This window comes from Streptomyces cucumeris (assembly GCF_024295805.1).
GTDB lineage: Bacteria > Actinomycetota > Actinomycetes > Streptomycetales > Streptomycetaceae > Streptomyces > Streptomyces cucumeris.
In genome coordinates this window covers 348,852-399,395 of sequence record NZ_JANCLX010000006.1, presented here as the reverse complement: position 1 = coordinate 399,395, position 50,544 = coordinate 348,852, and the positions used below count along the sequence as shown (strand labels likewise).

At 73.4% G+C, this 50,544-nt stretch carries 42 protein-coding genes (1 of these 42 cut by a window edge); 22 read left to right on the top strand and 20 right to left on the bottom strand.

Features of this window, described 5'->3' with window-relative positions; genetic code table 11:
- Positions 1-184 precede the first annotated feature (184 nt).
- On the top strand, positions 185-871 hold the full coding sequence (gene ung / locus NMK44_RS12465) for a uracil-DNA glycosylase (protein ID WP_254741725.1): 687 nt from the start codon (positions 185-187) through the stop codon (positions 869-871).
- A gap of 16 nt (positions 872-887) precedes the next feature.
- Here ung and NMK44_RS12460 read toward each other — a convergent pair whose 3' ends face one another.
- Complete coding sequence (locus NMK44_RS12460; protein ID WP_254741723.1) at positions 888-1,298, bottom strand: DUF3224 domain-containing protein; 411 nt, start codon at positions 1,296-1,298, stop codon at positions 888-890.
- 104 nt (positions 1,299-1,402) lie between these two features.
- Between NMK44_RS12460 and NMK44_RS12455 the strand changes: the two genes are divergently transcribed.
- Together NMK44_RS12455 and NMK44_RS12450 are read left to right on the top strand one after the other, a co-directional pair.
- Positions 1,403-2,374 (top strand): helix-turn-helix transcriptional regulator, encoded by a 972-nt coding sequence (locus tag NMK44_RS12455; protein ID WP_489660291.1) that lies wholly within the window; start codon positions 1,403-1,405, stop codon positions 2,372-2,374.
- A 154-nt stretch (positions 2,375-2,528) separates the two neighbouring features.
- On the top strand, positions 2,529-3,029 hold the full coding sequence (locus NMK44_RS12450) for a hypothetical protein (RefSeq protein ID WP_254741719.1): 501 nt from the start codon (positions 2,529-2,531) through the stop codon (positions 3,027-3,029).
- A gap of 58 nt (positions 3,030-3,087) precedes the next feature.
- On the opposite strand, the gene NMK44_RS12445 is transcribed toward NMK44_RS12450, so the two are convergent.
- Together NMK44_RS12445 and NMK44_RS12440 are read right to left on the bottom strand one after the other, a co-directional pair.
- Positions 3,088-3,594: a DinB family protein gene (locus NMK44_RS12445; RefSeq protein WP_254741717.1), complete on the bottom strand. Its 507-nt coding sequence runs from the start codon at positions 3,592-3,594 to the stop codon at positions 3,088-3,090.
- An 8-nt stretch (positions 3,595-3,602) separates the two neighbouring features.
- Positions 3,603-4,304 carry a TetR/AcrR family transcriptional regulator gene (locus tag NMK44_RS12440; protein WP_254741714.1) on the bottom strand — a complete coding sequence of 234 codons (702 nt, stop codon included), beginning with the start codon at positions 4,302-4,304 and terminating at the stop codon, positions 3,603-3,605.
- Between the two features lie 78 nt (positions 4,305-4,382).
- Between NMK44_RS12440 and NMK44_RS12435 the strand changes: the two genes are divergently transcribed.
- Both NMK44_RS12435 and NMK44_RS12430 read left to right on the top strand, forming a co-directional pair.
- Positions 4,383-5,645 carry an FAD-dependent monooxygenase gene (locus NMK44_RS12435; RefSeq protein ID WP_254741711.1) on the top strand — a complete coding sequence of 421 codons (1,263 nt, stop codon included), beginning with the start codon at positions 4,383-4,385 and terminating at the stop codon, positions 5,643-5,645.
- A complete protein-coding gene (locus NMK44_RS12430) occupies positions 5,642-6,556 on the top strand; it encodes a Gfo/Idh/MocA family protein (RefSeq protein WP_254741708.1) in 915 nt (304 codons plus the stop codon). The genes NMK44_RS12435 and NMK44_RS12430 overlap by 4 nt, the downstream gene beginning before the upstream one ends.
- Here NMK44_RS12430 and lnt read toward each other — a convergent pair.
- Both lnt and NMK44_RS12420 read right to left on the bottom strand, forming a co-directional pair.
- Positions 6,519-8,060 carry an apolipoprotein N-acyltransferase gene (gene lnt / locus NMK44_RS12425; protein WP_374215261.1) on the bottom strand — a complete coding sequence of 514 codons (1,542 nt, stop codon included), beginning with the start codon at positions 8,058-8,060 and terminating at the stop codon, positions 6,519-6,521. The genes NMK44_RS12430 and lnt overlap by 38 nt on opposite strands.
- A 116-nt stretch (positions 8,061-8,176) precedes the next feature.
- On the bottom strand, positions 8,177-10,639 hold the full coding sequence (locus NMK44_RS12420) for a SpoIIE family protein phosphatase (RefSeq protein ID WP_254741702.1): 2,463 nt from the start codon (positions 10,637-10,639) through the stop codon (positions 8,177-8,179).
- Between the two features lie 204 nt (positions 10,640-10,843).
- Between NMK44_RS12420 and NMK44_RS12415 the strand changes: the two genes are divergently transcribed.
- The 4 genes from NMK44_RS12415 to aspA all read left to right on the top strand — a co-directional run bounded on the left by NMK44_RS12415 (position 10,844) and on the right by aspA (position 15,711).
- A complete protein-coding gene (locus NMK44_RS12415) occupies positions 10,844-11,578 on the top strand; it encodes a FadR/GntR family transcriptional regulator (protein WP_254741699.1) in 735 nt (244 codons plus the stop codon).
- A 118-nt stretch (positions 11,579-11,696) separates the two neighbouring features.
- Positions 11,697-13,136 carry an amino acid permease gene (locus NMK44_RS12410; RefSeq protein WP_254741696.1) on the top strand — a complete coding sequence of 480 codons (1,440 nt, stop codon included), beginning with the start codon at positions 11,697-11,699 and terminating at the stop codon, positions 13,134-13,136.
- 92 nt (positions 13,137-13,228) lie between these two features.
- Positions 13,229-14,263 (top strand): asparaginase, encoded by a 1,035-nt coding sequence (locus NMK44_RS12405; protein ID WP_254741694.1) that lies wholly within the window; start codon positions 13,229-13,231, stop codon positions 14,261-14,263.
- A 44-nt stretch (positions 14,264-14,307) separates the two neighbouring features.
- Entirely contained in the window at positions 14,308-15,711 is a 1,404-nt protein-coding gene (gene aspA, locus NMK44_RS12400; RefSeq protein ID WP_254741692.1) for an aspartate ammonia-lyase, read from the top strand.
- A 19-nt stretch (positions 15,712-15,730) separates the two neighbouring features.
- On the opposite strand, the gene NMK44_RS12395 is transcribed toward aspA, so the two are convergent.
- Positions 15,731-17,035 (bottom strand): GAF domain-containing protein, encoded by a 1,305-nt coding sequence (locus NMK44_RS12395; RefSeq protein WP_254741690.1) that lies wholly within the window; start codon positions 17,033-17,035, stop codon positions 15,731-15,733.
- A 418-nt stretch (positions 17,036-17,453) separates the two neighbouring features.
- On the opposite strand from NMK44_RS12395, the gene NMK44_RS12390 reads away from it, so the two are divergent.
- Genes NMK44_RS12390 through NMK44_RS12365 form a run of 6 tightly spaced genes read left to right on the top strand, consistent with a single transcriptional unit; the run spans position 17,454 to position 27,653 of the window.
- Positions 17,454-18,401: a trypsin-like peptidase domain-containing protein gene (locus NMK44_RS12390; RefSeq protein WP_254741687.1), complete on the top strand. Its 948-nt coding sequence runs from the start codon at positions 17,454-17,456 to the stop codon at positions 18,399-18,401.
- An 11-nt stretch (positions 18,402-18,412) separates the two neighbouring features.
- Positions 18,413-20,089 (top strand): VMAP-C domain-containing protein, encoded by a 1,677-nt coding sequence (locus NMK44_RS12385; protein ID WP_254741685.1) that lies wholly within the window; start codon positions 18,413-18,415, stop codon positions 20,087-20,089.
- On the top strand, positions 20,086-21,261 hold the full coding sequence (locus tag NMK44_RS12380) for an AAA family ATPase (RefSeq protein WP_254741682.1): 1,176 nt from the start codon (positions 20,086-20,088) through the stop codon (positions 21,259-21,261). The genes NMK44_RS12385 and NMK44_RS12380 overlap by 4 nt, the downstream gene beginning before the upstream one ends.
- On the top strand, positions 21,258-26,408 hold the full coding sequence (locus NMK44_RS12375; protein ID WP_254741760.1) for an ATP-binding protein: 5,151 nt from the start codon (positions 21,258-21,260) through the stop codon (positions 26,406-26,408). The genes NMK44_RS12380 and NMK44_RS12375 overlap by 4 nt, the downstream gene beginning before the upstream one ends.
- A complete protein-coding gene (locus tag NMK44_RS12370) occupies positions 26,405-26,635 on the top strand; it encodes a hypothetical protein (RefSeq protein WP_254741679.1) in 231 nt (76 codons plus the stop codon). Before NMK44_RS12375 ends, NMK44_RS12370 begins: the two co-directional genes overlap by 4 nt.
- A gap of 49 nt (positions 26,636-26,684) precedes the next feature.
- Positions 26,685-27,653, top strand: a complete 969-nt coding sequence (locus tag NMK44_RS12365; protein ID WP_254741676.1) for a hypothetical protein — start codon at positions 26,685-26,687, stop codon at positions 27,651-27,653.
- Between the two features lie 18 nt (positions 27,654-27,671).
- Here NMK44_RS12365 and NMK44_RS12360 read toward each other — a convergent pair whose 3' ends face one another.
- The 3 genes from NMK44_RS12360 to NMK44_RS12350 form a co-directional block, all read right to left on the bottom strand.
- On the bottom strand, positions 27,672-28,250 hold the full coding sequence (locus NMK44_RS12360; RefSeq protein WP_254741673.1) for a hypothetical protein: 579 nt from the start codon (positions 28,248-28,250) through the stop codon (positions 27,672-27,674).
- An 83-nt stretch (positions 28,251-28,333) separates the two neighbouring features.
- The gene (locus NMK44_RS12355) at positions 28,334-28,891 is read right to left on the bottom strand and encodes a hypothetical protein (RefSeq protein ID WP_254741670.1); all 558 of its coding nucleotides are present in this window, start codon (positions 28,889-28,891) and stop codon (positions 28,334-28,336) included.
- An 81-nt stretch (positions 28,892-28,972) separates the two neighbouring features.
- On the bottom strand, positions 28,973-30,184 hold the full coding sequence (locus NMK44_RS12350) for an ANTAR domain-containing protein (RefSeq protein ID WP_254741667.1): 1,212 nt from the start codon (positions 30,182-30,184) through the stop codon (positions 28,973-28,975).
- Between the two features lie 294 nt (positions 30,185-30,478).
- Here NMK44_RS12350 and NMK44_RS12345 point away from each other — a divergent pair, with 294 nt between their 5' ends.
- Positions 30,479-31,426: a GlxA family transcriptional regulator gene (locus tag NMK44_RS12345; protein ID WP_254741664.1), complete on the top strand. Its 948-nt coding sequence runs from the start codon at positions 30,479-30,481 to the stop codon at positions 31,424-31,426.
- Between the two features lie 100 nt (positions 31,427-31,526).
- Positions 31,527-32,159, top strand: coding sequence for a DJ-1/PfpI family protein (locus NMK44_RS12340; RefSeq protein WP_254741661.1), 633 nt, complete (start codon positions 31,527-31,529; stop codon positions 32,157-32,159).
- 62 nt (positions 32,160-32,221) lie between these two features.
- On the opposite strand, the gene NMK44_RS12335 is transcribed toward NMK44_RS12340, so the two are convergent.
- From NMK44_RS12335 to NMK44_RS12320, 4 genes are all read right to left on the bottom strand, one after another.
- A complete protein-coding gene (locus NMK44_RS12335) occupies positions 32,222-33,718 on the bottom strand; it encodes an aldehyde dehydrogenase family protein (RefSeq protein ID WP_254741658.1) in 1,497 nt (498 codons plus the stop codon).
- A gap of 114 nt (positions 33,719-33,832) precedes the next feature.
- Positions 33,833-34,366, bottom strand: coding sequence for a hypothetical protein (locus NMK44_RS12330; RefSeq protein WP_254741655.1), 534 nt, complete (start codon positions 34,364-34,366; stop codon positions 33,833-33,835).
- Between the two features lie 15 nt (positions 34,367-34,381).
- Positions 34,382-36,304, bottom strand: a complete 1,923-nt coding sequence (locus tag NMK44_RS12325; protein ID WP_254741652.1) for a primary-amine oxidase — start codon at positions 36,302-36,304, stop codon at positions 34,382-34,384.
- Positions 36,301-37,734, bottom strand: coding sequence for an APC family permease (locus NMK44_RS12320; RefSeq protein WP_254741649.1), 1,434 nt, complete (start codon positions 37,732-37,734; stop codon positions 36,301-36,303). The genes NMK44_RS12325 and NMK44_RS12320 overlap by 4 nt, the downstream gene beginning before the upstream one ends.
- 364 nt (positions 37,735-38,098) lie before the next feature.
- Between NMK44_RS12320 and NMK44_RS12315 the strand changes: the two genes are divergently transcribed.
- Positions 38,099-39,616: an APC family permease gene (locus NMK44_RS12315; protein ID WP_254741646.1), complete on the top strand. Its 1,518-nt coding sequence runs from the start codon at positions 38,099-38,101 to the stop codon at positions 39,614-39,616.
- Entirely contained in the window at positions 39,613-40,386 is a 774-nt protein-coding gene (locus NMK44_RS12310) for an IclR family transcriptional regulator (protein WP_254741643.1), read from the top strand. The genes NMK44_RS12315 and NMK44_RS12310 overlap by 4 nt, the downstream gene beginning before the upstream one ends.
- Before the next feature lie 31 nt (positions 40,387-40,417).
- Here NMK44_RS12310 and NMK44_RS12305 read toward each other — a convergent pair whose 3' ends face one another.
- Positions 40,418-41,278, bottom strand: coding sequence for a LuxR C-terminal-related transcriptional regulator (locus NMK44_RS12305; protein WP_254741640.1), 861 nt, complete (start codon positions 41,276-41,278; stop codon positions 40,418-40,420).
- Positions 41,279-41,544: 266 nt separating this feature from the next.
- Here NMK44_RS12305 and NMK44_RS12300 point away from each other — a divergent pair, with 266 nt between their 5' ends.
- Complete coding sequence (locus tag NMK44_RS12300; protein ID WP_254741637.1) at positions 41,545-42,681, top strand: DNA alkylation repair protein; 1,137 nt, start codon at positions 41,545-41,547, stop codon at positions 42,679-42,681.
- Between the two features lie 67 nt (positions 42,682-42,748).
- Here the strand turns inward: NMK44_RS12300 and NMK44_RS12295 are convergent, their stop codons facing one another.
- The 3 genes from NMK44_RS12295 to NMK44_RS12285 form a co-directional block, all read right to left on the bottom strand.
- The gene (locus tag NMK44_RS12295) at positions 42,749-44,071 is read right to left on the bottom strand and encodes an MFS transporter (RefSeq protein ID WP_254741634.1); all 1,323 of its coding nucleotides are present in this window, start codon (positions 44,069-44,071) and stop codon (positions 42,749-42,751) included.
- Between the two features lie 3 nt (positions 44,072-44,074).
- Positions 44,075-45,442 (bottom strand): NAD(P)/FAD-dependent oxidoreductase, encoded by a 1,368-nt coding sequence (locus tag NMK44_RS12290; protein WP_254741631.1) that lies wholly within the window; start codon positions 45,440-45,442, stop codon positions 44,075-44,077.
- 82 nt (positions 45,443-45,524) lie between these two features.
- Positions 45,525-46,112, bottom strand: a complete 588-nt coding sequence (locus tag NMK44_RS12285) for a helix-turn-helix domain-containing protein (protein WP_254741628.1) — start codon at positions 46,110-46,112, stop codon at positions 45,525-45,527.
- 136 nt (positions 46,113-46,248) lie between these two features.
- Between NMK44_RS12285 and NMK44_RS12280 the strand changes: the two genes are divergently transcribed.
- A complete protein-coding gene (locus tag NMK44_RS12280) occupies positions 46,249-47,757 on the top strand; it encodes a cryptochrome/photolyase family protein (protein ID WP_254741625.1) in 1,509 nt (502 codons plus the stop codon).
- Positions 47,758-47,834: 77 nt separating this feature from the next.
- Positions 47,835-48,476: an SRPBCC domain-containing protein gene (locus tag NMK44_RS12275; RefSeq protein WP_254741622.1), complete on the top strand. Its 642-nt coding sequence runs from the start codon at positions 47,835-47,837 to the stop codon at positions 48,474-48,476.
- Between the two features lie 89 nt (positions 48,477-48,565).
- Here the strand turns inward: NMK44_RS12275 and NMK44_RS12270 are convergent, their stop codons facing one another.
- The 3 genes from NMK44_RS12270 to NMK44_RS12260 all read right to left on the bottom strand — a co-directional run.
- Entirely contained in the window at positions 48,566-48,769 is a 204-nt protein-coding gene (locus NMK44_RS12270; protein WP_254741619.1) for an MbtH family protein, read from the bottom strand.
- Positions 48,770-48,846: 77 nt separating this feature from the next.
- Positions 48,847-50,124 carry an MFS transporter gene (locus tag NMK44_RS12265; protein WP_254741616.1) on the bottom strand — a complete coding sequence of 426 codons (1,278 nt, stop codon included), beginning with the start codon at positions 50,122-50,124 and terminating at the stop codon, positions 48,847-48,849.
- Positions 50,125-50,141: 17 nt separating this feature from the next.
- Positions 50,142-50,544 carry the 3' portion of a non-ribosomal peptide synthase/polyketide synthase gene (locus NMK44_RS12260; protein WP_254741613.1) on the bottom strand. Its footprint extends 19,574 nt past the window's final position, so the window shows 403 of its 19,977 coding nt (coding positions 19,575-19,977); its start codon lies beyond the right edge, outside the window; its stop codon occupies positions 50,142-50,144.

Sequence of the window (50,544 nt, the reverse complement as noted above, 5' to 3'; positions counted from 1 at the left end):
CAACGTTGAGAAGTCGCCTGCAAGCAGACGCTTCGGTCAGTGATCCAGCCGTGCCGGAAGAACCGGACCCGACGCACCCTACGCAGCCCCCGAAGATCCCGGAGAGCCATCTCCAAAGCTAAATGTCAGTGCCCACCGGTAGGTTCTGTGCTCATAGACGGAACACCGACCGGAGGTTGTTGACGTGCCCTACGAGCTGCCCGAGTCCTGGCGCGGCGTCCTCGGCGAGGAGCTGGAGAAGCCCTACTTCAAGGAGCTCACCGAGTTCGTCGAGGAGGAGCGGGCCAGGGGCCCGGTCTACCCGCCGCGCGAGGAGGTCTTCGCCGCGCTGGAGGCCACCCCGTACGACCAGGTGAAGGTGCTGGTCCTCGGGCAGGACCCGTACCACGGCGAGGGCCAGGGGCACGGTCTGTGCTTCTCCGTGCGGCCCGGGGTGAAGACCCCGCCGTCGCTGCGGAACATCTACAAGGAGATGAAGGAGGAGCTGGGCCACCCGGTCCCGGACAACGGCTATCTGATGCCGTGGGCCCAGCAGGGCGTGCTGCTGCTCAACGCGGTGCTGACGGTCCGCGCCGGTGAGGCCAACTCCCACAAGAGCAAGGGCTGGGAGAAGTTCACGGACGCGGTGATCCGCGCGGTCGCCTCCCGTCCCGACCCGGCCGTCTTCGTGCTCTGGGGCAACTACGCCCAGAAGAAGCTGCCGTTGATCGACGAGGAGCGCCATGTGGTGGTGAAGGGGGCGCACCCCTCCCCGCTGTCGGCGAAGAAGTTCTTCGGCTCGCGCCCCTTCACCCAGATCGACGAGGCCGTGAAGGCCCAGGGCCACACCCCGATCGACTGGCGGATCCCGGACCTGGCCGCCCAGGGCTGACCGGGTCGGTACCGGGTCAGTCCGCCAGCTCGTAGTCGAAGGCGTACGGGACCTCCTGGACGCCGTGCGGCGCGGTGAAGGAGCCCCGGCCGGTGAGCGAGACCAGCTCACCGCTGCCGGAGCCCGGCACCACCTCGAACGAGCAGTGCACGGTGCCATCCTCACCGAAGGTGCCGTGCTGTGCCAGGACGAAGCCGCCCCGGCGGCCGTCGAGCTCGCCGTCGACCAGTTCATGGCCGGTGAAGGAGCCGGTCTTCTCGGTGGTGTAGACGATCGAGTACTGGCACACGGTGTCCGGTGCGGTGAGGGCGCCCGCATAGCCGTTGGTGACCTGGGCGCGGGCGATCCGCGCACCGTCCACGGCCTGCCCGGCCTCGGTCTCCTGCCAGTCCGCGAAGGTGAAGTGGCCGGTGGCGTGCGTGGTCATGGCGGGTCCTTTCGGCGGGGCCTCGCCCCGCGGGCGGGCTGTGCCGACCACGATCTCCGCCGTACCTGACATCTTCTGTCAGGTACGGCGGCACAATGGGAGCCGTGCGCGCCGACCGTCTGCTCTCGCTGCTCCTGCTGCTCCAGCACCGGGGCCGGATGACCGCGCCGGAGATCGCCGCCGAGCTGGAGGTGTCGGTCCGCACCGTCTACCGCGATGTGGAGGCGCTGGGCGCCAGCGGCGTGCCCGTCTACGCCGACCGCGGTCCGGCCGGGGGCTACCGGCTGCTCGACGGCTACCGCACCCGGCTCACCGGGCTCACCGGCGACGAGGCCGATTCGCTCTTCCTGGCCGGGATGCCGGGCCAGGCCGCCGAACTGGGGCTGGGCGCCGACCTCGCCACCGCCCAGCTCAAACTGCGCGCCGCGCTCCCGGCCGGGCTCGAGGAGCGGTCCCGCCGCATCCAGGAGCGGTTCCACCTGGACGCCCCCGGCTGGTTCCGGGACGCCGAACCGGTGCCCCACCTCGCCGCGGCCGCCGAGGCCGTGTGGGAGCGGCGGGTGCTGCGGGTGCACTACCGCCGCTGGCGCGGCGAGGTGCGGCGCGATCTGCACGGTCTGGGCCTCGTCCTCAAGGGCGGTATCTGGTACCTGGTGGCGCGCGCGGAGGACCGTGTGCGCAGCTACCGGGTCGCGCGCATCCTCGACGCCGAGCTGCTGGCGGAATACTTCGAGCGCCCGGCCGGATTCGACCTCGCGGCCCACTGGCAGGAGGTGTCCCGGCGGCTGGAGACCTCCCGCTTCCAGGGCGAGGCCGAACTGCTGCTGACCGAGCGCGGACGGAAACTGCTGCCGATGCAGTTCGGCACGGCCGGCGCGGTGGCGGCGGCCGGGGCGGGGCCGCCGGACGCGGACGGGCGGGCGCGGGTGACGCTGCCGGTGGAGTCGCTGCCGGTGGCCGTCCACGATGTGCTGCGGCTGGGCACCGAGGCCGAGGTGCTGGGGCCGCCGGAGCTGCGGGAGGCGGTGGCCGACGCCGTCGGCGAACTGGCCCGCCGCTATCGGACACCGGACTGAGTCCCGCGCCACCCGTCCCGTCCGGTCGGCGCGCCGGGCCACCACCCGGCCGGACCGCGACACGCCGGACGCCCCCGCGCGGGCGGTTAGCGTCGCGCTGGAGCACCGAGCACCGGCGCGGGTGAGAACCCCGGCGAACGAGCGGGAGGCCGCCATGGCGGAGACGCAGCGTACGGCGCCGGAGGGCGACGCCGTACTGACCCGGATCGGGCAGGCGGTGATGCTCCACCGGGGAGGTGACCGGGAGGAGGCACGCAACCGGCTGGCCCTGCTGTGGCGGGAGCTCGGCCGTGACGGCGCGCCCTTCCACCGCTGTGCCCTCGCCCACTACATGGCCGACACCCAGGACGACCCCGACGACGAGCTGATCTGGGACCTGCTGGCGCTCGGCGCCGCCGACGGGCTGACCGGCGGCCGGGGCGCGGACACCGGGGCGGGGGAGCGGCGGCCCGGAGCGGACGAGGTGCGCGCCCTCTACCCCTCGCTCCACCTCAACCTCGCGGTCGACTACGTGAAGCTGGGCCGGGAGGACGCGGCACGCGGTCAGCTTGCCCTGGCGCGCGCCAGCGCGGGCGCGCTCGGCGAGGATCCGCACGGTGACGGCGTACGGGCCGCGATCGCCCGGCTCGGTCTCCGGCTGGAGGGCGCGGCCTGAGCGGCCGCCGCCCCCGGTCGTCACGGACCGGACCCGATGGGATCCGCCGCAACCGTGGCTAGTCGCCGGTCGCGCCGTCGATCCGCTCGCGTACGAGGTCGGCGTGGCCGTTGTGGCGGGCGTACTCCTCGATCATGTGGACATAGATCCAGCGCAGGTTGTAGTCGTGACCGCCCGGACCGGGTACGACATCCTCCAGCGAACGCCCCTCGGCCGCCGTACGGGCCTTGGCGATCTCCTCCCGCCAGATGGCGAAACACTCCTCCGTGGTGTTCCCGTCGGCGAAGTGGAACTCACCTTCGGGATCCTCCCGGCTGTACCAGATCGGTTCGGCCTTCTCACCCTCCAGCACCCGCCGGAACCAGTTGCGTTCCACCTCGGCCATATGTCTGACCAGTCCGAGCAGGGTCAGTTCGGACGGTGGCGCGGACGCCTCGCGCAGGGCCTTGTCGTCGAGCCCCTCACATTTGAGGGCGAGGGTCGCGCGGTGGAAATCCAGCCAGGTCTCGAGCATGGTGCGCTCATCGGCGACACGGGGCGGTGCGGAACGTTCGGCAGAAGTCATGGCGAGCATCATGACCGGGTGTGCTCCGTGCCGCCACGTGATTTCGGCACCATGCCGCGCAGCAACTCCTCGGCCCCGGTCCGCAGTTCCGCGCGGCCGGGCGGATCGGCGTGGTCCACCCCCGCCGCGCAGCCGAACATCAGCCCCTCGCACCAGGCGGTCAGCGAACGGCCGTGGCGGCGGGGTTCGGTGGAGCCCGCCGCCGCCACCATCCCCTCCAGTAGCTGCCGGAAGCCGCGGCCCGCGGTGTCGTAGTACTCCCGCAGCTCGGGCCGCCGGGTGGCCTCGAGCGCCAGCTCGTAGCGGGCCACCAGCAGATCGCGCTGCTGGGTCAGCGAGCGGTGCAGGGCGAGGGAGAGGGCGTCGGCCAGGGCGGCGAGCGGGTCCGCCGCCGTGTCGTGCGCCCATTCCGGGCCGCCGGAGAGCGGGGGCATCTCCTCGGGGGCCAGGAGCCGTCCCTCCCGCTCGGCGAGCCGCCGTACCGCCGCTTTCAGCAGTGCGGCGCGGGTGCGGGCGTGGTTGGAGGTCGAGCCCTGCGGCAGTCCGGCCGCCTCGTCCACCGCGCGGTGCGTCAGCCCCCGCATCCCGCGCTCGGCCAGCAGCGCGAGGGCGGTGTCGGCGATCAGTTCGGCGCGGGATCCCGGCCGGGGCGGCCCGGACCGGGCCCCGGTGCGGGATCCGGCGGTCTCGGCGGGTCGATCAGCGGTCATGCCCCCCAATCTATCGCGCGAACTACAGGTGTAGTACCTTGGGCGTCACTACACCCGTAGTGCCCTGGAGGAACCACCATGCACCACTCCCGTGCCGTCGTGATCGGCGCCGGAATCGGCGGCCTCACCGCCGCCGCGGCCCTGCGCCGCCGCGGCTGGTCCGTCACCGTCCTGGAGCGCGCGACCACCCTGGAACCGGTCGGCGCCGGAATCGGACTCGCTCCCAACGCGCTGCGCGCCCTGGAGACGATCGGCCTCGGCGACGACGTCCGCGCGCTCGCCGCCTGGCAGGGGGACGGCGGACTGCGCACCCCCTCGGGCCGCTGGCTCTCCCGGACCGACAGCACCGTGATGACCGAGCGGTTCGGCGGACCGATGGTCCTCCTGCACCGCGCCACCCTCGTCGAGCTGCTGGTCTCGCGGATGCCCGAGGGCTGTGTGCGCACCGGCACCCCGGCCCAGCTCGCCGACCCCGGCACCGACGGCCGGCCCGCCCTGGTCAGCACCGACGGCGACGTGCTGGAGGCCGAGCTCGTCATCGCGGCCGACGGGGTCCACTCGGACGTCCGGCGCACCCTCTTCCCCCGCCACCCCGGGCCCGAGTACACCGGACTCACCGCGTGGCGCATGGTCATACCCCCGCCCGAGACCCCCTTCGCCCCCCATGAGACCTGGGGCCGAGGACGGCTGTGGGGCACCCAGCCGATGAAGGACGGCCGGATCTACGCCTACGGCTCGGCCGTCGCCCCGCCCGGCGGCCGGGCGCCGGACGATGAACGGGCCGAGCTGCTCCGGCTGTTCGGCGACTGGCACCAGCCGGTCCCCGGGATCCTGGCGGCCGTCGCCCCGCGCGACATCCTGCGGCATGACATCTGGCATATGACCCGGCCGCTGCCCGCCTATCACCGCGGCCGGGTGGCCCTGCTCGGGGACGCCGCCCACCCGATGGCCCCCACCATGGGGCAGGGCGGCAACCAGGCCATCGAGGACGGTGTCGTCCTCGCCCACCACCTGGGGGACCCGAGCGCGGACCTCTCCTCCGGTCTGGCCGCCTACACCGCCGACCGGCTGCCCCGCACCATGGACGTGGTGCGCCGCTCCGACCGCGCCGCGCGCATGATCACCCTGACCGGCGCCGTCTCCGTGGCCCTGCGCAACACCGCCATCACCACCGTCGGCAGGCTGCGGCCAAACCTGGTGCTGCGCACCTTCGACGGCATCGCCGACTGGCGGCCGCCGGGCGCCGCGTATCCTTCGGGGTCAGGCGCGGGGGCGCGGACGGGGGAACCCGGCGCCCAGGGCGCGCGCACGGACGGCGGGACGGACCGGGAGGCACCGTGAGAGTCGGCTGCATCGGCCTCGGAGACATCGCGCAGAAGGCGTATCTGCCGGTGCTGATGGCCCGGCCCGGCCTCGAACCGCATCTGTACACCCGTACCGCCGCCACCCTGGAGCGGGTCGGCGCCACCCACCGGGTGCCCGACGCCCAGCGCCACACCGAGCTGGACTCGCTCCTCGCGGCCGGCCTCGACGCGGCGTTCGTCCACGCCCCCACCGCGGTCCACGCCGACCTGGTGACCCGGCTCATCGAGGCCGGGGTCCCCACCTACGTCGACAAACCGCTCGCCTACCACCTGGCCGAGAGCGAGCGGCTGGTGCGGCTCGCCGAGGAGCGTCGGGTGAGCCTGATGGTCGGCTTCAACCGGCGCTACGCGCCCGGCTACACCCAGTGCCTGGACCATCCGCGCGATCTGATCCTGATGCAGAAGAACCGGGTGGGGCTGGCCGAGGACCCCCGCACCCTCGTCCTGGACGACTTCATCCACGTCGTGGACACCCTGCGCTTCCTGGCGCCCGGAGAGGCCGACCACATCGACGTCCGCGCCCGGATCCGGGACGGGCTGATGCACCACGTGGTGCTCCAGCTCTCCGGGGACGGCTTCACCGCGCTCGGGGTGATGAACCGGATGAGCGGTTCCACCGAGGAGCTGCTGGAGGTCTCCGGCCAGGACACCAAGCGCCAGGTGGTCAACCTCGCCGAGGTCGTCGACCACAAGGGCCAGCCGAGCGTGCGCCGCCGCGGCGACTGGGTGCCGGTCGCCCGTCAGCGCGGTCTCGAGCAGATCACCGACACCTTCCTGGACGCCGTGCGCGCCGGGGTGCTGCTCACCGCCGAGGACGCCCTGCGCACCCATGAGCTGTGCGAACGGGTCATCAGGGACGCGACGGAGGGCGCCGCGGCGTCCTCCTGAGCGCGCGCAGCCCCTCGTACCCGGCGTAGCCGAGCAGCGCGGCCATCGCCCCGTACACGATCCACGGGCCGGTGCGGACGTACGGGCTGGTGCCCTGCCCCAGTGGCACCGTGTACACGGTGGCCGCGCTCGCGTCGGTGCCCATCCGGGGGCCGACCGATTCTCCGCGCGGTCCGTGGACCGCGCTCACCCCGGTCAGTGTGGCGTGCACCATCGGCCGCCAGGTCTCCGCGGCCCGCAGCGCGGCCAGCGAGGCGTGCTGTTCGGGCGCCCAGCTCTGCTGGAACGTCGACGTGGCCGACTGCACCACCAGCACCTGCGCACCGTCCCGCACCAGGGAGCGGCTCATATCGGGGAACGCGGACTCGAAGCAGACCAGCGGTCCGATCCGCAGGCCGTCCGGCAGCCGCATCACCACCTGCTCGGTGCCGCGCCTGCGGTCCTCGCCCGCGGCCTTGCCCACCGAGGTGGCCCAGCCCAGCAGCGGCCGGGCCGGAATGTACTCGCCGAACGGCACCAGCCGCATCTTGTCGTAGCGCTGACCGGTGGGGCCGTCGGGGCCGATCAGCACCGAACTCTTGTAGATACCCGGCTGATCGCTGCGCCGCGCGTCCACGTTCACCAGCAGATCGGCGCCCACCGCGCGGGAGAGCGCGGCCAGTTCGCGAGCCAGGCCGGGCCGCTCGTCCAGGTCGTGACCGACGCTGCTCTCCCCCCACACCACGAGGTCCGGATCGCGTCCGGCGAGCTGCCGGGTCAGCTCCGCGCTGCGCTCGAAACGCGGCTGCGGGCCGTGGATCACCCCCGGCTGCACCACCGCGATCCGCGCCGTACCCGACTCCCCTGCCACCGGGGCCCAGGCCCACACGGCGCCCACCGCGGCCCCGCACGCGGTGATCCCGGCCACGGCCACCGCGCGTGCCCGGGGCACCGCGATCAGCACCGCCAGGCCCACGTTCACCAGCACCAGCAGATAGCCGACCAGCCAGACCCCGCCCACCGAGGCCATCCGCAGCGCGGCCGGGACCTGCCACTGACTCGCGCCGAACAGACCCCATGGACCGCCCAGGTACTCCCAGGACCGTACGAGCTCGACCATCAGCCACGCCGACGGCACCAGCACCAGCGCCGCCGCGGCCCGGCCGGGCCCCGGCCGCCCGTGCAGCAGCCGGTGCGTCAGCCAGCCCCAGGGCGCCCACAACAGCCCCAGCAGCGCGGCCAGCACCACGATGAACACATGCAGACTCGGCATCAGCCAGTGGTGCGCCGCGAGCAGGAAACCCGTACCGCCCAGCCAGCCGTCCACCATCGCCCGGCGGCCGCCCGGCGCCGAGCGGACCAGCAGCAGCCACGGCACCAGCGCGGCGTACGCCAGCCACCACAGCGAGGGCGCGGGGAACGCGAGCGCGGGCAGCGCGCCCGCCGCCAGGGCCATCCCGCCGCGCCACCACCGGGAGGCGAGCCGATGCCTCCACCGGTCCCCGCCGCCGACCGACCACCGCACCCCGGGCGCCCCCCTCCTCCTGGACTTCCTGGCCGATGACCAGGCCGGTGACCAGTGTGCGACAGGAAGCGGATCATCGATAGGGCACGGCAGCGCCCGCGTGGATCTGCTGCTCCTCATACCGCTTCCGGGAGGTCTTGTTCGGCCCAGATCAGCTTGCCGCCCTCGGTGTAGCGGGTGCCCCAGCGGCGGGTCAGCTGCGCGACCAGGAACAGCCCGCGGCCGCCCTCGTCGGTGGTACGGGCGTGGCGCAGCCGCGGTGAGGTGTTGCTGGTGTCGGACACCTCGCAGATCAGCATGTCGTGCTGGATCATCCGCAGCCGGATGGGGCCGGTGCCGTGCCGGATGGCATTGGTGACCAGTTCGCTGACGATCAGCTCGGTGGTGGGCACCAGCGCGTCCAGCCGCCATTCGGCGAGCTGGCGCACCGCCAGGGAACGGGCGTTGGCGACCACGGCCGGGTCCGAGGGCAGGTCCCAGGAGACGACATGGCCCGGCCCCAGCGCGCGGGTGCGGGCGAGCAGCAGCGCCACGTCATCGCACTGCCGCCCGGTCATGAGGGTGTCCACCACCGTGGAGCACAGCTCCTCCAGCGGCAGACCGGGCTGGCCCAGGGTGTTCCTCAGCCGTCCGAGCCCGACGTCGATGTCCTGGTCACAGGTCTCGATCAGCCCGTCGGTGTACAGCGCGATGAGGCTGCCCGCGGGCAGTTCCAGCTCCGCGGACTCGAACGGCAGCGAACCCAGCCCCAGCGGGGGACCGGCAGGCAGCGGCGGGAAGGACACCTCGCCGTCGGGGTCCACCACCGCGGGGGTGGGATGGCCCGCGCGGGCCATCGTGCAGCGTCCGGTGACCGGGTCGTAGACCGCGTACAGACAGGTGGCGCCCAGCACCGCGGCGGCGATGCCCTCCTGCCCGGTGTCACCGGCCTGTTCCGCCTCCTCGTCGGTGAGCCGGATGACCAGGTCGTCCAGATGGGCCAGCAACTCCTCGGGGGGCAGGTCCATATCGGCGAGGGTGTGCACGGCGGTGCGCAGCCTCCCCATCGTGGCCGCCGCGTTGATGCCGTGCCCCACCACGTCCCCGACCACCAGCGCCACCCGCGCCCCGGACAGCGGGATCACATCGAACCAGTCGCCGCCGACCCCGTCGCGCGCGTCCGTCGGCAGATAGCGCGAGGCCACCTCAAGGGCCCGGCCGCCGCTCAGCGCATGCGGCAGCAGACTGCGCTGGAGCGCCAGCGCGGCGGTGTGCTCCCGGGTGTACCGCCGGGCGTTGTCCACGCACAGCGCCGCCCGTGCCACCAGCTCCTCGGCGAGCAGCAGATCGTCCTCCTCGAACGGCACCGGATGCCGGGAGCGGATGAACGAGGCCACACCCAGCACGGTGCCGCGCGCGCCGATCGGCGCCACCATCAGCGAACGCATCCCGAACTCGCGGACCTTCGCGGTCCGTGCCGGATCGTCCCCGCTCCACGCCCCGATGGACGCGTCCATCGCCGGGTCCAGCAGGGCCTCCCCGGAGAAGAAGCAGCAGGCGAACGGGGACGCGGGGGAGATGGCCACGGCGTCCCCGGGCTCCGCGATGGACTCCGGGCAGCCCTCGCGGATGGAGCTCTGTCCGGCACGGCGGAAGGCGGGGAGGGTGTCCCCGGGCTCGGGCCGCGGCTCCTCACCGCGCAGCACCGAGTCCAGCAGATCGACGGTGACGAAGTCGGCGAGCGAGGGCACCGCGAACTCGGCCAGCTCCTGGGCGGTGCCCATCACGTCCAGCGTGCTGCCGATCCGGGCGCTGGCCTCGTTGAGCAGGGCCAGCCGCTCGCGCGCCCGCCAGCGGTCGGTGACGTCCATGCCCATGTAGCAGACGCCCACCACATTGCCGTCGGCGCCGTCGAGGCGGAAGAAGGAGGTGGAGTAGGCGTGCTCGCGGTGCGGTTCGGCCAGGGTCCAGCCCCGGTACTCGAAGTCGATCACCGGTTCCCCGGTGGTGAGCACCTGGCGCATCTGATCCTCGAGCGCCTCGGTGTCCAGACCGGGGAGCATGCTGTTGGCGATCCGGCGGCCCAGCCGCTCGGCGCGCGGCACCCCGCCGTAGCGCTCCAGGGTGTCGTTCATCCACACGTACCGCAGATCCGGGCTCAGCACCGCCATGCCGATCGGGGCACGGGTGAGGAAAGCGGTGAGCAGTGAACCGCTCACCGCCCAGGCCGGGATCTTCCCCATGTCGATCGCGGAGACCAGCCAGCACCGTCCGCCGTCCGGCCCCTGCATCGAGCAGACCCGCAGTCCCACGTCGATCCGGCGGCCGTCCCGGTGGCGGATCTCCTCCATACCGCCCCAGCTACCCCCGGTCACGCACCGCTCCGCGATGACCAGGGCCTTCGCGGTGTCCTCCGGTGTCGCCAGCAGTGTGGTGGCCGGCCGTCCCATCACCTCGGCCGGTGGATAGCCGACCAGCTCCTCCGCCGCGGCGGTCCAGCCGATGACGGCCCCCGTCGCGTCGATCAGCGCCGTCGCCGCATCCGCCAGGTCGAAGGGGACATGCGTCTCGGTCGGCGCGATTCCCTCGGGGATGGCCATCGCACCCGTCCCATCTGCGGATACATTTCCCTTAATACTATGACTTCCGCCCCTTCTGGTCCCGCTGCCCGCCCTCCGCGTCGCGCCCTGGAAGGGCGTGGTGGCAGGCAGTGAACGTCAGGTAAGGCTCGCCTGAGTCGCTCCCGGAATCTCATGCTCCGGAATCTCTTGACAACGCTCAGGTGTGCGATTGAGGATCTGCGCGTGAACTTGTCAGACAGCCAGACAGGTGAGGGCGGCTCGCTCCGTCGCGTCAGCGCGATGGAAGCGGTGCTCAGCCATCTCCGGGATGCGATCGAGCGCGGCGACTACGCGGTGGGGGACAAACTCCCCTCCGAGGCGGAGCTGTGCCGGCGCCTGGAGGTCAGCCGTCCGGTGCTCCGCGAGGCCCTGCGGGCCCTGCAGACCATGGGGCTGACCGCCTCCCGCACCGGCAAGGGCACCTTCGTCATCTCCAGCGGCCCGGTGGAGGACCCCACCTTTGGTGACTATGCCGCCAGTGACCTGATGGAGGTACGGCGCCATATCGAGATCCCGGTGGCCGGATACGCGGCACTGCGCCGTTCCCCCGAGGACCTCGACCATCTGGCCCACCTGATGGAGCGGATGGAGCGGGAGACCGACACCACCGCCTGGGTGGCCATGGACACCCTCTTCCACCTCGCCGTGGCCCAGGCGGCCCGCAACCCGGTCTTCCGCAGGGTCATCGAGGAGATCCGCGACGCCCTGGCCCGCCAGTCGGCGTTCCTGAACGAACTCGGCGGCCGCCGCGAACAGTCGAACCGGGAGCACCGGGCGATCGTCGAGGCGCTCGCCGACGGATCCGAACAGGACGCCGTCGAGGCCATGACCCACCATCTGGAACGGGTGGAGACCACCCTGACCTCGATCGTCCGGCCCCCCGCGGCGGACGGCCCCCCGGCCCCCGGCGCCCCGTAGGCCGCCGGACCCCTTGTCTCCCGCAAGCCCCGAGCCGACGGCTCCCGACCCCCCACGCACAAAAACGCAGCCCAGTACCGAACGCACCAAGCGCACGAACGGAAGGCGGACAGCAGGCGTGAGCGAGCAGTCCCTCCGGCAGGAAGAACGCCACCAACCCCCCACCGAGCCGCCCCAGCACGTGGACGCGGGCGACGCCGGGTACAGCAAGTCCCTCAAGGCCCGGCACGTCAACATGATCGCCATCGGCGGAGCCATCGGCACCGGGCTCTTCCTCGGCGCGGGCGGACGGCTCAAGGACGCCGGACCCTCCCTCGCCGTGGCCTACGCGGTCTGCGGCATCTTCGCCTTCCTGGTGGTGCGGGCCCTGGGCGAGCTGGTGCTGCACCGGCCGTCCTCCGGCGCCTTCGTCTCCTACGCCCGGGAGTTCCTCGGCGAGAAGGGCGCCTTCGTCGCCGGGTGGATGTACTTCCTCAACTGGGCCACCACCGGGATCGCCGACATCACGGCCGTGGCCACCTACACCCACTACTGGGGGATGTTCACCGACATACCCCAGTGGGTGATCGCCCTCATCGCGCTCGCCGTGGTGCTCTCGGTCAACCTGATCTCCGTGAAGATCTTCGGTGAGCTGGAGTTCTGGTTCGCCATCATCAAGGTCGGCGCCCTCGTCGTCTTCATGGCGATCGGCATCTTCCTGCTGGTCACCCAGGAGAAGGTGGCCGGGAACACCCCCGGTCCCAGCCTGATCACCGACCACGGCGGGGTGTTCCCGCACGGTGCGCTCCCGATGCTGCTGGTCATCCAGGGCGTGGTCTTCGCCTACGCCTCCGTCGAACTCGTGGGCGTCGCCGCGGGCGAGACCGAGAACCCCGAGAAGATCCTGCCCAAGGCGATCAACTCCATCATGTGGCGGGTCGCCGTGTTCTATGTCGGCTCCGTGGTGCTGCTCTCCCTGCTGATGCCGTCCGGCTCCTACTCCGGCGACGAGAGTCCGTTCGTCACCGTGCTGTCCAAGCTGGGCGTCCCGGCGGCGGGCGGAGTGATGAACCTGGTGGTGCTCACGGCCGCCATGTCCAGTCTCAACTCCGGTCTCTACTCGACCGGGCGGATCCTGCGCTCGATGGCGATGTCCGGTTCCGCGCCCAAGTTCACCGGCGCGATGAGCCGCACCCAGGTCCCCTACGGCGGCATCCTGCTCACCTCCTTCTTCTGTGTGCTCGGCGTCGGCCTCAACTACGTGGTGCCCAGCGACGCGTTCGAGATCGTGCTCAACTTCGCCGCGCTCGGCATCCTCGCCACCTGGGGCATGATCATGCTCTGCCATCTGCTCTTCTGGCGCCGCACCCAGACGGGTCAGCTCTCCCGGCCCGGCTACCGGCTGCCCGGCTCCCCGTACACCGAGATCGTCACCCTGGGCTTCCTCGCCTCCGTCCTGGTCCTGATGTGGGCGGACGGCGGGCCCAGCCGGATCACCGTGATGGCGCTCCCGGCGATCGTCGTGGCCCTGGTCATCGGCTGGTTCGCGGCACGCCGCCGGATGAACGCCCCCCGGTGACCCCACCCCGCAGGCACGGAGGGCCGCCCGGCCGGGACCACCCGGCCGGGCAGCCCTCCGCCACCCATCCCTCCGACCACGAGAGCACCGTGATGACGACCCCCCTCGGGCTGCCGGCCGACACCGCCCGCCACGTCCCCGCCGAGCCCCCCGCCGTCCGTGAGCCCCGCCACGTCCCGCTGGCGCACCTCGTCCGCGGCGGGATCGTCGAGGGAGTGCACCACGGTTCGGCGGTGGTCCTGGGACCCGGTGGCCACACCGTCTTCGCGACCGGTGACACCGAGGTGGCGTTCTACCCGCGGTCCGCACTCAAGCCGGTCCAGGCCGTCGCGCTGGTCCGCGCCGGACTGCCGCTGGAGGGCGCCGAGCTCGCGCTCACCGCCGCCAGCCACTCCGGCGACGAGCGTCATCAGAGTGTCGCCCGGCGGATCCTGGAGCAGGCCGGACTGACCGGGGACGCGCTGCGCAACGTCCCCGACCTGCCCTACGGCGCGGCCGAACGCGAGGCGTGGCTGCGGGCCGGACACGGACCCACCCGACTGGCCCAGAACTGCTCCGGCAAGCACGCGGCGATGCTGCTGACCGCCCGGCTCAACGACTGGCCGCTTGCGGACTACCTCGACCCGGCCCACCCCCTCCAGCAGTTGATCGCCGACACCGTGGAGGACCTGACCGGCCAGCGGGTCGCCGGGGTCACGGTCGACGGCTGCGGGGCACCGCTGTTCTCCGTCTCCCTCCACGGCCTCGCACGGGCCGCCGCGCGGATCGCCACCGCCGCCCCGGACACCCCCGAGGGCCGGGTCGCGGCCGCCCTGCGCGCCCACCCCGAGATGCTGTCCGGCACCGGACGCGATGTGGCCCGGCTGATGACCGCGGTACCCGGACTGATCGCCAAGGACGGCTTCGAAGGCGTCCAGCTCGCCGCGCTGCCCGACGGCCACGCGGTCGCGGTGAAGATCTCCGACGGCGCGGACCGGGCCCGGATGCCGGTCACCGCCGCGCTGCTCGCCCGCTGCGGGGTGGACCCCGAGGTCCTCACCGGGTTCGCCACCGCACCGGTGATCGGCGGCGGTGCCACCGTCGGCCGGCTGCGCGCCGTCGACGCCCTCACCCCGCCCGCCGTCTGATCCGCCCCACCGCCCCACCGCCACACGAGGAAGCACCGACCGCCATGACCTCCACCGCCGGCCACCGCCGCGAACACGACCTGCTCGGCGACCGCGAGGTCCCCGCCGACGCCTACTGGGGCATCCACACCCTGCGCGCCTCGGAGAACTTCCCCGTCACCGGCACCCCGATCGCCACCTATCCGCACCTCATCAATGCCCTGGCCGCCGTCAAGGAGGCGGCGGCCCGCGCCAACGAGGACCTCGGACTGCTCACCCCGGCCAAGGCCGACGCCATCGCCGCCGCGTGCGAGGAGATACGCGGCGGGCGGCTGCACGACCAGTTCACCGTCGATGTGATCCAGGGCGGCGCCGGGACCTCGACCAACATGAACGCCAACGAGGTGATCGCCAACCGGGCGCTGGAGATCCTCGGCCACGCCAAGGGCGACTACGGCCACCTCCACCCCAATGAGGACGTCAACCTCAGCCAGTCCACCAACGACGTCTACCCGACCGCCGTCAAGGTCGCCACCATCATCGCGGTGCATGAACTCCACACCGCCATGGAGACATTGCGCGCGACGTTCGCCGCCAAGGCCGAGGAGTTCCGGGACATCCTCAAGATGGGGCGCACCCAGTTGCAGGACGCGGTGCCCATGACCCTCGGCCAGGAGTTCTCCGCCTACGCGGTGATGCTGGAGGAGGACCAGAGCCGGCTGCTGGAGGCCGCCGGTCTGGTGCACGAGATCAACCTCGGCGCCACCGCCATCGGCACCGGCCTCAACGCCCCCGCGGGCTACGCCGAAGCCGCCCGCGGCCACCTCGAGAGCATCACCGGCCTGCCGGTGGTCACCGCCGCCAACCTGGTCGAGGCCACCCAGGACTGCGGTGCCTTCGTCCAGCTCTCCGGGGTCCTCAAGCGCATCGCCGTCAAGCTCTCCAAGAGCTGCAACGACCTGCGGCTGCTCTCCTCCGGACCGCGCGCCGGACTGGGCGAGATCAACCTCCCGCCGATGCAGGCCGGTTCCAGCATCATGCCGGGCAAGGTCAACCCGGTCATCCCCGAGGTCGTCAACCAGGTCGCCTTCGAGGTGATCGGCAACGACGTGGCCATCACCATGGCCGCCGAGGCCGGACAGCTCCAGCTCAACGCCTTCGAGCCGATCATCCTGCACTCCCTCTCGGAGAGCATCACCCATCTCCGCGCGGCCTGTCTGGTCCTCGCCGAGCGCTGTGTCGCGGGCATCACCGCCAACACCGAGCAGCTGCGCGCCACCGTAGAGAACTCCATCGGACTGGTCACCGCGCTCAACCCGCACATCGGCTACCGCGCGGCCACCAGCATCGCCAAGGAGGCCCTGGCCACCGGCCGCGGTGTCGCCGAACTCGTCCTGGAGAAGGGGCTGCTGCCGCCGGACCGGCTGGCCGCCGTGCTGCGCCCGGAGGAGATCGCCGGACAGCGCTGAGCCGCCCGGCGGTCCGGTGTCACCCCTGGCCGTCCCGCAGCCGGACCACCGCCGGGGCCACGCTGAGCGGCAGCAGGTCCCGCGGCCGGTCCGGCCGGGTCACCTCCAGCCGGATCCCGTCGGCGATGCGGTACGGGCGGTGCGCCAGCACCGCCCCCAGCCGGCCCCGCAGCCGGGACATCGCGGCCCGTACGGTCACCGTGCGCGTCGGATCGCCGAACAGGTCCTCGGCGAGCTGCGCCGCGGTACGCCCCCCGGGGTGGGCGGCCAGCACCAGCAGCACCTCGGCGTGGCGGGCGCTGAGCTGATGGGTCCAGGTGCCCGCGGGGCCGGAGAACGTCAGTGACCAGTGGTGCGGATGGCGGACGTCGAGCACCAGCCGGCCGGCGGCGGCCGGGACGCCGTCCGCGCCGTACTCGCCCTCCAGGACCCGCAGCAGATGCCCGCCCGGGAGGGGTTCGACCACACAGCTTCCCAGCGCGGGCAGCCACACCGGTCCGTCGGCCGCCGCCTTCGGCAGCAGCAGCCGCCGGTCCCGGGGGTTCACCCCGGTGACCCCGACGACCCAGCCGTGCGGATCGACCGCGACCGCCTTGCCCCGGATCCGGGCGAGCACCGGCGCGGCGACCGCGCGCAGCCGGTCCAGCTCCCGGCTGTGGGCCAGCCGCAGTTCGCCCTCGGCCCACCGGGCGGTCGCGGTGACCAGGGAGAGCACGGTCGGATGCGCGGTGGGGGCCGGGCCGCTGATGTCGATGACGCCCAGCAGCCGTCCGTCCCGGGGGTCGCGCAGCGGCGCGGCGGCACAGCTCCAGGTGTGGAAGGCGCGGACGAAGTGCTCCGCGGAGTGCACCCGGACCGGGGCGCGGACGGCGAGCGCGGTGCCGATCCCGGTCGTCCCGGTGACCTCCTCGGCCCACTGCGAACCCTCGACCAGCGCGATGCCGTCGGCGTGGCGGCGGATGCCACGGTGGCCGTCGATCCACAGGACCCGGCCCTCCCCATCGGCGATGATCATGAGATGACCGGCCGCCTCCGCCGCCTCCAGCAGTCCGCTGTGCAGGGTGGGCAGCACATCGGCCAGCCGGGTCTGCTGCCGCCGCCGCTCCAGTTCGTCCAGGCTCAGCGCGCGCGGGGTGCCCCCGCGGTCCGGGTCGAGCCCCAGCCGCAGCATCCGGTCCCAGGACTGGCCGATCACCGGGCGTGCGGGCAGTGGCAGTTGACCGCGGCTCAGCGCGGTGTCACGCATGACCGCCATCAGGCGCGCCGATTCGGCCGGACTCAGCGCGGCCAGGGGATCGGCATGGCGCGGGTGCTGGATTCGCATGGGGTGCGGCCTTTCGTTACACCGCGGCCCGCCACGGCGGCGGGCGGCGTGTCCGCCTGGCGCCGGGTGCCATGGTGCAGCCTCAAGTCCGTGCTGAACAGGGCTTCGTTCTCCCCGTGATTGTAAGGTGGCCGCCGCCGCGGGAGGCACATCGCGCCACGCGGATCCGGCCCCGCCACGGAACCCCGGTGGCCGGGAACGCCCCGCGGAGCCGCCCAGGATCGTCCGGACGGGTGACCGGCCCGGCGCACGGGAGCGATCCGGGAACCTCCCGCGGGCACGCGCCGTTCAGGGGGGTGCGGACCGGCGCCGATCCCGTCATGGGGACAGATGGCAACCATGGGGTGACGCGTCGTAAGCTGTCGTCATCGGCGGCCGGCGGGAGGTCATGGTGTCGCACGGGGGGCCTGTCCGGGCCATGCTCACCGCCCTGCTGGCGAAGCTCTATCCGGAGGCGCGGTCGATACGGCGGGTGCTGGACGCCTCCGACATCCCGGCCGGAATGGTGGACTTCGGCGGCTCCGCGCTCGATGTGTGGCATGCGGTGCTGCGCGAGGCGGACAACCGGGGCCGGCTGGAGGGGCTGCTGACCGTCGCCGTCAGCGAGTACCCGGGGAACGCCGAGCTGCGGACGGCGCTGGCCGCGGAGTTCGACCGGTCCGCCGTACCCGCTCCGGCGGTCCCCGGCGTCCGGCTCAGCGCCACCGGCGCCGAGAAGCTGATGGGCAGTCAGAGCACCCTGCTGCCGCTGTCCTTCCTGGAGCACGGGGTGCGGGCGGCCCGCTCCGTCGGGCTGCTGCGCGGGCCGACCGAAGCCCTGGGCACCGGATTCCTCGTCGCCGGGGACCTCGTCGTCACCAACCACCATGTCCTGCCGGACGCGGAGACGGCCGCCACCGCCCGGATCGTCCTCGGCTACCAGGAGCGGACGGACGGTGAGATCGACGGCGGCCGGAGCTTCGCCCTCGACCCCGCCCTCGGCTTCGCCGTCTCCGAGGAGCACGATCTGGCCGTGGTGCGCTCCCGCGACCCGCTGAACGCCGAGTGGGGTGCGCTGGAGCTCGCCCCCGCCGGAGCCGTGACCCCGCGCCGCCTCAACATCGTCCAGCATCCCGCGGGCGGCACCAAGAAGGTCGCGCTCTACCACAACGTGGTCAGCCACAGCGACGAGGACCGGCTGCTGTACTTCACCGACACCCTGCCCGGCTCCTCCGGCTCCCCGGCCTTCGACGACCAGTGGCGGGTCGCCGCCGTCCACCGCGCGGGCGGCACCCTGCCCTCCGCGGACGGCAGCGGACACGTGTACAGCAACGAGGGCACACCGGTGCGCCGCCTGGCCGAGCTGCTCGCCACCCTCACCTCCTGAGGCACCGCCCCGTGGCCACCCCGAGCGAACTCGTCTCCGCGCGCCTGCCCGGCCTCGCGGCCGAACAGGCGCGCAGTCTGTGGTGCGGCCGTTTCGTCGCGGTGCTGGACCAGCGCCTCAGCCCCGCCCAGGCCCGGGTCCTGCTGGAACAGGCCGGATTCGCCGTGGCGTGGCCCGCCGAGGGCCCCGGACCGCTGAAGGCGGCGCTGGACGGTGTGCTGCGGCCCCATGTGCACAACCCCGACGCCCTGCGGCGGCTGTTCACCGCGCTGGAGGAGGAGTACGGGCAGCAGCGGTGGATCGCCGAGCAGTGGCAGAGCTACCAGGCGATCCAGAACGAGCGCTGGGACGTCCCCCCGGCCATCGACCCCGGGCTCCTCGGCCCGGCGGAACGCGCCGACCTGGACGCGCTGCTGGCCGACCCCGGATGTCCCGCCGAGCCGGCCGAGCTGTGCGAGACGCTGTGGGCCGCGGCCTCCTCCCTGGGGCTCCCGGCGGCCCGGGACGGACTGCTGACCGCGGAGCGGGCGGGGACGGTGACCGCGCTGGTCGAGGAGCTCGACGCGCGCAACAGCCCCGCCGGACGGGTCCCCCCGCTGCTCGTCTTCCTCGAACACCTCGCCGCCCGCGCGGATGACGCCGCCCGCGGCGACCTGCGACGCTGGATCGACACGGTGGCCCTCGCCCGCGCCGACCGGGTGCCCGCGGAGCGGCTGGCCGAGGAGCGCGCCGCGGCGGACGCGGCGGCCTCGGTGCCCGACATCTGCCACACCTCCGTGACCAGTTGTCTGGTCCGGGTCGAGGGAGCCGCGCCGGGCGCCGACCGGTACCGGCTCGCGGCCTGGCTCTACCGCCGGGGCCGCTGCCTCGGCGTCAAGGTCCAGGACGACACCCTGTACACCGCGGCCGAGATCGCGGGCCGTGCCGAGGCGCTGATCGCCCGGCTCCAGCCGTACGTCCAGCATCTCGACCCCGAGGAGCTGACCTTCGAGTTCCTGCTGCCGTGGGAGGCGCTCGGGTGGCCGGTGGACGAGTGGAACCTGCGCGGCGGGGGACGGCTGGCCGCGGACCGCCCCATCGGCCGGTGCGGCCGGGTGGTCGTCCGCTCGCTGGACCGGCTGCGCGACGGCTGGTCGACCTCCCAGTGGGTGGCGCGCTGGGAGCCGCTGGACGGACCGCCGGCCGCCGATGGACCGCCGCCGCGCGCCTGTTGGCTGGACGGCGACGGCACCCCGGCGGACGAGGCCGGGGACCGGTCCGGGGAGGACCCGCCGCCACTGGTGGCGGACGGGGCGGCGCCGCACGTGCTGGCGGCCGAGGTCGCCTCCCGCAAGGACATCAGCTGTCTGATCCTGACCTACCCCTATCCGCATCTGACCACCGCGGTACCGGACGCCCTGCTCTCCGCCATCCAGGAGGGCGTACCGGCCGCCGTCTGGTGGCGCGGCCACCGGGACGGTGGGGTACCGCCCGGCCGTGCCCGGCGGGTGGCCGCCCTGGCCGAGGCGGGTGCGGGGCTGTCCGGACTGCCCGCCACGGTGCTGACGCTGCGCCAGGAAGCGGCCCGGTGCGCCGACGGGGCCCATGACGGGTCGGGTATCGCGGTGTTGTGGGACAACCCGGGCTGGCACCCCGAACGGCTCAGAAGACTCGGCGGCCCCAGGGCCCACAGAGGAGGCAACGGATGATCCCCGAAGACCAGCAGCCGCCCGCCGGAGCGCCCGGGACGGGGGCCGTGGTGCCGGGGGCGCGTGCCGGGGCGGACCAGGCGTCCGTGCCCCCGAGTTGGTGGATCTACCACGGCGACGGCGCCCGCCGCACCGCCTGGACCCTCCCCGACGCCCCGCCCTGGCGGCGCTTCGACGGCAGACGACCGGTTCCCTGCGAAGCGTCGGCCGAGGCGGACGGCGCGGCAGGTGCGGACGGGACGGAGGAGTCGGACGAGACCGTCCCGGGCGGGGAGGACATCTGCACCCGGCACGGGGACGAGGGGCCCGCCCGGACCGATGTCGTCACCACCTACCGCGCGGAGCGCGAAGAGGCCCGCATGGTCAACGCCGCGCTCCGGCTGCGCCGTCCGCTCCTGGTCACCGGCAAACCCGGCACCGGGAAGTCCAGCCTGGCCCGGGGTATCGCCCATGAATTGGACCTCGGCCGGGTGCTGCGCTGGTCGGTCACCAGCCGTACGACGCTCGCCGACGGGCTCTACGCCTACGACGCCATCGGCCGCCTCCAGGACGAGCGGCGCACCCAGGACCCCGCCACCGGCGCCGCCGAACACCCCGGCGGTATCGGCAAGTACGTGCGCCTCGGTCCGCTCGGCACTGCCCTGCTGCCCTCCGACCGCCCCCGGGTGCTGCTCATCGACGAGCTCGACAAGGGCGATGTCGATCTGCCCAACGACCTGCTCTCGGTGCTGGAGGAGGGCGAGTTCACCATCCCCGAACTCCAGCGGTACCCCGCGTGCGACGTCTGGGTGATGACCGACGACGGGCGGCGGGAGCCGGTCCGGCACGGGAGGGTGCGCTGTGCGGAGTTCCCCGTCGTGGTGCTCACCAGCAACGGCGAGCGCGAGTTCCCGCCCGCGTTCGTGCGCCGCTGCGTCCGGCTCGACATCCGCCCCCCGTCCCGGAAGAAGCTGGAGCGCATCGTCGAGGCCCACCTCGGCCCGGAGGTGCTGCGGGCCTCGGCGTCCCGGCTGGAGCGGTTCGCACGCGACCTGGAGGAGGGCCGCAAGCTGCTGGCCACCGACCAGTTGCTCAACACCCTCCAGATGGAGAGCACGACCGAGCACACCGACGACCCCGAGTGGCCCGACGTCCTGCGCGAACTCCTCCGCCCGCTGAACGACACGGCATGAGTGACCTCACCCATCTGCTCGCCCTGGCCCGGGAGCTGAGCGGCGACGAGGAGCTCACCGCCCGCGAGCTGGCCGAACTGCTCTGGCTCGCGGAGGAGGTCCGGGGCGCCGGACCGGCGGCGGCGGAACCGGCGCAGCCGCCGCCCGGTGAACTCCCCGTACCGCCGCCGGTGCCAGCCGCCCCGCCGCCGGTGGCGGAGGAGCCCTCCGAGGAGCCCGCGGACGACAGCGCACCGCAGACGCGGCCCGCCGAGCCGCTCCGGGTGCCCGCCGCTCCGCTGCACAGCCCCGCCACCCCCGGGGCCACAGGCGGCGGCGGGACCGGAGACGGCGCCCGGGCCACGCCCCTGCCGGTGCGGGCGCCCTCCGCCCTGCCGCACCGGCTGGAGCTGGCCCGCGCCCTGCGCCCGCTCAAACGGCGGGTGCGCGCCCCCGGCCGCCGGGTGCTCGACGAGCCGCTGACCGCCGACCGCTCCGCCCGTGCCCGCCGTCCGCTCCCGGCACTGCGCCATGCCTCCGAGCGCTGGCTGGAACTGGCCCTGGTCGTGGACGAGAGCGTGTCCATGTCCGTGTGGCGGCGCACGGTGGACGACTTCCGCGCGCTCGTCGAAGGACACGGGGCCTTCCGGGACGTACGGATCTGGCGCTTCGACGCCGACGACCCCGAACTCGTCCTGCGCTACGGCCCCGGCGGTGGCGACGGGCGCGGTGCCCCGGCCGCCGAGGGACGCAATCCGGCCGAGCTCCACGACCCCGCGGGCCGCCGTCTGATCCTCGTGGTCACCGATGGCCTCGGCGAACTGTGGGGCACCCCGGCCATGACCCGGACCTTACGGCAGTGGGCGCGCCGCGCCTCCCTGGCCGTGGTCCAGGTACTTCCCCCCGATCTGTGGCACCGCACCTGGCTGCCCCCGGTGCGTGCCGCGCTGCGCGCCACCGGCCCGGCCCGGCTGACCGTCCGTCCCATGGGCCCCGGCGGCACCGTCGCCGCGGGGGGCGGCTGTCCCTCACCGGACCTGGTGCCGCTGGTGACCCTGGACCCGGAGTGGCTGCGCCCCTGGGCCCAGGCGGTGTCCGGCAGCCGCACCACCTGGCACCCCGGCGCGGCGGTGGACCTCGCGACGGCCCCCGCGCACGGTGAGCCCGACCCCGTGACCGCCCCGGTGCCGGACCACGGGACACCGGCCGCCGCCCTGGTGGAGGACTTCCGCACCTGGGCGACGCCCGCCGCGGTGGAGCTGGCGTTCCTGCTCTCCGCGGCGCCCCTCACCCTGCCGCTGATGCGCTGGCTCCAGCAGGCCCTGCTGCCGGACAGCGGCCCGGCGCAGCTCGCGGAGGTGTTCCTCTCCGGGCTGCTGGTGCGCGGCACCGAGCGCCACCGGGGCGAGGACCCCGACCGGGTGGTGTACGACTTCCGCGACGGCGTCCGGGACGAACTGGCCTCCGGGCTCACCCGCACCCGCGCCTACGAGGTGCTCACCACACTGATCGCGGCCCCCGAGGCGCTGGCCGAACCCTTCGGCGGCTCCCTGGACTTCCGGGTGCTGGCCGCCGACCCCGGCGGTTCGCTCGGACTGGCCGACGGCCGGGCGTTCGCCAGTGTGGCCGCCTCGGTGCTCGGTGGGCTCGGCGGTGCACTCACCGCCTACGCCCGGCGGATCGACTCCGCGCTGCGGGACGGCGGCACGGCCGGGGAGACCGGGCCCGACGAGGACGGTGTGCGCGGCCGGATCCGGGTGGCCGCCGCCCAGATGGCCGGCAGGGACGTGGTGGTCACCTCCGCCGACGGTGAGCTGTGGGTCTGGGACCTCACCACCGGCCGGGGCCGACTGGCTGTCCACGGCGGGGAGACGGCGGTCACCGCCGTGGTGTGCGCCACCACGGCGTCGGGCCGGGCGACGGCGGTGGCGCTGTACGCGGACGGGGCCGTGGTGGCCGTCGACCTCACCACCGCGCGGTTGCGGGAGTCGTGGCGGCGGGCGGCGGGTGCCCGGCCGGGGGCGCTGGCCTGCGGTGACGTCGCCGGTCAGCGGATCGTGGCGGTGGCCGGGCCCGACGGGGTCGAGCTGTACGACCTGGAGAGCGGGGTGCCGTTCCTGCCCACGGTGCCCGTCGCGGAGGACGTCTCGGCACTGGCGGTGCTCACGGCCGGCGGCCGTTCCCATCTGTTCACCGGGGACACCGAGGGCGTGGTGCGCGACCGGATCCTGGAACCGGGCGGTATGGGACCGGCTCCGGCGGCGAGCGGACCCGTCGGGCGGCGCTGGTTCCTCAGCTTCGCCGACGGAACCCGGGAGGACCCGGCCACCGCGTCCGGATGCCGCCGACTCGCCCTGGCCTTCAGTGAGTTCGGCTGCATCAGCCGTGTCACCACGGACGCGCCCGAGGGGGAGTACGGGCGGGTGATCGACGAGGTCACCTCGGGCCTCGCCGAAGCGGACACTCTGATCGTCCACATCGCGGGCCACGGGACCACGGGCGCCGACGCGCCGCTCGCCACCCGGCACCAGGACCCGGGCGGCGGCCGTCGGGTGCTGATCGTGGACGCCTGCCAGGGGACCGCGGTGGACGGGTTCGCCGCCCTTGGCTTCGACACCCTCGTCGGCCCCGCTCCGGGGATCCGCCCCGGGAGGCTCACCGACGCGTTCGCCGACGCCCTGGAACGGCTGGCGGACCGTGGCCGGAGAGAGCCGGCCTCCGAGCCGTACATCTCACTGGACGAGGTGATCGGCCTCATCGACCTGCTGACCGACGAGCCCACCGTCGCGCGGCCGCTGCTGCGTCCGCGGTTCACCGATGGTGTGCACACCGGGTTCCTGCCCAACCCCGGCTATGAGGCGTCACCGGAGCGGAGCGCGGCGGAGCGCACCCTGTGGAGATATCCGCGGGACGCGCCGACCTTCCGGACCCTGACCCGCTGGGTCGACGGCCCCGCCACCTTTCCGCGGCTCGCCCTGGTGCTCGGCCCCGAGGCCAGCGGTAAGACCACCCTGCTGGCCACGCTCATGCAGTGGGTACGGGAGGAATCCGGCCGCCCGGCGGCCTTCATGGTGTCGGCGGTCGGCGCCCACAGCACCGCCCTGATCCATCTGCTGGCCGCGCGGCTCGGCGCCACGGACGAGGGACCGCGCGGTGTGGACGACGTGGTGGCGCGGCTCCACCGCCGCGGGGACCAGCCGCTCATCGTGGTCGACGCCCTGGACGAGACACCGTATGCCCGGGCCATCGTGCGCGAGGTGCTGCTGCCCCTGCTCGACGCCGGGGTGTGCCGGGTGCTCGTCGGCTGCCGCGCGGGGCGGCACACCAGGGAGCTGACCGCGGACGACCGGCCCGCACTCACCGTCCGGCTCACCGCCACGCGCGACATGCGGCGGCGCGCGGTGCGCAATGTGTGCGAGGAGATGCTCGGTTCGGCGCCCTTCTACCGCCGCCTGGACGACGCCCCCGTGCGCCGGGCGTTCAGCGACGCGGTCGCCGAGACGCTCGTCGAGCGGGCCGCCCCCACGGAACAGATCGTCACGGCACGCGCCTTCGCCGGGTTCATCGCCTCCAGGGGCGAACCGCTGGAGGGTATCGGCGAGGCCGAACGGGTCGGCTCCGGAGTGCCGACGGCCCTGAACGACGTGGTGGAACTGCTGCTCGCCGACGCCCGAAACCCCTGGACCCGGCCCGCGCTGAAGATCCTCGCGGACACCAGGGGCGGGGGACTGGCGGACACCGACATCCAGCGCCGGTGCGGAACGTCCGGGGGCGCGCCGCCCTCCCTCTACGAGGTGCGGGAGGCGCTGGTGCCGGTCCGGGGGCTGGTCACCACCACCGTGGACGCCCACGGGATCACCCGCTACCGCGTGGTCAGCCTGGCCGTCGCGAACCATGTGCGCAGCGCGCGTACCGCCGATCCCGACCCGGCCCGCGCTCCGTTCCCGGCGCGCCCCTGGTCCGCGCCGTCCACGGTGTTCCACCAGCCGGGCGGTCCGCTCACCATGGCGGTCGAGACCCGGCCGCCCGGGCCCGCCCTGGTGTTCACCGGTCCGCGCCCCCCTACGCTGTCCTGCTACTTTCCCGAGGAGGAGGACCGGCTGCGCCAGGTGCACTTCGGCCACCCGCGCGATGAACTCCTTCCTCACCTGGGCCTTGTGGCGTGGGCCGGGGGCCGGGCCGCGGTGCTGGGGTCCCGGTCCGCGCTGACCCTCTGCCCGCTGGATGCCCCGGGCGCCGTCGAGGACCTCGCCCCCGAAGGGCTCGGCCCCGTCGAGGCGTTCACCGCCATGACCGGCGCCGACGGACGGCCCGCGGCCGTCACCGTGGACGGCGAGGGGATTCCACGGGCCTGGCACCTCGACCGCGGCACCCCCCTGGGGCGGCCCTGCGCCCCCGTGCCCCGGGTGCTGTTCCTCCACCCGTCCGAACTGGACCCGTGGACCGCCGGACTGGGCCCCCATCTGCTGAAGACCGGTCTTCCCCTCTCCGCGGACGGCGTGGATCTGCGCACGCTGCCCTACCGGTCCGTGCTGCGACCGGATCCGGATGAACCGGACGGCGTCGACCTGGACGCCGTGGCCGCGGCGCAGCAACTGCTGCCGGAAGCGAACACCCGGAGCAGGTTCTCCCTCCGGGGCCTGATGGACTCCCTCAGCCGGCGGTTCGGTGGGATCCCGGACTGGCTGCCCGTCGTCACCCGGGAGTTCATCACCTACCTGTCCGACGACACCCGCCGGGAGGCGGCACGGCACACCGTCGCGGAAGCGGTCGCCGCCCAGCGGCCGCGGGTGCTGGTCGCGCACGGCATGGGTTCCGTCATCGCCTACGAGGCGCTGTGGGAGCGGCCCGAGCTGTCCGTCGAACTCCTGCTGACGATGGGGACGCCGATGGGCCTGGACGCCATCTTCCCCCGGCTCGAACCCGCGCCCGTGGACGGCCGGGGAAAGCGGCCGCCGGGGGTGCGGAGCTGGGTGAACCTCGACGGCCGGCTGGATCCGCTGTCCTTCGGCCCGCTGCCCGAGAAGTTCGAGGGCATCGCACGGAACATCACCTGCGAGGGGACCGGAAATCCCCTGGGGGGCGGCCGCAGGACCTATCTGAACGACCCGGCCCTGGCCGAGCTCCTCGCCCCCTATCTCATGCCCGCCACCGGGAGGACACCATGACGGATGAACAGCGGACCCCCGACGACTTCGACGACCTGCCCCTCGAACATGTCACGGGTGTCGGCGACCCGTTGCTGCCGCTGCCCGGACGCTCCACCGAGTACGAGATCTATCTCTTCCGGTGCGGGGTGTGCGGGGAGGAGAACAGGATGATGTTCATGGACGCCGGGGAGTCGCCCCGGTGCGCCAGGGACCCGGGGCACGGGGAGACCACATGGGTGCGATGAGCCGGACGGCACGCGGTGCGGTACGGGGGCGCCGGTGAAGCTCGACAGCGTGGCGAAGCCCCTGTCGCCCGCGCTCTCCGGCCGTTTCTTCCTCGTCTCGACCCTCCCCACCGCCGCGGGCACCGTGTTCGTCCTGGTGCTGGTGTGGGCGGGCGCCCCCGATCCGGTGCGGTTCGAGCGGGCCTGGCGGACGGCGGCCGGGCTGAAGGCGGGCGAGCTGCTGCTGCTCGTGCTGGGGGTGACCCTCGTCGGCGTCATCACCATGCCGCTGCAACTCTCCCTGGTGCGCTGGCTGGAAGGGTACTGGCCGCGCTGGCTCGCCTGGCCCGCCGCCTGGTGCACGGCGCTGCAGCGGCGGCGCCGTGGTCCGCTCGGCTGGCCGCACGGCAACGCGGTGCCGACCGCCGCCCTCGTACAGCGCGAGGGCGAGCGCGGCGCCTGGCAGCGCAGCCGCTTCCCGGTGGAGGACCATCTGTTGCGTCCCACCGGGCTCGGCAACGCGCTCACGGCGGCCGAGCGCCGCGCCGGACGGCTCTACGGCCTGGACGCGGTGGTGGTGTGGACCCGGCTGGAGCCGGTGCTGAGCGACCGGATGCGCGCCGCGGTGGCCGAGGGTCGTGACGCGCTGGACGCGGCGGCCCGGTTCTGTGTCACCGCGGCCGCCGTCGTTCCCCTCGCGGTGGCGCTGCTGTGGCGGTCGCACGGGTGGCTGCTGCTGGCACTGGCCCCGGCCGTCATCTGCTGGGCCGCCTACGCGGCCGCGGTGCACGCGGCGGTGGCGTACGGCGAGGTGCTGGCGGTCGCCTTCGATCTGCACCGCTTCGATCTGCTGACGGCGCTCCACCTGCCGCTGCCGGACGACCGCGCGGCTGAACGCGTGGCCAACGCCGAGCTCAGCAGGTTGTGGCGGCAGGGCGCGGGAAGCCCGGTCGCGATGCGCTACGACCACCCTCCGCGGCTCGCCGAACCGGCCCCGCAGCCCGTGGTGCCGCCCCCCGCTTCCGGGTCCGGACCCTGAACCCTCCTGCGGCCGGGCTCAGTTGAGGAGCGCGGCGAGCGCGGCGGCGCCGCCGAGGACCGCCACGAAGGACACCACCACGGCACCGATACCCCTGCCGAGCACGGTGCGCACCGCCCTGAGCGGGCGCCCCTCCACGGCACGGCGCCGGGCCAGCCGGGCCAGCAGTGTGCCGGGGACGACCAGCGCCGCGATCAGCCCCCACCACACCAGATAGACCTCCGGCGCCGCCACCGCCCCGGCGGGCAGCGCCGCCAGTCCGGTCAGCGCCACGGGACCGGCGGACACGGCGGCCCCCAGCAGCGGTGGCCACCACCACGCGTCCTCCCGGCTCATCCGCGCGCCCACCCGCCGCGCACACCACAGCGAGGGCAGGACGAGCGCCACGGTGAGGGCCAGCGCGAGCAGGAAGGCGCACGGCACGAAGAGCGGCAGTACGAAGAGGGCGAGGGCGGGACTGTCGGCCTCGGGAGCGGGATGGGTCATGCCCCACAGCCACAGGAGTTCGGCCAGGAACGCCATACCGACGACCAGGCCCGTCGTGGCCACCGCGATCACCGACCGCCGTGTGGCACCGTCACTCTTCACCTCGGTCACCCCCGTCACCCCCGCCTTCGGCATCCTGCCACGGCCGCCGAGCGGGTCCGCGCACGGGCCGGATTCCGAGAGCGGGAGGGGGATCAGGCGGACGCCGCCTCGGGGTGGGGCGCCGGGGCATCGCCGTGGGAGACCAGCGCCGAGACGGCGCGGGCGTGCAGGGAGTCCAGGACGGCCAGTTGGCCTCCCGCCGCGTCCAGCAGTTCCGCGAGACGGCCGGTCTCCAGACGGGAGTCGTGCACGGCCGCCGCGAGCAGGGTGCGCCACAGCAGCGCCTTGCCCTCCACCCCCAGCCGCATCGCCTCCAGTTCCAGCACGGTGTTCAGCCCGGAGCGGCGGCGGGTGCGGCCCCGGGGCCGCAGCCGGGTGAGCCGCTCACCCGCCCACGCCCCGTAGACCTTGTAGCGGCGGGTCGGTACGTCGAGCGCGGCCATGCACCACAGCAGGGCCTTGCGGTCACGCGCGACCTCCGCCCGGAGCCGGGTCAGCTCACCGCTGTACGCCGAGTGCCGGTGGTCACGGACCAGCCGGCGGGCGAGCCCGACCCCGGCCGTGGCACCGGCCAGATGGTCATTGAGGTAGATCTGGAGCATCCGCGGCGCGGAGGCGCTGCCGGAGCGGGCGAGGGCCGGTACCGCCATGATCGTCCTCCTGAACGCCGGGGCCCCGAGGGACCCGTTCACGCCAGGGGTACCCGGCCGGGCCGCCCGTCAAGGCCGTCCTCACCCGTGCGGGGGGCCGGAGGCGGCGGACGGCGTACCGCGGTCGCGACGGGCCCGCTGGTGCAGGTGTTCGAGGGCGTCACGCAGGACCGTCTGCTCGTGCCACTCCAGCCAGGCGCCCCCCTGCGCGGCGAGCTGGGCGAGGATCCGCTCCTCACCCGCCGCGAGGCTCCGGCCGGTCTCCGTCACATGCAGGGAGAACACCCCGACGACCTGGCCCGAACCGCCGGTCATCGGGAAGCTGTGCACGGTGCGCGAGCCCGTGGCGAGGACGATGTCCCGGGCCTCGGCGGAGAACACCCGGTCGGTGGCGATGTCCGACACCACGGGACGGGCCCGCTCGGCCGCCAGGGCGCAGGGTGTCTCCCCCTCGCCGACCACCGCGAAGTAGTCGATGAACTCCTGGTCGAAGCCGTGGTGCTGTTCCATCCGCAGCCGCCGTGCCGGGTCGACGAGTTGGAGGTCCCCCATGCCCGAACCCACCGTCTCCAGCGCCTGGTGCAGGACCCGTTTCACCACCGCGCCGCGGTTGGCGCCCGCGTTGTCCATCTCCGGCAGCAGCGGCAGCGGGGGAGCCGGGCGGCGCACCCGGCCCGGGAACCACCACGCGCTGCCGGGTGCCGGGCGCGGTACGGCCACGAGCGCCGCCGCCAGGGTGCGCAGCTTCACGTTGTGCGCCTGTGAGCTCTCCTTCAGAAGGGTGAACGCCGTCTCGGGGCCGGCCAGCCGGTAGCGCTCCAGCAGGATGCCCTGCGCCTGGGCGATCAGCGGATGCGAGCGGAGCTTCCCGCGCAGATCCGCGGTCTCGCGGCGGAGCCGCTCCAGTTCGGTCTCCCGGGCCGCGGCCGCCGCCCGCTCCGTCCCCGGGGCCGTACCGCTCCCGGGGGCGGCAGCGGCCCGCTGAGCCTCCGTCACGGTGGGGAACAGCCCCACCCCGGTGCCGACCAGCGTCAGCCGCAGCAGCCGTGCGACGGCCTCGGGAGCGGCCGCCAGGTACAGCGTGCCGCCCAGCGTCCGTAACGAGCGCACGCAGTCCAGCAGTCCGCGCATACCGTCCGCCGTGACCGTACGCACCCGGGACAGGTCCACGACGACCGCCCCGGTCCGCCCCTCCAGTGCGGCCCGCAGGATCGCGGCGAACAGCGGATGGTCCGGCCGGTCCACGGCGCCGTCCGGGCGCACCGGTCTCTCGGGATCACGTTTCCGGTCCATCTCCGCCTCAACTCCCCTGGGGTTTCTCAAGGGGACGCCGCCCCGGGATTCGCCCTACCTTGGTCGGGCCGGACGGCGGCAGTCAACGGGGGCCCCGGGCGTCCGGACGCCGGGTGGACGCGGACCCGGAGCGCGTTCCCCTTCTGGTGGAGCGGGTGTGCGGAAGGGGCGCGCGGCCGCCGTCCGCGCTCCGTTGTGGCGATGATCATGAGACGCCGGGCACCGACGGGCATGGCAGAAAAGGTGGGAAGTCCGTCATTGCTGCCACCGTTCCCAGCGGCCAGCATGGAACCCATGGAACGGTGCACCGTGCTCATCGTGCTCTTCGACGGCGTCCAGAGCCTGGATTTCACCGGCCCGCTGGAGGTCTTCACGGGCGCGGCCTCGGCGGTCCCCGGCGCGTACGACATCAGGACCGGCAGCCTCGACGGCTCACCGGTGCGCACCTCCAGTGGGCTGACGGTCGTGCCGGACCTCGCGCTGCGCGGCGCCACCGCCCCGCACACCCTGATCGTCCCGGGCGGTGAGGGCACCCGGGCGATGGATCCCGGCGTTGTCGAGTGGCTGCGTGAGACCGCCCCGGCGGCACTCCGTCTGGTGTCGGTGTGCACCGGCGCCTATGCGCTGGCCGCGGCCGGACTGCTGGACGGACGCCGGGTGACGACCCATTGGGCGCTGTGCGAGGGGCTGGCGGAGCGGTTCCCGGCCGTGGAGGTGGACCCCGATCCCATCTTCATCCGCGACGGGACGGTGTCCACCTCCGCCGGGGTCACCAGCGGTATCGACCTCGCGCTCGCCCTCGTGGAGGAGGACCTCGGCCGCGAGGTGGCCCTCACCATCGCCCGCTATCTGGTGGTCTTCCTCCGCCGCCCCGGCAGTCAGCGGCAGTTCAGCGTCCAGCTCGCGGCGCAGAGCGCCCAGCGCCGTCCGCTGCGCGACATCCAGCAGTACATCGCCGAACACCCGGGTGCGGATCTGTCCGTCACCGCGCTGGCCGAGCGGGCGAACCTGTCGCCCCGCCACTTCGCCCGCGCCTTCCGGGACGAGATCGGCACCTCGCCCGGCCGCTATGTGGACCAGACGCGGCTGGAAGCGGCGCGGCGGCTGCTGGAGGACACCGACGACGGGATCGAGGAGGTGTCCCGCGCCTGCGGCTACGGCACACCCGAGGCCATGCGCCGTGCCTTCGTCCGTGACCTGGGCGCGGCCCCCGCCGAGTACCGGCGCCGTTTCCACCCCTGAGGAGGCGTTTCCCGGGCGTCCCGCGCCCCGCGACGCGCTCCCCGCCATCCCGCCCGGCGGTCCACCGCCAGGCGTCATCACACCGACCGAGAGGCATCTCGTGCAGATCGCGATCCTGCTCTACGAACACTTCACCGCGCTCGACGCCATCGGCCCGTACGACACGCTCGCCTCACTGCCCGGCACCGAGACGGTGTTCGTGGCCGAGCGCCGGGGCCCGGTGGGCAATGACAGCGGCGGCCTCCAGCTCGTGGCCGGGGCCACCCTGGAGGAGGTGACACGGCCCGACGTCGTCCTCGTGCCCGGCGGCCCGTTCCCGGGCGAGCAGCAGAAGAACCCCGCGGTGCTCGAATGGCTGCGGGCCGTGGACGCCACCACGACCTGGACGACCTCGGTGTGCACCGGATCGCTGATCCTCGGCTCGGCCGGGCTGCTCACCGGCCGCCGCGCCACCACCCACTGGACCGTCATGGACGGGCTCGCGGAGCTGGGGGCGGAAGCCGTGGACGAACGCTATGTGTTCGACGGCAAGTACGTCACCGCGGCGGGGGTCTCGGCCGGGATCGACATGGCCCTGGCCCTGGCCGGGCGGCTCGCCGGGGACACTGCCGCCCAGACCGTCCAGCTCATGCTCCAGTACGACCCGCAGCCGCCGTACGACAGCGGTTCACCGGACAAGGCCCCGGCGGAACTGACCGCCCGGATGCGCCGGGAGTTCGCCGGGCTGGGCTGACCTCCGGACCGGGGACGGCGGGTGCCGGGGGACCCGCCGTCCCCAGGGGGACGACCCCGCCGTCAGAGCTGTACGTTGACCGCCTTGACCTGGGTGTAGAGGTCGATCGCGCCCTCGCCGAGCTCCCGGCCCCAGCCGGACTGCTTGTAGCCGCCGAAGGGCATCGCGGTGTCGAAGGCGTTGTAGGTGTTGACCCAGACCGTCCCGGCCTTGAGCTGCCGGGCGACCCGGTGGGCCCGTGAGAGGTCACGGGTCCACACCCCGGCCGCGAGACCGAAGTCGGTGTCATTGGCCTGTGCCGCCACGCCCTCCGCGGCGCTGAAGGGCTGGGCGACCACCACCGGTCCGAAGATCTCCTCGCGCACCACGCTCGCCTCGGGCCGTACGTCCACCAGGACGGTCGGCTGGACGTAGAAGCCGGTGTCGCCGTGGCGGCCACCGCCGGTCAGCGCGCGGGCGCCGTCGGCCAGCCCCTGCCGCAGATAGCCGGTGACCCGGTCCAGCTGTTCCTGGTCGATCAGCGGGCCGACCTGGGTGTCCGGATCCAGGCCCGGACCGAGCACCGCCTGTCCGGCGAAGTCCGCGACGGCCTGGGTGAACTCCTCGAAGATGGTGTCCTCCACGAAGAGCCGGGTGCCCGCCACACAGCACTGCCCGTGGTTGAACAGCCAGGCGTTGGCCGACCCGGGCACCGCCGCGTCCAGATCCGCGTCGGCGAAGACGATGTTGGGGCTCTTGCCACCGAGTTCCAGGGAGACCTTCTTGAGGTTGCCCCGCGCCGCGTCCACGATCTTCTTGCCGACCTCGGTGGAACCGGTGAAGGCCACCTTGTCCACCCCGTCGTGGGCGGCGAGGGCGGCACCCGCCTCGCCGTATCCGGTGAGGATGTTGAACACGCCCGGCGGCAGGCCGATTTCCTGGATGACCTCACCGAGCAGCAGGGCGGTCAGCGGGGTCTGCTCGGCGGGCTTGAGGATGACGGTGTTGCCGGTGGCCAGGGCCGGGGCCACCTTGAACGCGGCCATCAGCAGCGGGAAGTTCCACGGGATGATCTGCCCGCACACCCCCACCGGCTCGCGGAGCGTGTAGGCGTGCCACTGCGCGTCCGGCACCCAGGGCACCGAGACGGGGATCGTCCTGCCCTCCACCTTGGTGGCCCAGCCCGCGTAGTAGTGGAAGATGTCCGCCGCCCAGGTGACGTCCACCGCCTGGGCGACCCCCGCCGACTTGCCGTTGTCGAGCGACTCGAGCTGGGCGAACTCCGCGGCGCGCTTCAGCAGCCGGTCACCGATCCGCCAGACGAGGCGCTGACGCTCGGACGGGGTGATCCGGCTCCAGGGGCCCTCGAAGGCGCGGCGGGCGGCGGCAACGGCCCGGTCGACGTCCTCGGCGGTGGCGAGGGCCACCTCGGTGAGCTTCCGTCCGGTGGCCGGGTCGTGGGTGGCGAAGGTGGCGCCGGCCGCGGCGTCCACCCACTCCCCGTCGATCAGCAGTTTCCGGTCGCCCGCGAGGAAGTCGCGCACGGCGGGGGAGACGACACTGTCCAGTGTGGTGGTCATGGTTCGTCCTTCTCTCGGAGGGTGAGGAGCTGTCGGAGGGTGGGGAGGTGCCGGAGGGGTGGGATTCGGAGGGTGGGATACGGAGGGGTGTTGCCGGGGCACGGTCCGCACGGCTCACGGGAGCATCAGGCCGAGGGCGCCCGCGGTGGCGAGAGCGCCGAGCCCGGCCCGTCCCCGCCGGATCCGGACGCGGCGCAGCAGGGCCATGCGGGCCGCGGCCCACAGCGCGATCAGTACGAGGGCGGTCAGGGTGAGGCCAGGGCCTCCGCCGTACCGGGACACGGCGGTGACGCCCCGGCCGGCCCCGGCGCCGGAGTGGGCATGTGCCACCGCGGCGGTGGTGCCACCGCCGGCCGCACCGCGCCAGTGCAGGAAGGACAGCGCCGCCATGGCGAGCAGATCGAGTGCCACCGGCAGCCGGACCCGCGGTGGTTCGGCCTCCGTCAGCGCGGTCCAGCCGGTGGCGGCGGCCAGGACGGGACACCAGAGCGCGGGCCCGAGGGGATCGGCCGCCCCGGGCAGGGCCATGGCCACCATGGCGGCGGCCATGACCAGATGGGGTACCCAGCGGCGCGGTGGCCGTGTCCGGTGAGCCGCCAGACAGCAGCCGCTGCCGAGCAGTCCGAGCAGCGCCGCGAGCGCCATCACCGGAAAGCCGCCCCCTCAGCCCTTGCCGTGGCAGTGGCCACCGGTGCCCGGTGGTACGTCCAGGGTGGGGTTGCGGTCGAAGAAGCCGACCGGTTTCAGGGTGAAGCCGGCGTAGTCCACCGGCATCACCGGCCAGTCCTCGGGGCGCGGGAAGTGGGTGAGGCCGAAGGTGTGCCACACCACGATGTCCTCGCCGTCCACCGCGCGGTCGGCCGCCGTCCACGCGGGCAGTCCGGCGCCGCCGGGGTGCTGGTTGACGAAGTCGCCCGCCGGATAGCGCTCATCGGGGTGGTAGGGGGTGACCCACAGATGCCGGGTGGCGAAGGCCGCGCGGCCGCGGATGACCGAGGAGTCGTCGGCCAGCAGTGTGGGACCGCCCTCGGGGTGGAGGGCGTAGCCGGTGGGGCGGCCGAACCGGTTGGTCCGCTCCGGGTTGACGATGTGCCAGGTGCGGGCCCTGGAACCGTCGGCCGAGCGCTGGGCGAGCGATTCCCGGGTGAGCCGGGTGCGCTGTTCGGCGAAGGCGTTGCCGTACGGGTTGTCCGGTCCGACCGGCACCCGCACCGCGTCCACCTCGTCGACCGCGTTGCGCGGACCGTCGACCATCATGTCCAGCCGGGCGGAGAACAGGTGCTGGTGGTAGGGGGCGCCCAGACCGGGGGCGATCTCGCTGGCGAACCGGTGGCCCTCCTCCGGGTAGGCGGAGGTGAACACCACCCCGGTGGCCTTGGTCTCGCACTGGAGGGTGCCGTCGAGGTAGAGGTACCAGTAGAAGCCGTAGTCGTAGTTGCCGATGGTGGTGAAGAACGAGATCACCATCCGTCGCTGGCGGCGGGTTTCATGGGAGCCCGCGAACATGTCGCTGTGCTTCCACAGGACGCCGTAGTCCTCCTCGTGCAGACAGATGGCGTTACGGATCACGGAGGGTTCACCGAAGTCGTCGGCGATCACCACATCGGCGTAGGTGATCTCTCCGAGGCAGTCGCAGCCCAGCTCGAGCGAGTTGGTGTAGCGGGCGAACATGTACTCGCCGCAGTCGAAGTAGTTCTGCCAGAAGCGCACCGGGGAGGGATCGGCGTAGGGGACCACCATCTCGGCCACGGACGCCCGGTAGACCACCGGCCGTTCGTCGAAGGCGATCTGGTGCAGGGTCAGCCCCTCGCGTTCGTTGAAGCCGATCCGCAGGCTCCAGTTCTCCCAGCGCAGTTCATTGCCCTCGAGGGTGAAACCGGGCCCCTCCGGCTGGGTGATCTCGATCGGCCGCAGCGTGGTGCGGTACGGACCGGTCTGCTCGGGGTCGTCGAAGTTGCCGGGCTCGGCCGGGACCGGGTGGTTGCGGTGGTCGACGACCCGGAGCACCTCGCGGCGGGTGAGGTCCACGAAGGCCACCAGACCGTCCACCGGATGGGCCCACGGGTGGTCCCTGTCGTGCAGCTGCTGGAAACCCAGCGCACGGACGATCCGGCGGCCCGCCTCGGCGGGGTAGTCGTCGTACGCCCCCGCCGACAGTGGGACGGTGCGCACCGAACCGGGGTCGAGATCACGGCGCTTGAGGGCCGAGCACCACTCCTCACTGCCCAGCAGCACCTCTTCCACCAGGTCGAACTCGGTGTCGGTGATGGGGAGCTGGCCGGTCACCGCCGGATCCAGCTCGGTGTCCCGGTCCACCGCGGACCGGGTGGCCGAGACGATGACGTCACGGGAGCCGCCGGTGGCCAGGTCCAGCAACAGGGTCCGGAAGCGGCGGTCGACCGGCGCACCGGGGGTGTGGGCCAGCACCACGGCCTTCTCCGGCTCCTCCAGTGCGCAGAACGCCATGCGGACGCTCCCGGTGAGCAGTCCGGCGCCGGTCAGCACCTCCTTGACGGTACGGATCTCCTCCTCGGTGACCATGTCCAGCGGATGGGCGGCGGTGGCCGCGAGGGGCGCGGTGCTCATGCCAGTTCCTCCAGTTCACGGTGGGGCGGGTCGGGCGGTTCCGGATGGTGTCCGGTGGTGCGGGCGGCGCCGTGCCGGAGCTTCGCGAGCACCACACCGGCGGCGAAGAAGGTGGCGAGCACCGCCTCGATGGCCACGGCGAGTCCGGTGGAACCACCGATCAGCAGCGGGAAGTTCGACACGGTCAGCACCAGAGCGCCGCACAGTCCTGCCAGACCCAGCAGCGGGGCGATCAGGGTATGCCAGGGGCGGATGTCCGCCCGGGTGCGCCGGAAGAACACGATCACCGCGAGACAGGTGAGCGACATCAGCACCAGCACCCCCAGCGTGGCGGTCCCGGCCATCCACGCGAACACCTCGCTGACCGGGTCGAGACCGGCCGCCGCGAACACCCCCAGCAGGACCAGGGCGGCGGCGCTCTGCGTCAGCGACGCCCGGTACGGCGAGCCGTGGCGGGGGTGGCAGTGGCCCCAGGCGGGGGGCAGGGCCGAGGACCGCCCCAGCGAGAACACATAGCGCGCCACCACATTGTGGAACGACAGCAGCGCCGCGAACAGACTGGTCACCAGCAGGATCCGGACCAGATCGCCGCCCGTGCCGCCGAGGTAGCGGGTCACCGAGGCGATCAGCATGCCCGCCGGATCGGAACCCGCCTCGGCCACCGCCTTCCGCTCGCCCCAGGCGGACACCAGCGCCCAGGACGACAGCGCGTAGAAGCCGCCGATCAGCAGCAGGGCGAGATAGGTGGCGCGCGGGACGGTCCGTTCGGGGTCGCGGGCCTCGTCCCGGAAGACGGCGGTGGCCTCGAAGCCCAGGAAGCTGGCGATGGCGAACATGATCCCGATGCCGGGCGATCCCGAGCCGATCTCCGAGGGGTGCAGCGGTGCGGTGGACAGTCCGGAATCCCCGCCCCGGACGGTCACCACCAGGTCGAAGACCAGCACGATGCCGACCTCGCACACCAGCAGCACCCCCAGCACCCTGCTGGACAGCTCGATATGCCGGTAGCCGAGCACCGCCACCAGACCGAGCGCGGCGAACGCGTACAGCGGCCAGGGCAGTCCGGGGCCGCCGTAGTGCACCACCAGGTCCCGCAGCGTGGCGCCGAAGTAGCCGTACACCGCGAGCTGGACGGCGGTGTACGCGGCCAGCGCCAGGAAGGCCGAGCCCAGCCCGGTCACCCGCCCCAGCCCCCGCTGGACGTAGGCGTAGAAGGCGCCCGCGTGCGGTACGTGGCGGGTCATGGCGCAGAAGCCCACCGCGAACAGGGTGAGGATCGCGCAGCACACCACGAACGTGGCGGGGAACCCCGCCCCGTTGCCGAGTGCGATGCCCACCGGGACCGCCCCGGCGATGACGGTGAGCGGGGCCGCCGCGGCCACCACCATGAAGACGACCGACCGGACTCCCAGCGAGCCGGTGAGTGTCAATGTTCTCCCCGCGTCCATGGATCCTCCCAGGGATCTGGTCGAGGCGGATGGCGATGGGCACCGACGTTCGCGGGGCCGTCACCGGACGGTCAAGGCTCGATCTCCCGGCCGGGAAATCCCGGACCGCCGCTCTCGCGCCACCGGGGAATGCGCCGGGCGCGCATTCTCATAACCCGGGAATCGCGCACCGGGAATTCTCATTCGGTCCGGGCGGTGGGACCGCGCGCCACCGTGCGTTACCTTGTTCGCCACGAAGGACCGCGCGGACACAATTCCCGGCCGCCTTCCGCGAGGATTCCAGGCGGCCCGGTCCCCAGCACACGGGAGGAGCCCGATGCGGCCCGGCGAGCGGAGTGGGCCCCCGGTGGAGGAGCGGCCGGGTCCGCCGCGTACCGCCGGGTACGTGGCCCTGGCCGAGGCCGCCACCCGTGAGCCGCACCGGCTGCGGGCCCGGTCCCCGGTGCACGGGCTGGCCCGGCGGCGGCTGGATCCGCTCCAGGTGCTCGCCCAGTCGGTGTCCGGCGCGGCCCCGACCGCCGCCATGGCCGCGACCCCCGCGATCGTGGCCTCCCTGGCCGGGTCCGCCACCCTCTGGTCGTTCGCCGTCGCCACCGTCGTGGCCCTGCTCGTCGGCTCATGCGTCGGCCAGTTCACCCGGCGGATGGCCGCGGCGGGGTCGCTGTACAGCCTCACCGCCAAGGGCCTGGGCCCCACCGCCGCCTTCACCAGCGGCTGTGCGCTGCTGGTCGGCTATGGCGCGCTGACCATGGCCGCCCTCAGCGGTTCGGCCAACTACCTCGGCATCCTGCTCGCCCGTACCGGGGTCGGCACGGGCCGTACCGCCCCCGTCTTCATCACCCTCCTGCTGGTGCTCGCCGCCGCCGCGACCGCCCTGCTGGTGCTCGGGATCCGGCTGGCCGCGCGGGTGATGCTGCTGCTCGAGGCGGTCTCGATCACCCTGATGCTGGCGATCTTCGGAACGCTGCTGGCCCGCCACGGACTCCCGGACGATCTGCACGCCCTCGGTCTGGCCCGCCCCGACCTCGGCGCCACGGCCGCCGGGGTGCTGCCCGCGCTCGCCGCCTTCATCGGCTTCGAGGCGGCCGCGGCCCTCGGGGTCGAGGCCCGCCGCCCGTTCCGCACCGTGCCGCGCGCCGTGCAATGGACGGCCGGCGCCTCCGGGCTGCTCCTGCTGCTCGCCGCCTCCGCCCAGCAGCTCGGCCTCGACCAGGTCCCCGGCGGGCTCGCGGGGCAGCGGGAACCGGTGGAGACCCTGGCCACCGCCCAGCGGCTGCCCTGGCTCTCGGTGCTGCTGGAGGGCGGGATCGCGCTGTCCTTCTTCGCCGCCGCGCTGGCCAGCGCCACCGCCCTGGTCCGGGTGCTGTTCTCGATGGGCCGGGAGGGCATCGCGCCCCGCGCCCTCGGGGCCGCCCACCCCCGGCACCGTACGCCGCACCTCGCCATCGCCGTCGCCCTGCCACCGCTGGCCGCCGTGCCCGTGGCGCTGCGGCTCGCGGGCGTGGACGCGAGCCGTGCGCTGCCGGCCCTGCTCAACACCTCCGCCTTCGGCTATCTCGTGGCCTATCTGCTGATCTGTCTCGCGGCCCCCGTCTTCCTGCACCGCATCGGCGAACTCACCGTCGTCCCGGTGCTGGTCACGGCGGTCTGCGCACCGGTGCTGATGGTGGTCCTGGGCGCCTTCGTCACCACCCGGTCCGGCTGGGCCCTGGTGGCGATCGGCGCGGTCCCGGCCGCCGGTGCGCTGTGGTTCGGCTGGCTGCGGCTGCGCCGCCCCCGGCAGCTCGCGGGGGTGGGGATCTACGACGAGACCAGCGCCGCCGATCTGCTCCACGGCCCGGCCGCCCCGCGGGAGCGCGGATGAGTCCGCCGAGGGAGCCCGCCGCCCTGCCCGGACGCCAGCCGCGGGCGGTGCGCAACGCGTTCGCCGTACTGGAGGAGGTGATCGCGATCGGGCCGGGGGCGACCGCGAAGGAGATCTCGCACGCCATCGGACTGCCCTCGGCGACCACCTACCGGCTGCTCAATCTGCTGGTCGCCGAGGAGTACCTGGTCCGGCTGCCGGGCCTGGGCGGTTTCGCGCTCGGCCGCCGGGCCGCCCGGCTGTGCGTCCCCGTCGCCCCGCGGCTGCCGACCGCCGCCCGCGCCGTGCTCGACCACCTCCGGGAGGTGATCCGCTGGGGCGTGCACCTGGCCGACCTCACCACCGGGCGGATCGTGCTGACCGATCCCGACCCCGACCACCCGCCGTCCGAGGAAGCCCTGCTGGCCCGCCATCCGCACGCCTCCGCACTGGGCAAACTGCTGCTCGCCGAGGACACCGGGGCCGCCGGGTACGACACCGACGGCCTCGCCCTCCCCGAACCGCGCCGGTTCACCCGGCACACCATCACCGACCGGGCCGGGCTGACCGCCGAGCTCAAGGAGGTGTCCGCCGGCCAACTCGCGCGGAGTTGCGGTGAACTGCGTCCGGACCGTGGCTGTCTCGCCGTCCCGGTACGCCATCCCGCCACCGGCGCCCTGGTCGCGGGGCTCGCCCTGTCCGGTCCGCCGGCACGGGTGGCCCAGCCCAACCGTGAGCTGATCGCCGTCCTGCGGGAGCACGCCGACCGGCTGGCCCCGCTGCTCGCCTGAGAACCGGCCGTCAGGGGCGCGGGCCCCGCCGCTACGGGAGCAGGCCCCGGCGGCGGGCGGTGACCACGGCCTCGAAACGGGTCCGGGCGTCCAGTTTGCGCATGGCGCCGCGCAGATACGCCTTGACGGTCTCGGGGCGCAGCGAGAGCCGGCCGGCGGCCTCGGCGTTGGTGCAGCCCAGCGCGATCTGGGCGAGGACATCGAGCTCCCGGGGGGAGAGCGAGACCTCCGGTTGCGGAGTGGCGGAGCCGAGTCCGGCCAGCCGCCGGGAGGCGGCACAGAGCCGGGCGCGCAGCGCCTCGTCCCCCACGGCCTGGGCGATCAGCCGCAGTTCGGCGTGGAGTTCACGGACCTCCTCGGCCCTGAACCGCTCCTCGGGGGTGGCGGGTTCGCATTCCGCCGCGCGCTGCAGGCGCAGCCGCCGGTCCACCTCGTCCCGTACCGCGAGCTCCCCGGCGAGCTGCCGCGAGACATCGACCACCGTGTCCGTGGTCCGGTCGCCGAGGGAGGTGACGGTACGGCTGGCGCCGTACAGCACCCCGCGCACCGTCCCGGTGACCACGACGGGGACGGCGACCACGGACCGGATGCCCTCCGCGGACACCGGGCCGTCGTAGTCATGGGTGATCGACCGGGCGGCCTCGTAGTCGGCCACCGAGGCGGGCCGCGCACTGGCCAGGACCCGGCCGCCCAGACCGGCCGCGGATCTGATGCCGAGCCCGCGCAGCGCCGCCGTCCGCACCCCGGCGAACTGGGACAGCCGCAGGACGCCCTCGCACACCTGGCCGCCGAAGACGACCGGGAGCCGTGAGCGCTTCTGGACCGACCGGAGCGCCTGCCGGAAGGCGTCCCCGTCGTCGGGCCGCAGGGAGGTGTCGGTACTCGATTGCATTGCCACTGCCCCTTTCCGGGGGTAGTCGGCTCCGTGCGTATCGCGCAGCATAAGACGGCGAAACGCCCCGGCAAAAGGACCTGTGCCGGAAAAGAAAGGGACCGGTGGTCCGCTTTCGGTTCTCCGGACGGCCGCGCACGGAATTCCCGTGCGCGTGAACTCGCCCGCGCGGGGCGCCCGATGCCCGCTGTTAAAGTGAATCCCGCGGTTCTCCGGTGCACACTCCCGGAGGCCGCCCGATCGCACCGATGACAGGGGGATGCTCCGTGCCGACCGCGGACGAACTGCTGGGGGCCGGCGTGGTGGCGGATCTCGCCGCCCGGATGGAGGCGGTGGCCCCGGGGCGGCCGCTCACCGCCGTCCGGGCCACGGTGGCCGCGCTGGACGGACTGGGGCTGCGGCAGCGCAGCGACCTCGTCCGCGACGCCCTGCTCACCGATCTGCCGGGCGACTACCCGGAGCTGGCCGGGCGGGTGCGGGCCGCGCTCGGCGACGAGGGCTTCACCGGCTGGCTGATCTGGCCGGTGAGCGAGGCCGTGGCGGCGCGGGCGCTGGAGCACCTGGCGGAGCGTCCGGCGGCCCCGGGGGATGTCTTCGAGGACGCGCTCGGGCTGCTGGCCGCGCTCACACCCCGACTGACCTGCGAATACGCCATCCGGCGACTGCTGAACGCCGATCCGGACCGGGCCATGGCGGTGATAGCGGAGTGGACTGCCCACCCCGATGAGCATGTGCGGCGGCTCGCCAGCGAGGGCACCCGGCCGCGGCTGCCCTGGGCGGTCCGGGTGCCCGTGCTCTTCGCCCGGCCCGAGGCCACCCTGCCGCTGCTCCACGCGCTGTACCGGGACCCCTCGGAGTATGTGCGGCGCTCGGTGGCCAACCACCTCAACGACATCAGCCACGACCGGCCGGAGCTGGCCGTGGAGACCGCCGCCGCCTGGGCCGCGGCACCCGGCGCCGAAACGCCCCGGGTGATCCGGCACGCCCTGCGCACGGTGGTGAAGCGCGGCGATCCGCGCGCCCTGGCGCTGCTGGGCTTCGAACCCGTCACCACACTGGCCGTCTCCGGTCCCACGGTGGCCGAGCCGGTCGTCCGGGTCGGTGGGGAACTGCGCTTCGGCTTCACTCTGGAGAACACCGGCACCGCACCCCTGCGGCTGGCCATCGACTACCTCGTCCACTACCGCAAGGCCAACGGCAGCACCGCCCCGAAGGTGTACAAGCTGACCACGACCACCCTGGAGCCGGGGCAGACGGAGACCCTGAGCCGGGTGCGCTCCTTCCGGCAGATCAGTACCCGGGTGTTCCACCCCGGGGAGCACACGGTGGAGCTCCAGATCAACGGGGAGCCGTGCGGCTCGGCCCCGTTCGAGCTGGTGATGTCCGCCCCCGGAGCGGGCTGAGCAGCGCTCGCGTACGGAGCCCGCAGCGGTGGCACCGCTGCGGGCTCCGGTCGTTCCGTGACGGCGGTCAGTCGTGGACCGTCCGTGCCCGTGCCAGCAGGGCCACCGAGCAGATCAGGGACACCACCACCAGCACCATCTGGTAGATCACCACCGGCACGATCGAGCCGCCCGAGGAGCGCAGCAGCCACTCGCCGACCAGCGGTGCCGTACCGCCGATGAGCGCCGAACACAGTTGGTAGGACAGCGAGATACCGGTGTAGCGCACCGCGATGGGGAACGCGGCGGCCAGCAGCCCGGCCAGGATCGCGTAGTTCATCGCGCCGGTGACCCCCAGCAGACAGATGCCCAGCCCCGCCAGCACCGCGTCCGAGGTCGAGACACAGGCGTACATCACCGGTACCAGGAAGAAGTTGAGGCCCAGCAGGGTGGCCACGGTCCGGCGCGGACCGAAGCGCTCGGCCAGCACCACCCCGAAGGGCTGGACGAAGAACTGCACCACGCTGTAGACGAGCAGCACATTGAGCATGGTCGAGCGGTCCATGCCCAGATCGCCGGTGGCCCACGACAGGATGAACGTGGTGATGAAGTATGTGGCGGCGATGCCGATCGAGCTGGCGAGCACACCGAGCACGAGGGTTCCGGGGTGTCCGGTGACCAGGTCCCGCAGCGGGACCCGCGCCACCCGCTTCTCCTCGCGCAGCCGGGAGAACTCCGGGGACTCCTCGACCTTCAGCCGCACCGCGAGGCCGATCACCACCATCACGGCGGAGAACAGGAACGGGATGCGCCAGCCCCAGGCGTCGAACGACTCGTCCGGAAGCTGGGTGAGCAGCGCGAACATCCCGGTGGCCAGGATCGATCCGGCGGGTGAGCCCTGCTGGGCGAAGGCGCCGAAGGACAACGCCCGCCCCTTGGGCGCATGTTCACTGGCGATGAGCACCGCGCCGCCCCATTCGCCGCCGACCGCGATGCCCTGGAGCATGCGCAGCACCACCAGCGCCGCGGGCGCGGCCACCCCGACCTCGTCGTAGCCGGGCAGCAGTCCGATGAGGGTGGTGGCGATGCCCATCATCAGCAAGGTGGTGACCAGCGTTTTCTTACGGCCGATACGGTCACCGAGGTGTCCGAAGAGCAGACCGCCGATCGGCCGGGCGAGGAACCCCAGCCACAGGGTGCCGAATGCCTCCAGCGCGCCGGTCGTACCACCGCCGCCACCGAAGAAGACATCGCCGAGGACGAGTGCGGAGGCGGTGGAGTAGATGTAGAAGTCGTACCACTCGACGGTGGTGCCGATGAAGGAGGCGAGACCCGCCCGACGGGCGGCCCGCGTACGGTCGGCGGCCCCGGACTCACCCGTGGCCTCGGCGGTGGCGGTGATGTGGTTCATGGGTCAGCGTCCAGATATCCGGTCGGCGAGCAGGGCGATGGGGGAGGTGGTGGTCCGGCCGGCGGCCTCGATCCGGTCCGCCGCGCGATAGGCGGCGTACATCCCGTGCACCCCGAGCCAGCGCAGCGGCTCCGGTTCCCACTTGCGGGTGCGGTGGCCTACCCAGGGCAGTGCGGTGAGCTCGGTGGAGCGGCCCAGCAGCAGATCGCACAGGGTGCGTCCGGCCAGATTGGTGGCGGCCACCCCGTGGCCGACATAGCCGCCGGCGGAGCCCAGCCCGGTGGCCGGGTCGAAGTCGATCGAGGCGCACCAGTCGCGGGGCACGGCCAGCACCCCCGACCAGGTGTGGTCGATGGCGGTGTCCGCGGTGTCCGGGAAGAGGGAGGTCAGGATCGAGCGCAGGGCCCGCACGGTGTCCGCCGAGGTCTGCCCGCTCCGGTCGGTGCGTGAGCCGAAACGGTACGGCACACCCCGGCCGCCGATCGCGATCCGCCCGTCGGGGGTGCGCTGCCCATAGGTGTACGCGTGGGTGGCGTCGCTCAGCAGTTCCTGCCCCTCCCAGCCGAGCCGCTTCCACAGCCGGTCGGGGAGCGGTTCGGTGACGATCATCGAGGAGTTCATCGGCAGCCAGGTGCGCCGCTCGCCCTCCAGCGCACTGGTGAAGCCCTCGGTGGCGCGTACGATCCGGTCGGCGCGGACGGTGCCGAACGGTGTGCTGACCCGGCCGGGCGCGATCGCCGTCACCGGGGTGGACTCCAGGATCCGTACCCCGCGCGCCGCCACCGCCTCGGCCAGCCCGCGCACCAGCTTGGCCGGGTGCACCCGGGCGCAGTGCGGATTGTGGTAACCGGCCAGCGCCCCGTCCAGCCGGAGCCGCATCGTGACCTCCGGTGCGCTCAGCCACCTCAGGTCCGGCATTCCCCAGTGGCCCGCCTGCTCGTACACCGTCCGCAGCCGGGGCAGTTGGGCCGCCCCATGGGCGACGGTGAGATAGCCGCTGCGGACGATATCGGCCCCGATGCCCTCGGTCTCCGCCACCGCGATCACCTCGTCCACGGTCCGGACCATCTCCCGCTGGAGGGCGATCACGGCGTCGCGGCCCCGCCGCCTGGCGTAGGTGGCGGCGGATCCGGCGATCTTGCTGCTCAGCCAGCCCGCGTTCCGCCCCGACGCACCGAACCCGGCGAACTCCCGCTCCACGACGGTGATGTCGAGTTCGGGCGCGGCCCGCTTGAGGTAGTACGCGGTCCACAGCCCCGTGAAGCCCGCGCCCACCACGCACACATCGGTGGTGAGATCGCCGTCCAGCGGCGGCCGTCGTTCGGGGAAGCCGGTCTGGCGGTACCAGAAGGACACGTTTCCGTTCAGCACTGTGGCACTCAGCCAATCGTGTAGTCCGGCCGCTGGTCGGGCGGTCGTGGATGGCCCGGTTTCTCTGGTGGGTGCGGACGGGTCAGTAGCTGGGCGGGCTGATCACCCACAGCACCCGGGCTGCGGCGCCGGCCGTCTCGCACAGCCGGTGCGGTACGGCGGAGGAGTAGCGGATGCTGTCGCCGCCGCCGAGGGTGAAGGAGCGCTCGCCCAGGCAGAGTTTGACGGTGCCCTCGAGGACGTAGAGGAACTCCTCCGAGTCGCCGTGGCTGTACAGGGTCTCGCCCGTGGAACCACCGGCGTCGAACTCCCCGAGGAACACCTCGAGATGGTGCTGCGGCCCCGGGGTCAGCCGGAACTTGCGTCCGCCGAGCACCCCGAGGGCCAGCCGCGGCGCCTCGTCGGCCCGCAGCACGCTCGGCCCGCTGGTGAAGTCGTCGCCGAACAGATCGGCCACCTTGAGCCCGAGCGCGGCGGAGATCTGCTGGAGGGTGGCGATGCTGGGGTTGGCCTGACCGCGTTCTATCTGGCTCAGATAGCCCTCGCTGATCCCCGCGGACCCGGAGACGGCCCGGAGCGTCAGACGACGGGCCCGGCGCAGGGTGCGCAGCCGCTCGCCCACGGATTCGTCGTCGCCCCCGGACCGCTGGGCGGGGAGTTCGTGTTCCATGGCGGGCCACAGTAGAGACGGCTGAACGGCCAGCACAAGGGTCTGTGGCGAGAACTCAGAAATCTTTACTCGGCGTCCGGTGTCCGCCGCGGGCCGGTCCACGAAGACCGGCAGGACAGGGCCTAGCGTGAGCCGGATGGCACCCCGTGCGCACTGGCTCTTCGGCGACCAGCTCGGACCCCACTTCCTCGACCCCCGCCACCACGGCCCCGACCGCCGGGCCCCGGTGGTGATGATCGAGGCCCGCTCGGTGCTGCGCCGCCGCCGGTTCCACCGCGCCAAGGCCCATCTGCTGCTCTCCGCCATGCGCCACCGGGCGGCCGAACTCGGCGACCGGGTGGTCTACGTCCAGGCGGACACCTACCGGGAGGGGCTGGCCGAAGCCGTCGGGGAGGGCCCGGTCACCGTCTGCCACCCCACCTCCCGCCGCGCGCTGGAGCTGGTCCGCTCGCTCCCCGCCGTGGAGGTGCTGCCCGCCCGGGGTTTCCTGGTCGGCCAGGACGCGTTCGCGGACTGGGCGGCCGGGCACACCGGCGGCCGGACGCGGCTGGAGGACTTCTACCGCTGGGTGCGCACCGGACACGATCTGCTCATGGACGGCGACGAGCCCGCGGGCGGCCGCTGGAACCTCGACCACGACAACCGCGAACCGCCACCCCGTACCGCCCGGACCCTCGGCGCCCCCGGCCCCTGGCGGCCGGCCGAGGACGAGATCGACGAGCGGGTCCGCCATGACCTGGACCGCTGGGAACGCGACGGCACCGTGTCCTTCGTCGGCCGTGACGGACCCCGGGGGTTCCCGGCCACCCGGCGGGAGGCGCTGGCCTCGCTGCGCCACTTCATCACCCACCGGCTGCCCGGATTCGGACCGCACGAGGACGCGATGCTCGCGGCCGACCCCGTCATGAGCCACAGCCTGCTCTCCGCACCGCTCAACCTCGGACTGCTGCACCCCGCCGACTGCGTGGACCGTGCGGAGCGGGCCTGGCGGGACGGCGCCGCGCCCCTGAACAGCGTCGAGGGGTTCATCCGGCAGATCGCCGGATGGCGCGAGTACGTCTGGCACCTGTACTGGCACTTCGGCGAGGACTACCGGAGGCGCAACGCCCTCGGGCACACCGCGCCGCTGCCCGAGTGGTTCCTGGAGCTGGACGCCGACGCGCTGACCGCCCGCTGTCTGTCCACCGTGCTGGCCCAGGTCAGGGACACCGGATGGACCCATCACATCCCCCGGCTGATGGTGCTCGGCAGCCGCGCCCTCCAGGACGGCTGGGATCCGGCGGCCGTCACCGACTGGTTCCACCGCTGCTTCGTGGACGGGTACGACTGGGTGATGCTGCCCAACGTCGTCGGGATGTCGCAGTACGCCGACGGCGGGCTGATGACCACCAAGCCGTACACCTCCGGCGGTGCGTACATCAGCAGGATGAGCGATCTGTGCGGTCCGTGCGCCTACCGGCCCCAGGAGCGCACGGGGGAGCGGGCCTGCCCGTACACCACCGGCTACTGGGCCTTTCTGCACCGCCACCGGGAGCGGCTGTCCCACAACCACCGCATGGCCAGGGTGGTCGGCGGACTCGACCGGCTGGCGGATCTGCCTCAGGTGCTTCAGCGGGCGGCGGCGCGCGGCGACACGCCACCCTGAGTCCGGTGTGCTGCGGCTGTTGTCCACCGTGTGTTTCCGTGGTGCCCTGGACACCTCCGCCAGGCAGAGGACACCCCATGAGCGACAGCACCGATCCCTTCGCCACGGTCCACCGCGCGGTGGGCACCCGACAGCTCCCGTCCGGCGCGGCGGCCCGCACCGTCACCCTGCGGCGCGAGTACCCGGCACCGGTCGGGGAGGTCTGGGCGGCGTGCACCGACGCCGAGCGGCTGAGCCGCTGGTTCCTGCCGGTCACCGGCGACCTCCGGCCCGGCGGCAGCTACCGGCTCGAGGGCAACGCGGGGGGACGGATCCTGGAGTGCGAACCGCCCCGGCTGCTCAGGGTGAGCTGGATCTTCGGTGAGCCCGCGGACGAGGCGGAGGTCAGCGAGGTGGCGGTACGGCTCACGCCCGGGGGCGAGGACCGGACCGCGCTGGAGCTGGAACACCTGGCCACCGTCGACGCCGAGCGCTGGACCACCTACGGTCCGGGCGCCGTCGGTGTCGGCTGGGACCTCGGGCTGCTCGGCCTCGGACGCCATCTGCGCGGTGAGACCATCACCGATCCGGAGGCATGGGGCGTCTCGCCGGAGGCGCGTGACCTCATGACCCGCAGCAGCCGGGCGTGGGGCGAGGCCCACCGGGCCTCGGGCGCGACGTCGGACGAGGCGGACACGGCGATGCGCAACACCACCGCGTTCTACGTCCCCGGGAGCTGAGCTCCACCGCGGTCGGCCGGCCCGGGTGACACCGTGGCGAGGGGCCGGGCGCATCGCGCACCGGCCCCGTCGCCACCCGGACGCAACCGTCAGGAGGCCGCCTGTTCCATGCGCTCGCGCAGACTGCGCGGCCGCATATCGGTCCACACCTCGTCGACATGGGCCGAGCACTCCTCCTTGGTGCCCTCCTTGCCGACCGGGTGCCAGCCCTCGGGCACCTCGAGATCGGCGGGCCACAGCGAGTACTGGTCCTCGTCGTTGCGCAGCACCTGGTAGCGGGCGTTGTCGTCCATGGTGTTCTCTCCTCTTCCCGTTCCTTGTGGTCCACGGCGATTGACGCGCGTGGTGATGGCCTGTCGGACGTGCGGTGTCAACTGTCCCCGGGCGGCTCCTCCTCCGGGCGGTCCCGGGGCAGTCCGCGCAGGGTCGGACCCGCCGTGGTGAGGACCGCCGCGACGGTGATCCCCGCCGAACACACCAGGATCGCCCCGTCGCCCGGCAGGACCTCGGTGAGCAGACCGCCCAGCGCGGGTCCCGCCGCCCCGGCCGCGCCGCAGGCGAGCACCAGCACACTGGTCAGCCGCCCGCGCAGCGCATCGGGGGTGCGCAGCAACTGGTCCGTCATGATGGCGGTGTTGGCCGTCGGCGGGAACAGCGCCATCAGCGCGAACAGCACCCCGGTGAGATAGCCGTCGTGCACCAGCACGGCCAGCGGGGTGAGCAGGGCCAGCGCCCAGAACACCGCCACGATCGCCCGGTAGGGGCCGAGCCGGCGGTGCCACGCCGGGGCCACCAGCGCTCCCGCCAGTCCGCCCGCGCCCAGCATGGCCGCCATGACACCGACCTCCCCGGAGGGCACCCCGCGGGTCCCGGCGAGCACCACGACCACGATGTAGAAGGCGCTGAAGAACAGATTGAGCACGATGGCGCACAGCACGGTCACCCGGATCGGGCGCTCCCGCCACACCCACCGCAGTCCGTCCAGCACCTCCCGGCCCGGATGCGGCGCCGGGCCCGCGGGCCGCTCCCGCCGCGGCAGCCGCAGGAAGAGCAGGGCGGTGAAGGACACCGCGTGGGTGACGGCGTCCGCGAGGAACGGTACGAAGCGGCCCGCGGCGAAGAGGAAACCGCCGGTGGCGGTACCCGAGAGCTGGCCCATCGAGGCGCGGGCGGTGTTCATCGCCACGGCCGTGGGCAGTTGGGCATCGGTCACCAGCGCGGGCAGCGACGCGCTCTCGGCCGGTTCGAAGAGGGCCGCGCACGCCCCGAACACCGCGGCCACCACCACCATATGCGCCACGGTGGCCGTGTCCGTCCACACCGCGACCGCCAGAGTGACGGCGGACACCGTCTGCGCTCCCTCGCACACCAGCATGATGACCTTGCGGTCGTAGCGGTCGGCCAGCACCCCGGCGGGCAGCCCGGCCACCATCTGGGCGGCGGCGATGGTGCCCATGACGAGGCCGGAGGCGGCGCCGGAGCCGGTGAGCGCCAGCACCAGCAGCGGGAACGCGATCATCGTCGCGTGGAAACCGAACTCCGACAGCGCCTGACTGCCCCACAGCAGACGGTAGTCACGGTTGCGGGACAGCGGCGGCTCCGCCGCGATCCGCTCCCCGGCGGTGACGCCCGGCCCGTCCGGTGCCATGGCCCTCCGTTCCTTGGTCATCCCTCGCCCCGGCAGTCCCGGGCGATCCGGCGCAGCGCGTCCGCGAAGTCCGAGGCCACCGCCGCCACCGTCGACCGCTCGTGCACGGCGGGGTGGTAGTACCAGGTGAAGCCGAGCCGGCCGTCCTGCACCGCGCCCACCACCTCCAGCAGATGGGATCCGCCCTGGCCCGGGGCGTGGTCCTGGCCGAAGGAGCCGTGTTCGGCGTGGAACAGACCGCCCTGGGCCTGCGAGGAGCGGGCGTCCCACTGGCCCAGGTAGTTGAAGACGATCTGCGGCCCCGGGCCGGTGCCGGTCAGCCGCTCCCGCACCTGTGGGGTGCCGAAGGTGCGCAGCGCCCCGTAGCCGAAGCCGTTGCCGGGTACCGTCCGCAACTGCCGCCGCACCGACTTGACCAGT

Excerpts from the sequence above, each read along its gene's own strand:
- NMK44_RS12305 (WP_254741640.1), bottom strand. The coding sequence starts at position 41,278 with ATGCAATCGAGTACCGACACCTCCCTGCGGCCCGACGACGGGGACGCC.
- NMK44_RS12335 (WP_254741658.1), bottom strand. The coding sequence starts at position 33,718 with ATGACCACCACACTGGACAGTGTCGTCTCCCCCGCCGTGCGCGACTTC.
- NMK44_RS12350 (WP_254741667.1), bottom strand. The coding sequence starts at position 30,184 with ATGGACCGGAAACGTGATCCCGAGAGACCGGTGCGCCCGGACGGCGCC.
- NMK44_RS12390 (WP_254741687.1), top strand. The coding sequence starts at position 17,454 with ATGCTCACCGCCCTGCTGGCGAAGCTCTATCCGGAGGCGCGGTCGATA.
- NMK44_RS12270 (WP_254741619.1), bottom strand. The coding sequence starts at position 48,769 with ATGGACGACAACGCCCGCTACCAGGTGCTGCGCAACGACGAGGACCAG.
- NMK44_RS12395 (WP_254741690.1), bottom strand. The coding sequence starts at position 17,035 with ATGCGAATCCAGCACCCGCGCCATGCCGATCCCCTGGCCGCGCTGAGT.
- NMK44_RS12420 (WP_254741702.1), bottom strand. The coding sequence starts at position 10,639 with ATGGCCATCCCCGAGGGAATCGCGCCGACCGAGACGCATGTCCCCTTC.
- NMK44_RS12380 (WP_254741682.1), top strand. The coding sequence starts at position 20,086 with ATGATCCCCGAAGACCAGCAGCCGCCCGCCGGAGCGCCCGGGACGGGG.
- NMK44_RS12375 (WP_254741760.1), top strand. The coding sequence starts at position 21,258 with ATGAGTGACCTCACCCATCTGCTCGCCCTGGCCCGGGAGCTGAGCGGC.
- NMK44_RS12450 (WP_254741719.1), top strand. The coding sequence starts at position 2,529 with ATGGCGGAGACGCAGCGTACGGCGCCGGAGGGCGACGCCGTACTGACC.
- NMK44_RS12370 (WP_254741679.1), top strand. The coding sequence starts at position 26,405 with ATGACGGATGAACAGCGGACCCCCGACGACTTCGACGACCTGCCCCTC.
- NMK44_RS12265 (WP_254741616.1), bottom strand. The coding sequence starts at position 50,124 with ATGGCACCGGACGGGCCGGGCGTCACCGCCGGGGAGCGGATCGCGGCG.
- aspA (WP_254741692.1), top strand. The coding sequence starts at position 14,308 with ATGACCTCCACCGCCGGCCACCGCCGCGAACACGACCTGCTCGGCGAC.
- NMK44_RS12325 (WP_254741652.1), bottom strand. The coding sequence starts at position 36,304 with ATGAGCACCGCGCCCCTCGCGGCCACCGCCGCCCATCCGCTGGACATG.
- NMK44_RS12405 (WP_254741694.1), top strand. The coding sequence starts at position 13,229 with ATGACGACCCCCCTCGGGCTGCCGGCCGACACCGCCCGCCACGTCCCC.
- NMK44_RS12440 (WP_254741714.1), bottom strand. The coding sequence starts at position 4,304 with ATGACCGCTGATCGACCCGCCGAGACCGCCGGATCCCGCACCGGGGCC.
- NMK44_RS12295 (WP_254741634.1), bottom strand. The coding sequence starts at position 44,071 with ATGAACCACATCACCGCCACCGCCGAGGCCACGGGTGAGTCCGGGGCC.
- NMK44_RS12445 (WP_254741717.1), bottom strand. The coding sequence starts at position 3,594 with ATGACTTCTGCCGAACGTTCCGCACCGCCCCGTGTCGCCGATGAGCGC.
- NMK44_RS12460 (WP_254741723.1), bottom strand. The coding sequence starts at position 1,298 with ATGACCACGCACGCCACCGGCCACTTCACCTTCGCGGACTGGCAGGAG.
- NMK44_RS12355 (WP_254741670.1), bottom strand. The coding sequence starts at position 28,891 with ATGGCGGTACCGGCCCTCGCCCGCTCCGGCAGCGCCTCCGCGCCGCGG.
- NMK44_RS12285 (WP_254741628.1), bottom strand. The coding sequence starts at position 46,112 with ATGGAACACGAACTCCCCGCCCAGCGGTCCGGGGGCGACGACGAATCC.
- NMK44_RS12275 (WP_254741622.1), top strand. The coding sequence starts at position 47,835 with ATGAGCGACAGCACCGATCCCTTCGCCACGGTCCACCGCGCGGTGGGC.
- NMK44_RS12435 (WP_254741711.1), top strand. The coding sequence starts at position 4,383 with ATGCACCACTCCCGTGCCGTCGTGATCGGCGCCGGAATCGGCGGCCTC.
- NMK44_RS12310 (WP_254741643.1), top strand. The coding sequence starts at position 39,613 with ATGAGTCCGCCGAGGGAGCCCGCCGCCCTGCCCGGACGCCAGCCGCGG.
- NMK44_RS12345 (WP_254741664.1), top strand. The coding sequence starts at position 30,479 with ATGGAACGGTGCACCGTGCTCATCGTGCTCTTCGACGGCGTCCAGAGC.
- NMK44_RS12280 (WP_254741625.1), top strand. The coding sequence starts at position 46,249 with ATGGCACCCCGTGCGCACTGGCTCTTCGGCGACCAGCTCGGACCCCAC.